Annotated in this window: 33 protein-coding genes and 4 pseudogenes (1 of these 37 running past the window's edge); 12 read left to right on the forward strand and 25 right to left on the reverse strand. The window is 69.7% G+C overall.

The window, feature by feature from the left end; translation table 11 throughout:
• Positions 1 to 294: zinc ribbon domain-containing protein (locus tag IH09_RS36885; protein ID WP_190233249.1), on the forward strand; the 294-nt coding region annotated here is incomplete at its 5' end.
• A 15-nt stretch (positions 295 to 309) separates the two neighbouring features.
• On the opposite strand, the pseudogene IH09_RS10175 reads toward IH09_RS36885, so the two are convergent.
• The 5 genes and pseudogenes from IH09_RS10175 to IH09_RS10195 all read right to left on the reverse strand — a co-directional run.
• A pseudogene (locus IH09_RS10175) lies at positions 310 to 948 on the reverse strand (oligopeptide/dipeptide ABC transporter ATP-binding protein); the annotation flags it as partial.
• A gap of 108 nt (positions 949 to 1,056) precedes the next feature.
• Positions 1,057 to 1,882, reverse strand: a pseudogene (locus IH09_RS10180) (ABC transporter ATP-binding protein).
• An 11-nt stretch (positions 1,883 to 1,893) separates the two neighbouring features.
• Positions 1,894 to 2,871: an ABC transporter permease gene (locus tag IH09_RS10185; protein WP_052855815.1), complete on the reverse strand. Its 978-nt coding sequence runs from the start codon at positions 2,869 to 2,871 to the stop codon at positions 1,894 to 1,896.
• A complete protein-coding gene (locus IH09_RS10190; protein ID WP_052855816.1) occupies positions 2,864 to 3,787 on the reverse strand; it encodes an ABC transporter permease in 924 nt (307 codons plus the stop codon). Before IH09_RS10190 ends, IH09_RS10185 begins: the two co-directional genes overlap by 8 nt.
• A 52-nt stretch (positions 3,788 to 3,839) precedes the next feature.
• Entirely contained in the window at positions 3,840 to 5,465 is a 1,626-nt protein-coding gene (locus IH09_RS10195) for a peptide ABC transporter substrate-binding protein (protein WP_052855817.1), read from the reverse strand.
• 269 nt (positions 5,466 to 5,734) lie between these two features.
• On the opposite strand from IH09_RS10195, the gene IH09_RS10200 reads away from it, so the two are divergent.
• Positions 5,735 to 8,233 carry an ATP-dependent Clp protease ATP-binding subunit gene (locus IH09_RS10200; protein WP_052855818.1) on the forward strand — a complete coding sequence of 833 codons (2,499 nt, stop codon included), beginning with the start codon at positions 5,735 to 5,737 and terminating at the stop codon, positions 8,231 to 8,233.
• Between the two features lie 101 nt (positions 8,234 to 8,334).
• Here IH09_RS10200 and IH09_RS10205 read toward each other — a convergent pair whose 3' ends face one another.
• The 7 genes and pseudogenes from IH09_RS10205 to IH09_RS10235 form a co-directional block, all read right to left on the reverse strand.
• Positions 8,335 to 9,135 carry an ABC transporter ATP-binding protein gene (locus IH09_RS10205; RefSeq protein WP_052855819.1) on the reverse strand — a complete coding sequence of 267 codons (801 nt, stop codon included), beginning with the start codon at positions 9,133 to 9,135 and terminating at the stop codon, positions 8,335 to 8,337.
• Positions 9,128 to 10,058, reverse strand: a pseudogene (locus tag IH09_RS10210) (ABC transporter ATP-binding protein). The gene IH09_RS10205 and the pseudogene IH09_RS10210 overlap by 8 nt, the downstream one beginning before the upstream one ends.
• 11 nt (positions 10,059 to 10,069) lie before the next feature.
• Entirely contained in the window at positions 10,070 to 11,014 is a 945-nt protein-coding gene (locus tag IH09_RS10215) for an ABC transporter permease (protein WP_052855820.1), read from the reverse strand.
• Complete coding sequence (locus IH09_RS10220; RefSeq protein ID WP_052855821.1) at positions 11,007 to 11,930, reverse strand: ABC transporter permease; 924 nt, start codon at positions 11,928 to 11,930, stop codon at positions 11,007 to 11,009. The genes IH09_RS10215 and IH09_RS10220 overlap by 8 nt, the downstream gene beginning before the upstream one ends.
• A gap of 167 nt (positions 11,931 to 12,097) precedes the next feature.
• On the reverse strand, positions 12,098 to 13,726 hold the full coding sequence (locus tag IH09_RS10225) for a peptide ABC transporter substrate-binding protein (protein ID WP_052855822.1): 1,629 nt from the start codon (positions 13,724 to 13,726) through the stop codon (positions 12,098 to 12,100).
• 432 nt (positions 13,727 to 14,158) lie between these two features.
• Positions 14,159 to 16,030, reverse strand: coding sequence for a translational GTPase TypA (gene typA, locus IH09_RS10230; RefSeq protein ID WP_052855938.1), 1,872 nt, complete (start codon positions 16,028 to 16,030; stop codon positions 14,159 to 14,161).
• A gap of 224 nt (positions 16,031 to 16,254) precedes the next feature.
• On the reverse strand, positions 16,255 to 18,720 hold the full coding sequence (locus tag IH09_RS10235) for an ABC transporter substrate-binding protein (RefSeq protein WP_052855823.1): 2,466 nt from the start codon (positions 18,718 to 18,720) through the stop codon (positions 16,255 to 16,257).
• Positions 18,721 to 19,105: 385 nt separating this feature from the next.
• Here IH09_RS10235 and IH09_RS10240 point away from each other — a divergent pair, with 385 nt between their 5' ends.
• From IH09_RS10240 to IH09_RS10255, 4 genes are all read left to right on the forward strand, one after another.
• On the forward strand, positions 19,106 to 19,405 hold the full coding sequence (locus IH09_RS10240; RefSeq protein ID WP_052855824.1) for a hypothetical protein: 300 nt from the start codon (positions 19,106 to 19,108) through the stop codon (positions 19,403 to 19,405).
• 74 nt (positions 19,406 to 19,479) lie between these two features.
• Positions 19,480 to 20,307, forward strand: coding sequence for a hypothetical protein (locus tag IH09_RS10245; RefSeq protein WP_052855825.1), 828 nt, complete (start codon positions 19,480 to 19,482; stop codon positions 20,305 to 20,307).
• A gap of 26 nt (positions 20,308 to 20,333) precedes the next feature.
• Complete coding sequence (locus tag IH09_RS10250; RefSeq protein ID WP_052855826.1) at positions 20,334 to 22,283, forward strand: fumarate reductase/succinate dehydrogenase flavoprotein subunit; 1,950 nt, start codon at positions 20,334 to 20,336, stop codon at positions 22,281 to 22,283.
• Positions 22,280 to 23,074 carry a succinate dehydrogenase/fumarate reductase iron-sulfur subunit gene (locus tag IH09_RS10255; RefSeq protein ID WP_052855827.1) on the forward strand — a complete coding sequence of 265 codons (795 nt, stop codon included), beginning with the start codon at positions 22,280 to 22,282 and terminating at the stop codon, positions 23,072 to 23,074. Before IH09_RS10250 ends, IH09_RS10255 begins: the two co-directional genes overlap by 4 nt.
• 39 nt (positions 23,075 to 23,113) lie before the next feature.
• Here the strand turns inward: IH09_RS10255 and IH09_RS10260 are convergent, their stop codons facing one another.
• The 6 genes from IH09_RS10260 to IH09_RS10285 form a co-directional block, all read right to left on the reverse strand.
• Positions 23,114 to 25,777: a SpoIIE family protein phosphatase gene (locus IH09_RS10260; RefSeq protein ID WP_094793121.1), complete on the reverse strand. Its 2,664-nt coding sequence runs from the start codon at positions 25,775 to 25,777 to the stop codon at positions 23,114 to 23,116.
• 170 nt (positions 25,778 to 25,947) lie between these two features.
• Positions 25,948 to 26,409, reverse strand: coding sequence for an ATP-binding protein (locus tag IH09_RS10265; RefSeq protein WP_052855828.1), 462 nt, complete (start codon positions 26,407 to 26,409; stop codon positions 25,948 to 25,950).
• A 1,125-nt stretch (positions 26,410 to 27,534) separates the two neighbouring features.
• The gene (locus tag IH09_RS10270; protein ID WP_190233250.1) at positions 27,535 to 27,957 is read right to left on the reverse strand and encodes a (deoxy)nucleoside triphosphate pyrophosphohydrolase; all 423 of its coding nucleotides are present in this window, start codon (positions 27,955 to 27,957) and stop codon (positions 27,535 to 27,537) included.
• A gap of 70 nt (positions 27,958 to 28,027) precedes the next feature.
• Positions 28,028 to 28,207, reverse strand: coding sequence for an SPOR domain-containing protein (locus IH09_RS10275; RefSeq protein WP_052855829.1), 180 nt, complete (start codon positions 28,205 to 28,207; stop codon positions 28,028 to 28,030).
• Between the two features lie 203 nt (positions 28,208 to 28,410).
• Positions 28,411 to 30,093 (reverse strand): APC family permease, encoded by a 1,683-nt coding sequence (locus tag IH09_RS10280; protein WP_052855941.1) that lies wholly within the window; start codon positions 30,091 to 30,093, stop codon positions 28,411 to 28,413.
• A 411-nt stretch (positions 30,094 to 30,504) separates the two neighbouring features.
• Positions 30,505 to 31,257 (reverse strand): GntR family transcriptional regulator, encoded by a 753-nt coding sequence (locus tag IH09_RS10285; protein ID WP_052855830.1) that lies wholly within the window; start codon positions 31,255 to 31,257, stop codon positions 30,505 to 30,507.
• A 247-nt stretch (positions 31,258 to 31,504) separates the two neighbouring features.
• Here IH09_RS10285 and IH09_RS10290 point away from each other — a divergent pair, with 247 nt between their 5' ends.
• The 3 genes from IH09_RS10290 (at position 31,505) to IH09_RS10300 (ending at position 36,651) form a co-directional block, all read left to right on the forward strand.
• A complete protein-coding gene (locus IH09_RS10290) occupies positions 31,505 to 32,731 on the forward strand; it encodes a cytochrome P450 (RefSeq protein WP_052855831.1) in 1,227 nt (408 codons plus the stop codon).
• Positions 32,732 to 33,052: 321 nt separating this feature from the next.
• Entirely contained in the window at positions 33,053 to 36,193 is a 3,141-nt protein-coding gene (locus IH09_RS10295; protein WP_052855832.1) for a BTAD domain-containing putative transcriptional regulator, read from the forward strand.
• A 128-nt stretch (positions 36,194 to 36,321) separates the two neighbouring features.
• Positions 36,322 to 36,651 (forward strand): hypothetical protein, encoded by a 330-nt coding sequence (locus tag IH09_RS10300; protein WP_052855833.1) that lies wholly within the window; start codon positions 36,322 to 36,324, stop codon positions 36,649 to 36,651.
• Positions 36,652 to 36,676: 25 nt separating this feature from the next.
• Here IH09_RS10300 and IH09_RS38915 read toward each other — a convergent pair whose 3' ends face one another.
• The 7 genes and pseudogenes from IH09_RS38915 to pglW all read right to left on the reverse strand — a co-directional run bounded on the left by IH09_RS38915 (position 36,677) and on the right by pglW (position 53,456).
• Entirely contained in the window at positions 36,677 to 37,135 is a 459-nt protein-coding gene (locus IH09_RS38915) for a hypothetical protein (protein ID WP_052855834.1), read from the reverse strand.
• 161 nt (positions 37,136 to 37,296) lie between these two features.
• On the reverse strand, positions 37,297 to 37,464 hold the full coding sequence (locus IH09_RS39735) for a hypothetical protein (protein WP_318279420.1): 168 nt from the start codon (positions 37,462 to 37,464) through the stop codon (positions 37,297 to 37,299).
• Positions 37,465 to 38,314: 850 nt separating this feature from the next.
• Positions 38,315 to 38,592: pseudogene (locus tag IH09_RS39745) on the reverse strand (ATP-binding protein); the annotation flags it as partial.
• A gap of 62 nt (positions 38,593 to 38,654) precedes the next feature.
• Positions 38,655 to 41,453: a BREX-2 system phosphatase PglZ gene (gene pglZ / locus IH09_RS10310; protein WP_052855835.1), complete on the reverse strand. Its 2,799-nt coding sequence runs from the start codon at positions 41,451 to 41,453 to the stop codon at positions 38,655 to 38,657.
• Positions 41,453 to 45,295, reverse strand: coding sequence for a BREX-2 system ATPase PglY (pglY, locus tag IH09_RS10315; protein WP_052855836.1), 3,843 nt, complete (start codon positions 45,293 to 45,295; stop codon positions 41,453 to 41,455). Before pglY ends, pglZ begins: the two co-directional genes overlap by 1 nt.
• Positions 45,296 to 45,309: 14 nt before the next feature.
• Positions 45,310 to 48,945: a BREX-2 system adenine-specific DNA-methyltransferase PglX gene (gene pglX / locus IH09_RS10320; RefSeq protein WP_052855837.1), complete on the reverse strand. Its 3,636-nt coding sequence runs from the start codon at positions 48,943 to 48,945 to the stop codon at positions 45,310 to 45,312.
• Positions 48,942 to 53,456 (reverse strand): BREX system serine/threonine kinase PglW, encoded by a 4,515-nt coding sequence (gene pglW, locus IH09_RS10325; RefSeq protein ID WP_052855838.1) that lies wholly within the window; start codon positions 53,454 to 53,456, stop codon positions 48,942 to 48,944. Before pglW ends, pglX begins: the two co-directional genes overlap by 4 nt.
• Positions 53,457 to 53,701: 245 nt before the next feature.
• Between pglW and brxD the strand changes: the two genes are divergently transcribed.
• The 3 genes from brxD to IH09_RS10340 form a co-directional block, all read left to right on the forward strand.
• Positions 53,702 to 55,024 (forward strand): BREX system ATP-binding protein BrxD, encoded by a 1,323-nt coding sequence (gene brxD / locus IH09_RS10330; RefSeq protein WP_052855839.1) that lies wholly within the window; start codon positions 53,702 to 53,704, stop codon positions 55,022 to 55,024.
• Entirely contained in the window at positions 55,024 to 57,162 is a 2,139-nt protein-coding gene (locus IH09_RS10335) for a DEAD/DEAH box helicase (protein ID WP_052855840.1), read from the forward strand. Before brxD ends, IH09_RS10335 begins: the two co-directional genes overlap by 1 nt.
• 96 nt (positions 57,163 to 57,258) lie before the next feature.
• Positions 57,259 to 57,671 carry the 5' portion of a DUF3800 domain-containing protein gene (locus IH09_RS10340; RefSeq protein WP_052855841.1) on the forward strand. The gene runs 328 nt beyond the window's last position, so only the first 413 of its 741 coding nucleotides appear in the window; it begins with the start codon at positions 57,259 to 57,261; its stop codon lies off the right edge, out of view.

Genomic DNA, 57,671 nt, shown 5'->3' on the forward strand with positions numbered 1-57,671 from the left:
TTCGGCCGGTCCTTCCACCGCATCGGGCGGTTCGAGCCGACCTCACAGGTCTGCTGCGTGTGCGGCGTCAAGGACGGGCCCAAGCCCCTCCACGTCCGCGTCTGGGAGTGCGGGGCGTGCGGGTCCGTCCTCGATCGCGACATCAACGCGGCGGTCAACGTCGCCAAGGCCGCCGGACTGGCGGTGTCAGCCTGTCGAGCGCAGGTAAGACCGGTACCCGTACCGGCACAGCGCGGTGAAGCAGGAACCCACCGAGACGGTCAAACGACCATGGTAGGAATCCCCGCCCTTTAGAGCGGGGAGCGGAAGTCAAGTCCGCTCGCTCTCCACCGCCTGCCGCTCCGCCGCGAAATGGCAGGCCGAGGGGTGGCGGGCCGGGCCGTCGGTACCGCGGAACGCGGCGGGTACGTCCAGCGGCGGGACCACCTCGGCGCACTTCTCCGCGGCCTTCCAGCAGCGGGTGCGGAAGCGGCAGCCGGACGGCGGATTGGCCGGGGAGGGGACGTCGCCGGTCAGCAGGATGCGCGTGCGGCCCTCGCGGGCCCGCGGGTCGGGGACGGGGACGGCGGAGAGCAGCGCCTGGGTGTAGGGGTGGGTGGGGTGGTCGTAGATCTGCTCGTCGGTACCGGTCTCGGCGATCCTGCCGAGGTACATCACCGCGACCCGGTCGGAGATGTGCCGGACGACGGACAGATCGTGCGCGATGAAGACATAGGAGAGGTCGAACTCGTCCTGGAGGCGCTCCAGGAGGTTGACGACCTGGGCCTGGACGGAGACGTCCAGCGCGGAGACCGGTTCGTCGGCGACGATGATCTTCGGCCGGAGGGCCAGACCGCGGGCGATGCCGATGCGCTGGCGCTGGCCGCCGGAGAACTGGTGCGGATAGCGGTTGACGTACTCGGGGTTGAGGCCGACGACGTCGAGGAGGTCCCGTCCACCGCGCGGACGGCGCCGACCTGTTTGCGGAAGACGACGCCCCGGGTGAGGGGGTAGTGCTTGACGAGGTCGCGGACCTCCAGGATCGGCTCGCGGGGGCCGGCGGCCGGCCGGGGCGGTTCAGCCATGGAGCGTCTCCTTCCAGAAGTGGCAGGCGCTGGTCCGGCCGGGGGCCACCTCGGCGAGCGGCGGCAGTTCGGCGCGGCAGATGTCCTGGGCCAGCGGACAGCGGGGGTGGAAGGGGCAACCCGGCGGAATGGCCGTGAGGTTGGGCGGCAGGCCCTTGATCGCGTACAGCTCCCGGCCCTTGTGGTCCAGGCACGGGATGGAGTCGAGCAGACCGCGGGTGTAGGGGTGGGCGGGCGCCCGGTAGAGGTCGCGGACGGGTGCGGTCTCGACGATCCGGCCCGCGTACATCACCGCGATCTTGTCGGCGACGTCCGCGACCACCCCGAGGTCGTGCGTGATCAGGATCAGGCCCATCCACGGCCTGGTCGCGGGCGCGCCGGCGCGGCATCTTCCGGTGGACCTCGTACATCTCGCCGAGCTGCGCGCCGACGGAGAGCACCGGGTTCAGGGCGGAGAGCGCGTCCTGGAAGATCATCGCCAGCTTCGCGCCGCGGACCCGGCGCCGCTCCTCGCGGCCGAGCTTCAGCAGATCGCGCCCCTGGAAGAGGATCTCGCCGCCGGTGACGTACCCGGGCGGCGAGTCGAGAATGCCCATCACGGCCTGTGCGGTGACGGACTTGCCGGAGCCGGATTCGCCCAGCACGGCGAGCGTCTCGCCCGCCGCGACGCGGTAACTGACGCCGTTGACGGCCTTCGCGACGCCGTCCCGGGTGTGGAACTCGACGCGCAGATCGCGGACTTCGAGCAGCGGGGCCCCGTGCCCGTCGGCGGGTACGGGTCCGGGGCGCGGCCCCGGCTCGTCGGTGGTGGTCGTCATCGGCCCGCTCCTCAGCGCAGCTTGGGGTCGAGGGCGTCGCGTACCGCGTCGCCCAGCATGATGAACGCCAGCACCGTGACGCTCAGGGCTCCCGCGGGCCACAGCAGCATGTGCGGGGAGTTGCGGACGTAGGTGGACGCGGCGGAGATGTCGATGCCCCAGGAGACGGTGGGCGGTTTGAGGCCCGCGCCGAGGAAGGAGAGTGTGGCCTCCAGCGCGATGTAGGTGCCCAGCGCGATGGTGGCGACGACGATGACCGGTGCGACGGCGTTCGGCGCGATATGCCGCAGCAGCATCCGCCCGTTGCCCGCGCCCAGCGCCCGCGCGGCCTGGACGTAGTCGTTCTGTTTGGCGGTGACGACCGAGCCACGGGCGATCCGGGCGATCTGCGGCCAGCCCAGCAGCACGATGAAGCCGATCACCGGCCAGACGGTGGAGCTGGTGACGACGGAGAGGAAGACCAGGCCGCCGAGGAGGATCGGGATGCCGAAGAAGATGTCGGCCAGCCGGGAGAGCAGCACGTCCCACCAGCCCCCGAAGAATCCGGCGACACTGCCCAGCAGGCCGCCCAGCAGCGCGGCGCCCGCGGTGGCGCAGACGCCGACGGTGATGGAGGCGCGGGCGCCGTAGACCACCCGGGTGTAGACGTCCCGGCCCTGGGTGTCGTAGCCGAAGGGGTGGCCGGCCTCCGGGCCCTGCTGCGCCTTGGCCAGATCCGCGCGGTACGGGTTGCCGTCGGCGATCAGCTGCGGCCAGATCGCGATGATCACCAGGAAGACGATGACCAGCGCGGAGAGCACGAAGACCGGATTGCGGCGCAGATCGTGCCAGGCGTCGCTCCACAGGCTGCGGGCGCGGGCACCGGGCGCGCCGCCGGGCGGCCCCGCGCCGGGCGCCTTCGCCAGCGACTGTGCCTCGCCGATGGCCAGTGCGGCGGTGCCGCCGTCGCCGTGGGTGACGGCTTCTTCGGGGACATACGGCTCAGGCATAGCGGATCCTCGGGTCGAGGACGGCGTAGAGGAGGTCGACGAGGAGGTTCGCGCAGAGGAAGACCAGCACCAGGATCGTCACGAAGCCCACGACGGTCGGGGAGTTCTGCCGGAGGATTCCCTGGTAGAGCTGGAATCCGACGCCGTGGATATTGAAGATCCGCTCGGTGACGATCGCGCCGCCCATCAGCGCACCGATATCGGTACCGATGAAGGTGACGACCGGGATCAGTGAATTGCGCAGCAGATGGCGGGTGACGACCCGGCGCCGGGGCAGCCCTTTCGCCACGGCGGTGCGGACGTAGTCGGCGCGGGCGTTCTCCGCGATCGAGGTGCGGGTCAGCCGGGTCACATAGGCGAGCGAGACCAGGGCCAGCACCAGCCCCGGCAGCAGGAGTTCGTTCACCGGGGCGTCCGGTGAGACGGCGGGGGTGGCCCATTGCCATTTCACCCCGAACAGGAATTGCAGCACATAGCCGCTGACGAAGGTCGGGATGGAGACCACGACCAGGGTGAACACCAGAACGGTGGTGTCGATGCCCCGCCCCCGCCGCAGCCCGCTGAAGACCCCCAGCACGATGCCCACGACCATTTCGATGAAGACGGCGATGAGTGTGAGCCGCAGGGTGACGGGAAAGGCCGTCGCCATGAGTTCGGTGACCGGCTGGCCGTTGAACGCGGTGCCGAAATTCCCCTGGAAGATCTGCGCCATGTAGTGCGGATACTGTTTCCACAGCGGCTGGTCGAGATAGAGATCGGCGCGGATCTGGGCGGCGGTGGCGGGGTCGGGGGCCCGGTCGCCGAACATCGCGGCCACGGGATCGCCCAGCGCGTACACCATGAGGAAGATCAGGAACGTGCTGCCGATGAACACCGGGATCATCTGGAGCAGCCGCCGGATCACATAGCGTCCCATGAGGGCTCCGGGTTCTGGGGAACGGTCGGTGGGGCGCCGAGGGCCCTTTCCGTCACTTGACCTTGATGTCGCTGTAGACGGGCACGCTGAACGGGTTCAGCGACACATTGCTGATCCGGTCGGAATAGCCGCCGCTGCCGTTCTGGTACCAGAGCGGAATGGTCGGCATCTGCGCGGCCAGTATCTTCTGGGCGTCCTGGAACTTCGCGATGGCCGCGCTCTTGTCCGTCGCGGCGTTCGCCTCGTTGACGAGCTTGTCGAAGCCGGCGTTGCTGAATTTTCCGTCGTTGGAGGAGGCGTTGGTGTAGTACATCGGCTGCAGGAAGTTCTGGATCAGCGGGTAGTCCATCTGCCAGCCGGCGCGGAACGGGCCGGACATCTGCTTCCGGCTGATCCTGTTGCGGAAGTCCGCGAATGTCCCGACCGGGGCGCCGACGCACGCCTTGTCGTTGTCCAGCGAGGTGTTGATGCTGTTGCAGACCGCGTCCACCCAGTCCTTGTGCGACCCGGTGTCGGCGTTGTAGGTGATGGTCATCTTCCCGCCGGGCAGCCCGCCGCCCTCCTTGACCAGCTGTCTGGCCTTGGCCGCGTCGAAGACGCAGGCGTCACCGCAGAGCCCCGCCTTGTAGCCGCCCGCCGCCTTCAGCACCGGTGAGGTCCAGTCCGTCGCGGGCGTCCGCGTCTTCTGGAAGATCTCCTCGGTGATCTGCGCGCGGTCGATCGCCATCGAGATACCGCGCCGCACCTTCTCCTTTCCCGCGCCGCCCCAGTCCGCGTCGTACATCGGGAAGGTGAGCGTCTGGATGATCCCGGCGGGCTGGTTGATATAGCGCTTTCCGAGGTCGGTCTTGACATTCTTGAGCTGGGCGGCCGGCACATCGTCGACGAGATCGAGATTGCCCGCCTGGAGATCGGTGTAGGCGGTGTTGTTGTCGGTGTAGACCCGCAGGTCGATCCCGCCGTTCTGCGCCTTGTCCGGCCCCGGGTAACCGTCCCATTTGCGCATCTTCAGAACGGAGCCCCTGGTGTACGACGCCACGGTGTACGGCCCGTTGCCGACCGGCTGCTTCAGCCATTCGGCGTGCTTCGAGTAGAACGTCCGCGGCAGCGGCATGAAGGCCGAGTAGCCGAGCGTGTCCGGCCAGCTGGAGAACTTCTGGTGGAGCTTCACCGTGAAGGTCCGGTCGTCCCGCACCGTCAGCCCGGACAGCGTCTTCGCCTTCGCCGTGCCGCTCTCCGGGTGCACCTGGTCGAATCCGTCGATGTACTGGAAGAACGCCGCGTTCTTCTGCTTGTTGTCCAGCAGCGCGCCGTAGTTCCAGGCGTCCACGAACGATTTCGCGGTGACCTTCTCCCCGTTGCTGAAGGTCCAGCCGTCCTTCAGTTTCACGGTGTAGTTCTGCGAATCCTTCGTATCGATCCGGTCCGCGAGGACATTCTCGGCGGCGCCGGTTTTCGGGTTGTACCGCTTGAGCCCCCGGAAGAGCATTTCCAGGACCTTGCCGCCCTGGACCTCATTGGTGTTGGCGGGCTCCAGCGGATTCTGCGGATCGCCCCAGGAGGCGCTGACGATCCCGGCGCCGTCCGAACCGCTCGTCCCCCCGCCGCCGCAGGCGGCGGCCGCGAGGGCGCCCGCCGCCACCCAGACGCCCCACTTCGCGCGCGAGGTTCTCCGCATGGCAGCGCCTCCTCAGGTCCGGGTGCGCGGTTGCGCTTAGGCGCTATGAGAACGCACAGGGTGACCTCACGCACTCCGGCGGCGACCGCCGCTGCTCCGGCCCTCGGAGAAACCGCCCGGATGCCCGATCGGCCGCCACCGGCGACCGCGCCGCCGTACACCCTTCCGGTCGCACACCGGGGCCGCCCGTCGAACAATGGCCGGGTACGGGCAATCGACTACGGCGGGCGGCACACAGCTGTCGTCCCGCCCGCCGGATGGGTGTCCCCATGACGACCTCGCCCTTCGGGTCCGGCGACCCGTTCTCCGATCTCTTCAACCGCTTCTTCGGTACGAGCCCGGCGGCCTCGCCACCGGCCGTGCAGCGCGTGCCCATCGGGCGGCTGCTCAGCGATTCCTCGCAGGAACTGCTGGCGGCGGCCGGCAGCCGGGCCGCCGCGGACGGGTCCGACCTCGATGTCGTCCATCTGCTGTGGGCCGCCACCCAGTCACCGGTCGCGCGGCAGGTGCTGGAGCAGGCCGGCGCGGACCCGGACCAGCTGGCCGGGGAGGTGCGCCAGGCCCTGCCCGCGGGCACCGGCACCGGGGAGCCCGCGCTCACCCCGGCCGCGAAACGCGCGCTGCTCGCCGCCCATGCGCGCTCCCAGGCGGCGGGCGCCTCGTACATCGGTCCGGAGCACATCCTCGCCGCGCTGCTGGACGACCCCCGTTCCCCCCTCGCACACGCGAGGGGGACCGACGGGGCCGCCCCCGGTGCGCTGAGCGGGCCGGAGCCGGCGGCGGGCGGGCACGGCACCACGCCGACCCTCGACGAGTACGGGCGTGATCTCACCGATGAGGCACGCGGCGGACGGCTCGATCCGGTGGTCGGCCGGGCGGCGGAGATCGAGCAGACCATCGAGGTGCTCTCCCGCCGGTCGAAGAACAACCCGGTGCTCATCGGGGACCCCGGCGTCGGCAAGACCGCCATCGTCGAAGGGCTGGCCCAGCGGATCGTCGCCGGTGAGGTGCCCAAGTCCCTGCGGGACCGCCGGGTGGTGGCCCTCGACCTCGCCGGTCTGGTCGCGGGGTCCAAGTACCGGGGCGAGTTCGAGGAGCGGCTGAAGAAGGTGATCGACGAGGTGACCGAGTCCCGCAAGGGCGTCGTTCTGTTCATCGACGAACTGCACACGGTCGTCGGCGCCGGGAGCGGCGGCGAGGGCGCCATGGACGCCGGGAACATCCTCAAGCCCGCCCTCGCCCGGGGCGACCTCAGCGTCGTCGGCGCGACCACCATCGACGAATACCGCAAGCACATCGAGAAGGACGCCGCGCTGGAGCGCCGCTTCCAGCCGGTGATGGTGCCCGAGCCCAGCGTCGAGGAGACCGTCGAGATCCTGGGCGGGCTGCGCGACTCCTACGAGGCACACCATCAGGTGCGCTTCACCGACGAGGCGCTGGACGCCGCGGCCGCCCTGTCCGACCGCTATGTCAGCGACCGCTTCCTGCCCGACAAGGCCATCGACCTCATGGACCAGGCCGGCGCCCGGGTGGGGCTGCGCAGTCTGGCCGGCCCCGCCGAGGCCACGGACCTGGAGGAGCGCCTGACCAAGCTCCGCCGGGAGAAGGACGAGGCCGTCAGCACCGAGGACTACGAGCGCGCCGGCCGGCTCAAGGAGCAGATCCAGCAGGCGGCGGAGGACCTCGCCGGGGTCGGCACGGAGCAGGAGCAGGTGCGCAGCGTCACCGCCGAGGACATCGCCGAGGTGCTCTCCGCGCGCACCGGCATTCCGCTCGCGCAGCTCACCGAGACCGAACGCCACCGGCTGATGAAGCTGGAGGAGACCCTGCACGAGCGGGTGGTCGGCCAGGACGAGGCGGTCACCGCCGTGTCCCAGGCCGTGCGCCGCGGCCGGGCCGGGATGGGCGACCCCGACCGGCCCACCGGCAGCTTCCTCTTCCTCGGCCCCACGGGTGTCGGCAAGACGGAACTCGCCAAGGCGCTCGCGGAGCTGCTCTTCGGGGACCCGGACCGGATGGTCCGCTTCGATATGAGCGAGTTCCAGGAGAAGCACACCGTCTCCCGGCTCGTCGGCTCACCGCCCGGCTACGTCGGCTACGAGGAGGCGGGCCAGCTGACGGAGGCGGTGCGCCGCAAGCCGTACAGCGTGGTGCTGTTCGACGAGGTCGAGAAGGCCCACCCGGACGTCTTCAACCTGCTGCTCCAGGTCCTGGACGACGGGCGGCTCACCGACGCGCAGGGGCGCACCGTCGACTTCCGCCACACCGTGGTCATCATGACCAGCAACATCGCCTCGAAGCGGATCCTGGACCACCACGGGGCGGTCGACGAGATCCGGGAAGACCTGATGGCCGAGTTGCAGGCGCACTTCCGCCCCGAGTTCCTCAACCGCATCGACGAGGTCATCGTCTTCCACGCCCTGACCCGGGCGGATCTGGTGCGGATCGTCGACCTCCTGCTGGACCGCAGCCGGCGCAGGCTGCACGCCCAGCACATCGGCCTCCAGGTCACCGAGACCGCCAAGGAGTGGCTGGCCAACCGCGGTTACCGGCCCGAGTTCGGGGCCCGGCCGCTGCGCCGCACCCTCCAGACCGAGCTCGACAACCGGCTGTCCAGCATGCTGCTGGACGGCACGCTGAACCCCGGCGACACGGTCGTCGCCGACGTCAAGGACGGCGAACTGGCGCTGACGCTGGACGCGAAGGAGGGTGCGGACAGCCCCGACGGTGCGGAGAGCGCGAGCGGCGCGGCGGAACCGACGGACTGACCCCGTCTCCCGGAGAGCACACACAGGCGCCCGGGACCACAGGGTCCCGGGCGCCCGCGCGACGGCTGCCCACGGCGGTGCGTACGCCGTGGCCACCACTCCTACGCCGCCCCCACCACGTCCTTCACCTCGGCGAAGTGGCAGGCCGACTCGTGCGCGGCCGGGGTGGAGGTGCCCCGGAACCGCTCCGGGACCGCCAGCAGCGGGGTCTCCGTCGCGCACTTCTCCTCGGCCTTCCAGCAGCGGGTGCGGAAGCGGCAGCCCGACGGCGGGTTGGCCGGGGAGGGGACGTCGCCGGTGAGGATGATCCGCTCGCGACCCTCGCGGGCCTCCGGGTCGGGCACCGGGACGGCGGAGAGCAGCGCCTGGGTGTACGGGTGGGTCGGGTGGTCGTAGATCTGCTCGTCGGTACCGATCTCGGCCATCCGCCCGAGGTACATGACCCCGACCCGGTCGGAGATGTGCCGGACGATCGACAGGTCGTGCGCGATGAAGAGGTAGGAGAGCGTGAACTCGTCCTGGAGCTTCTCCATCAGGTTGATGACCTGCGCCTGGACGGAGACGTCCAGGGCCGAGACCGGCTCGTCGCAGATGATGATCTCGGGGTTGAGCGCCAGGCCGCGGGCGATGCCGATGCGCTGGCGCTGGCCGCCGGAGAACTGGTGCGGATAGCGGTTGACGTACTCGGGGTTGAGGCCGACGACGTCGAGGAGGTCCGACTCGCCGACGATGCCGAGGGTCTCGCCCCGGTAGAGGTCGAAGGAGATGCCGTCGACGGCCTTGACCGCGCCGACCTGCTTCTTGAAGAGCACGCCCTGGGTGAGCGGGAAGTGCTTGACCAGGTTGCGGACCTGGAGGATCGGCTCGCGGTCGTCCGCGGCCCGCTGGGACGGCTCAGCCATTGACCGTCTCCTTCCAGAAGTGGCAGGCGCTCTGCCGGCCGGGGGCCACCTCGGCGAGCGGCGGCAGCTCGGTACGGCAGATGTCCTGGGCCTTGGGGCAGCGCGGGTTGAAGGCGCAGCCCTGCGGGACGTTCAGGAGGTTGGGCGGCAGGCCCTTGATCGCGTACAGCTCCCGGCCCTTGTGGTCCAGGCGCGGGATGGAGTCGAGCAGACCGCGGGTGTACGGGTGCGCCGGGTTCTTGTAGAGCTCGTGCACCGGTGCGGTCTCGACGATCCGGCCCGCGTACATCACCGCGATCTTGTCGGCGACGTCCGCGACCACCCCGAGGTCGTGCGTGATCAGGATCAGGCCCATCGCGCCTGGACGGTCACATCGAGGGCCGTCGTCGGCTCGTCCGCGATGATCAGATCCGGCTCCAGGGCCAGCGCCATCGCGATCATGATGCGCTGCGGTCCATCAGCTCGATGGCCTTGGCGGTGGCGTCCTTCTTGGACATGCCCTGGTGGACGCGGAACATCTCGCCGAGCTGGTAGCCGACGGAGAGCACCGGGTTCAGGGAGGAGAGCGCGTCCTGGAAGATCATGGCGATCTTGGCGCCGCGGATCTTGCGGCGCGCCTCGCCGGACATCTTCAGCATGTCCTGGCCGCGGAAGAGGATCTCGCCCTGCGGGATCTTGGCCGGGGGCATGTCGAGGATGCCCATCACGGCCTGCGCGGTGACGGACTTGCCGGAGCCGGACTCGCCCAGCACGGCGAGCGTCTCGCCCGCCGCGACGCTGTAGTTGACGCCGTTGACGGCCTTGACGACGCCGTCCCGGGTGTGGAACTCGACGTGCAGATCGCGGACTTCGAGCAGCGGGGCGCCGTGCTCGTCGGCCGGACGCGGGGCGGGCCCGCCGGAGGTTTTGCTGTTGCTGGTCACGTACGCCTCCCTCAGCGCAGCTTGGGGTCGAGGGCGTCGCGCACCGCGTCGCCCAGCATGATGAACGCCAGAACCGTCAGGCTCAGCGCACCGGCCGGGTAGAGCAGCATGTGCGGCGCGTTGCGGATCTCGGTGGCGGCCGAGGAGATGTCGATACCCCAGGAGACCGTCGGCGGCTTGAGGCCGACGCCGAGGAACGACAGCGTCGCCTCCAGCGAGATGTACGTACCGAGCGCGATGGTCGCGACGACGATCACCGGCGCCAGCGCATTGGGCGCGATGTGCCGCAGCAGCATCCGGGGCGTACCGGCGCCGAGGGCGCGGGCGGCCTGGACGTAGTCCTGCTGCTTGGCGGTGATCACCGCGCTGCGGGCGATACGGGCGATCTGCGGCCAGCCCAGGATCGCCATCAGCAGCACGACGGTGAAGACCGAGCCGCCCCTGATGACGGAGAGGAAGACGATGCCGCCGAGCAGGATCGGGATGCCGAAGAAGATGTCGCCGATCCGGGAGAGCAGCGAGTCCCACCAGCCGCCGAAGAATCCGGCCAGTCCGCCGAAGAGGCAGCCGATGACGGCGGCGAGGACGGTGGTGCAGATGCCGACGGTGACCGAGGCGCGGGCGCCGTAGACGGTACGCGCGTAGACGTCGCAGCCCTGGGTGTTGAAGCCGAAGGGATGGCCGGCGCTCGGGCCCTGCTTGGAGTGCGCGAGGTCGCAGGCGTACGGGCTGGTGCTGGTCAGCAGGCTCGGCCAGAGGGAGATGACGATCAGGAAGAGGATCAGCACCGCGGAGATGTAGAAGATGGGGTTGCGGCGCAGATCGCGCCAGGCGTCGCCCCACAGGCTGCGCGGTTTGGCCTGCTTGTCGGGGCCGTTGGCCGGGCCCGGCTGCGGGTCGGTGCCGGCGGCGCCCTGGGGGGCGGCCGCGGCGACCGGTTCGGTCATCTCAGGCATAACGGATCCTCGGGTCCAGGACCGCGTAGAGCAGGTCGACGATCAGGTTGGCGGCGAGGAAGACGACCACGAGGATGGTCACGAAGCCCACCACCGTCGGGGAGTTCTGCCGCAGGATGCCCTGGTAGAGCTGGTAGCCGACACCCTGGATGTTGAAGATCCGCTCGGTGACGATGGCGCCGCCCATCAGGGCGCCGATGTCCGTACCGAGGAAGGTGATCACCGGGATCAGCGAGTTGCGCAGCAGGTGGACACCGACGACGCGGCGGCGCGGCAGGCCCTTGGCGGTGGCCGTGCGGATGTAGTCGGAGCGGATGTTCTCGGCGATGGAGGTCCGGGTCAGCCGGGCCACGTACGCGAGCGAGACACCGGCCAGCACGATGCCGGGCAGGATCAGCTCGTCGAGCCGTACGTCGACCGAGACGGCCGGTGCGGCCCAGCCGAGCTTCACGCCGACGAAGTACTGCAGCAGGTAGCCGGTGACGAACGTCGGGATCGAGATCACCAGCAGGGTGAAGACCAGGACGCCGGTGTCCACGAACCGACCGCGGCGCAGACCGGCGACGACGCCGAGCCCGACACCGACCACGACCTCGATGGCGAAGGCCACCAGGGTCAGCTTGACGGTGTTGGGGAAGGCCGAGCCCATCAGTTCGGCCACCGGGGTGCCGTTGAAGGCCGTACCGAAGTCGCCCTGGAAGATGCCCGCCATGTATTGGAGGTACTGGCTCCACAGCGGGTCGTTCAGGTGCAGGGACTCCCGGATCTGCGCGGCGGTGGCCGGGTCCGGGGTCCGGTCTCCGAACATGGCCGCGACCGGATCGCCGAGTGCGTAGACCATGACGAAGATCAAAAAAGTGGTGCCGATGAAGACGGGCACCATCTGGAGCAGTCGTCGTATGACGTAGCGCCCCATGTGTCCTCCAGAAAAGCGCCGACGCGGGGACAGCCGGAACCGGTCGGACCGCATGGTCCGGTCCCGGATTTCCGGCTGCCCCCGCCGCCGTGAGCGGTTGAGTTCTGCGCCCCGCTCAAGAGGCGGCCGGGTGGTGGGCCGACCGCCTCAGGGGCAGCTGCGTCGGGTCAGCTCTTGACCTTGATGTCGGTGAAGACCGGGAGGCTGAAGGCGTTGATGTGCACGTCGGAGACCTTCTCGGACCAGCCGGCGGTGCCGTTCTGGTACCAGAGCGGGATGCTCACGACCTTGTCGAGGACGACCTTCTCGGCCTGCTTGTACAGGTCGGTCGCCTTCTTGGTGTCCGCCTCGGCGCCGGCCTGCTTGAGCAGCTCGTCGAACTTCGGGTCGCTGAACTTGGCGTCGTTGGACGCGCCGCCCGTGGCGTACAGCGGGGTGAGGAAGTTCTCGATCTGCGGGTAGTCCATCTGCCAGCCGGCGCGGAACGGCATGGCCATCTCGCCCTTGGTGATCTGGTTGCGGAAGTCACCGAAGGTGCCGACGGGGTTGCCGACGCACGCCTTGTCGTCGCCCACCACGTTGTTGATGCTGTTGCAGACCGCGTCCACCCACTGCTTGTGGGAGTCCTTGTCCGCGTTGTAGGAGATGGTCATCTTCCCGCCGGGGATGCCACCGCCCTCGGCGATGAGCTTCTTGGCCTCGGCCGGGTTGTAGGTGCAGGTGTCGCCGCAGACGTCCTTGCTGTATCCGTTGGCGTCGCCGAGCACCGGCGAGGTGAGGTCCGTGGCGGGGGTGCGGGTGCCGTTGTAGACCTTGTCGGTGATGGCCTTGCGGTCGATCGCCATGGACAGGCCCTTGCGGACCTTCTCCATACCGTCCTTGTTCCACTCCGCCTTGTAGAGCGGGAAGGTGACCGCCTGCATGATGCCGGCCGGCTGCGAGAGGTAGTTCCCCTTCAGGTCCGACTTGGCGTTCTTGATCTGCTCGGCGGGGATGTCGTCGTTGACATCGAGGTTGCCGGACTGGAGGTCCGCGTACGCGGCGTTGGAGTCCGTGTAGACCTTGAGCAGCACGCCCTTGTTCTGCGGCTTGTTCTCACCGGTGAAGTTCTTGTTCGGGACAAGCTTCATCTGCTTGCCCTTGTCGTACGACTCCACGGCGTACGGGCCGTTGCCGACCGGCTTGGCGAGGTACTCGTCGTGCTTGTCGAAGAACATCTTCGGCAGCGGCGCGAAGGCGTTGTAGCCCAGGCGGACCGGCCAGGTCGAGAGCTTCTGGTTGAGCTTGACCGTGAAGGTGTGGTCGTCGACGACCTTCAGCCCGGAGAGGGTCTTGGCGGTCGGCTTGCCCTCGGCGGGGGCGACCTTGTCGTAACCCTCGATGTCGGCGAAGAAGTACGAGTTCTTCTGCGTGTTGGTGCTCAGCGCACCGTAGTTCCACGCGTCGACGAAGGACTGGGCGGTGACGGGCTCGCCGTTGGAGAACTTCAGGCCCTTCTTCACCTTGATGGTGAAGTTCTGCTGGTCCTTGGACTCGATCGACTCGGCGGAGGCGTTCTTGGCCTCTCCGGTCTTGGGGTCGTACCGCTTCAGGTTGCTGAAGATCATGTCCAGAACCTTGCCGCCGAGCACCTCATTGGTGTTCGCGGGCTCCAGCGGGTTCTGCGGATCGCCCCAGTTGGCCCGGACGACGCCGGCCTCGGCGCTCGAACTGCTGCTGCCGCCGCCACAGGCCGTGGCCCCCAGGGCCACGACTATCGCTCCTGCGACCCAGGTGGCGCTCTTGGCACCGCGCATGGGACTGCCTCCTCATGAGTCCATAACTGCACATGGAAAGGGACCGGTCGCGGCTGACACCCCTGACAGCTCCAACCAGCCCCCGATGCTCGTGAGTCGGCGCTTGTTACGGCGCATGACCCATTGACCCGAGCTCAATAGAGCCCAGTCTTAGTCACGTCCGCTTCATAAGCCACGCGTAAGGGGTCTCGATTAGGTCACATCTACGACATCTGCCGTTCGGAATCCGGACAAACCAAACCATCCAGACGGACACGAATCGGGACTACCGGCCCAGCGCGCGGATGATCTTCCTCCGCAATACGGACAACCGCCGAACAGGTCGAGACCAAGGCGCCATTGACAGCTTTCCGCCGTCACGCTAAAGGGGCGCCCCGCCGGATCGAAAGCCCGGCGGGGCGCCCCTTCGGTCAGCTGTCCCCTGCGGGGGAGTTACCGCTTGGCGCGCGACGCGGTGCGGCCGCGCTCCTTCTGGTCCAGGACGACCTTGCGGATGCGGACGGTCTCCGGGGTGACCTCGATGCACTCGTCATCGCGGCAGAACTCCAGCGACTGCTCCAGGGAGAGCTTGCGCGGCGGGACCACGTTCTCGGTGGTGTCCGCGGAAGCCGCACGCATGTTGGTGAGCTTCTTCTCCTTGGTGATGTTCACGTCCATGTCGTCGGTGCGCGAGTTCTCACCGATGATCATGCCCTCGTACACCTCGGTGCCCGGGTCCGTGAAGATCACGCCGCGCTCCTGGAGGTTGATCATCGCGAACGGCGTGACCGAACCGGCGCGGTCCGCGACCAGCGAACCGTTGTGGCGGGTGCGCAGCTCGCCGAACCACGGCTCGTGGCCCTCGAAGAGGGAGTGCGCGATGCCCGTACCGCGGGTCTGGGTCAGGAACTCCGTACGGAAGCCGATCAGACCGCGCGACGGCACGATCCACTCCATGCGGATCCAGCCGGACCCGTGGTTGGTCATCGTCTCCATGCGGCCCTTGCGGGTCGCCATCAGCTGCGTGATCGCGCCGAGGTGCTCCTCGGGGGAGTCGATCGTCAGGCGCTCGATCGGCTCGTGCGTCTTGCCGTCGACCTCCTTGGTGACGACCTCGGGCTTGCCGACGGTCAGCTCGAAGCCTTCCCGGCGCATCGTCTCGACGAGGATCGCCAGCGCCAGCTCGCCACGGCCCTGGACCTCCCAGGCGTCGGGGCGCTCGGTGTCCAGCACGCGCAGCGAGACGTTACCGATCAGCTCGCGGTCCAGCCGCTCCTTGACCTGGCGGGCGGTGACCTTGTGGCCCTTGCCGCCCTTGCCGACCAGCGGCGAGGTGTTGGTGCCGATGGTCATCGAGATCGCCGGCTCGTCGACCGTGATCAGCGGCAGCGCGATCGGGTTCTCCGGGTCGGCCAGCGTCTCGCCGATCATGATCTCCGGGATACCGGCGACCGCGCAGATGTCACCGGGGCCGGCCTTCTCGGCGGGCTTGCGGGTGAGCGCCTCGGTCATCATCAGCTCGGTGATGCGGACGTTGGACATCGTGCCGTCACGCTTGATCCACGCGACGGTCTGGCCCTTCTTCAGCTCGCCCTGCTCGACGCGGAGCAGCGCGATACGGCCGAGGAAGTTGTCCGCGTCGAGGTTGGTGACATGCGCCTGGAGCGGCAGCTCGTCGTCGTACTCGGGGGCCGGGACGTGCGACAGCAGGGTGGTGAAGAACGGCTCCAGGTTCTCGCTGTCGGCCGGGACGGTGCCGTCCTCCGGCTTGGTCAGCGAGGCGACGCCGTCGCGGGCGCAGGCGTAGACGATCGGGAACTCGATCTGCTCCTCGTCCGCGTCCAGGTCCAGGAAGAGGTCGTACGTCTCGTTGACGACCTCGTCGATGCGGGAGTCCGGGCGGTCCGTCTTGTTGATGCACAGGATGACCGGCATCCGCGCGGACAGCGCCTTGCGCAGCACGAAGCGGGTCTGCGGCAGCGGGCCCTCGGAGGCGTCGACGAGGAGGACGACCGCGTCCACCATCGACAGGCCGCGCTCGACCTCACCGCCGAAGTCGGCGTGGCCGGGGGTGTCGATGATGTTGATCGTGATCGGGTCCCCGCCGTCCTTGGGGTGGTACTTGACGGCGGTGTTCTTCGCCAGGATCGTGATGCCCTTCTCACGCTCCAGGTCGTTCGAGTCCATCATCCGCTCATCGAGGTGCTCGGCAGCGTGCGCGGCGAAGGCGCCCGCCTGCTTGAGCATGGCGTCGACGAGGGTCGTCTTTCCGTGGTCGACGTGGGCGACGATGGCTACGTTACGAATGTCGTGGCGCGTGGGCACTGCGGCGCTTCTCCCGGAATCGTGGGTGGCGGCGCGTACGGTCCGGTACGCGCGCCCGCCGGGCATAAAGACGCCACGGCCTCATCCCATCGTACGGGGCTGCGGCGGTATCGGCCGCCCCAGCCCGTACGCACCTGCTGTGAGCTGGTATTTCTCACCAGTTGTTCGTCTCCGCTTCGTGCTCTTGCCCCCCTCGGGGGCCGAAATGTCCGTCCGGCCGGCGGCTATTTCCGGTAGCCGATGTCCTGGAAGCGCGGCGTGGCGAAGCCGAAGGCGCCGACGTTGGCGAGCGATCTTCGCGTGGCCACCAGCTCGGGCCGCTGATAGAGGGGAATCGACGCGGCGACGGCCCAGATACGGGAGTCCGCCCGCGCCATCAGCCGGTGCGCGGCCTCCCCGTCCAGCTCGGACGCGGCCTGTTCGAAGAGCTGGTCGATGCGGTCGGTGCCGACCCGGGTGTAGTTCTGCTCGACGGTCAGCGAGCCGTCGGCCGCCGGCTGCGGCTTGGCGTAGATCGGCCGGGCGTCGGTGGCCGGGTAGGCGGAGCCGGGCCAGGTGTACAGCGCCAGGTCGTAGTCGCCGGACGCGATGTGGTCCCGGAAATAGCCGGCGTCGCCGACCTCCTGGACCGAGGTCTGCACACCGACCCTGTCGAGCATCTCCGCGATCCGGTCGCCGACGGCGCGCAGCTGCTCGGCCCCCGGGCCGTCGGGGAGGACGAAGCGCAGGGTGAGCGGTTTGCCGTCCTTCTTGACGGTGGGCACCGCACCGGCCCTGGCGCCCGCGCCCTTCTTGCCGGCCGGCGGTCCGGCGTCGTCGGACACATCGCCGTCGGCGTCCTCCCCGGCGTCCTGTCCGGCGTCCGGCGGATCGGCCGCCGGGCGCACCGCCGGGGCTCCCGGCCGGCCGCCCTCCGGGGCGCCGCGGCCCTTCCCGTCGTCGCCGGCCTTCCCGTCATCGGCGGCCTGCCCGGTCTCCAGCAGCTCGGCGGCGCCGAGCGCCTGCGCCGCGCGCCTGCGGTACCGCTGGGCGTCCGCGTACTCCGGCGCCGCGGTGTCACCACCGGCCGCCGCCAGCCGGTCCGCGGCCGCCTCCTTGTAGAAGGAGGCGCTCTGCCGCAGCAGGGCGTCCTGCTGGAGCTCGGAGCCCAGCGCGCCCATGGCGGAGAGCGGGGCCACCGCGGCGACCGGCCGGGCCCGCTCCACACGGCCGCCGGGCGGGGCGTGGCGCGCCGGCGCCCCGGCCTTCGGCGCGGCCGGACCGTGCCGCTCGGCCGGGGAGGCGGCGCCGGGCGCCGGCAGCTCCGCCGGCTGCCCGGCCTGCTGGGGTCCGTCGCCCGGGGCCCGCCAGCCGGCGTCCGCGAGCAGCGCCCTGGCCGCCCGGGTGTCCTGGCCGCCGAGCACCTCGCTGTGGTCCTCATAGCCCTGCTGCCCGGACATCAGCAGATGGCTGCCGAGCGGCCTCGCGGGCAGGTCGAGCGGTTTGAGGACGGTGTCGGCCAGCTGCTGCCGGTTGATGGCGCGGGCCACCGCGCGGCGCACCCGCGCGTCGGCGAGCGGGCCGGTGCCGCCGTTGAGGGCGAGCTGCGTGTAGGCGGGCTCCAGGCCCTTGCGGACGGTGTAACCGCGCAGCGACACGCTGTCCGCCGCCGTCCGGACGTCGGCCCGCGCCTGGGCGGAGCCCGGTGCGCGGGGCGCCACGGCGGATCCCGCGCCGTCCGAGAGCTCCTCGTCCCGGCCGGCCGCCGGCGGGCCCGCGTTGCCGTCGGCCGAGTCCTTGGGGGCGCGGGAGGAGGCCGGGCCCTGGGCGGTGGCGACCCGCTGCGCGGCGGCGTGGTCGATCTCGGCCACATCGAGGGCCCCGGCCGCCAGCGCCGCGGCCCGTTTGTCCGCCGGCACCACCGTGAGCACCAGCCGGTCGAGCCGGGCCGGTGCGCCCCACCACTTCCGGTTCCGTACGAGGGTCACGGTCCCGTCGTCCGCGTCCCGCTCCTGGACCGCGAACGGGCCTGCCACGACGGGCAGTTGCTCGCGTGCGCCGTCGTTGAAGGCGTTCGGGTCGCCCATCACGCTCTTGGGGTAGAGCGGGGTGAACAGGGACTGCCAGTCGGCGTACGGCCGGCCGAAGGTGACCTTGACCTCGTGCGGGCCGGCGCCCTGTTCGACCTTGTCGATCCGGTCGTAGCCGGCGTTGCGGGCGGTCCAGTACGCGTTGTCCTTACCGCGCAGCGCCTCCCACTGCGCCTGGAAGTCCGCCGCGCCGACCGCCCGCCCGTCGCTCCACCGCGCCCTGGGGTTGATCTTGTACGTGACGACCTGCTTGGGCTCGCGCGCGCTGATGTCCGCGGCGTCGAGGTAGTCGGCGTTGCGGTGCGGCACCCCGCGCCCGTCGACGGTGAACAGGGTGGGCAGCACGGCGCCGGTGATCCGCTCGGTGGCGCCGTTCGCGTCGGCCTGGAAGGCGTTGAAGGTGCCGGGCATCGCGTCCACGGCCCAGCGCACCGTGCCGCCGTCCTTCAGCCGGGCGCGGGCGGCGGGGGCGATGTCCTGGGACGCCGCGACGGCCTCCGCCGCGTCGTCGCGGTCACAGCCGGCCAGCGCCGGCAGCGGGAGCAGCACCCCCGCCGCCATCAGCGCGGCGGCGCGGCGCCCGCGGCGGGCCGCGCGGCCTGGTCTGACGTGGTCGGTCATGGCAGTTACCTCCGGAGCTCGCCCGCGCCGCGCCGGGCCGCCGCAACACGTTCGGCCGACTTTGCGGCTCATCACATCTATGGCTCCCCTACTGAAGGCGACCGCGCGCGGCCCGGCCGCCCGACACGTCGGCCGCTCCGCCAAGGCCACCCACCCGGCCCAACGCCCCGTCAGCTCTCCGTCCCGGCGCCCGCGGCAGGCCCCCGCGCGCCGGCCCGCCCGCTCCCCTGCCGCACCGGCGCTCGGCCCTGTCGCGGCGGCGGCTGCCGAAAAGCACCGGTTCGAGTCGTAAGCACGTAGGCCCCCTTCCCAACCCCTACTGTGACGCGCGACACTCACGGGCGCATGAGATCGCCCCTCACACCTTCGGAGGTGCGGGCACGTTATGTCCCTTCAGGATGAATTGACGGCGGTGGAGCGCAGCCTGGCCGAACTGGTCCGGTCGGTGGGACGGCTGGAGCAGCGCGTCGGGACCGGTCTGGAGATCCGCCGGGTGCGCAGCGACACGGACCATCTGCGCGAGAGCCTCGCGCTGCTGAAGGAGAGCACCACCGGTACCCCGCCCGGCCGCGCGGGCGTCGCCGACGCCGACATGGTGACGATCCCCGACGCCCCCTACGACGCCACGCTGTGGACCGACGCCGAGGACGAGGGCCTCGGCGCCAAGGACCGGCACGCCCCCTAGGGGTGCCGCCACAGCCTCCCGCCCCTGCCCGCCCCAGCCCCGCCTCGACGGAGCGCCGTTCACGGAGACCGACGTTGGCCACTGGTATCGACCCCGCCTCGCAAACGGGCGCGACCGGCGTGCATGACGCCTCGCGCGCCGCCATCCCCGCCCGCCATCTGCGCACCGACCGCTGGTGGCTCGCCCCGGCGGCCACCGCCGCCGGACTGCTCGTGTTCGTCGTCTACTCGACCTGGCGCGCGTTCGCGAACGCCGACTACTACCACGCGCCGTATGTCTCGCCGTTCTACTCGCCGTGCCTGGCGGCGAACTGCCACCCCATGCACGGCGGTCCGAACTGGGAGATCTTCGGCAGCTGGTGGGGCCTGTCCCCCGCCCTGCTGGTCCTGATCTTCCCGCTGGGCTTCCGGCTGACCTGCTACTACTACCGCAAGGCGTACTACCGCGGCTTCTGGGCGTCGCCGCCGGCCTGCGCGGTCGCCGAACCGCACCGCAAGTACACCGGCGAGAGCCGCTTCCCGCTGATCCTCCAGAACGTCCACCGCTACTTCTTCTACTTCGCGGTGCTGGTCGCCGGTGTCCTGACCTTCGACACCGTGCTCTCCTTCCGCGACGAGCACCACGCCTGGGGTCATATGGGCCTGGGCTCACTGGTCTTTCTTGTCAACATCGTGCTGATCTGGGCCTACACCCTCTCCTGCCACTCCTGCCGGCACATCGTCGGCGGCCGGCTGCGGCACTTCTCCAAGCATCCGGTGCGCTACCGGCTGTGGGGCTGGGTCGGCAAGCTCAACGAGCGGCACATGCTGCTCGCCTGGTGCTCGCTGGTCAGCGTGGGCGTCGCCGATCTCTACGTCTATCTCCTGGCCACCGGTGCGTTCAGCGATCCGCGCTTCTTCTGAAGGACAACGGAAAGGGTGCCTCTGTCATGGCGCATGTGGACCGGCAGACATGGGACGTGGTCGTGGTCGGGGCGGGTGGCGCCGGGCTGCGGGCCGCCATCGAGGCCCGCGAGGCGGGCATGCGGACGGCCGTGATCTGCAAGTCCCTGTTCGGCAAGGCCCATACGGTGATGGCCGAGGGCGGTATCGCGGCCAGCATGGGCAATGTCAACGAGGGTGACAACTGGCAGGTCCACTTCCGCGACACCATGCGCGGCGGGAAGTTCCTCAACCACTGGCGGATGGCCGAACTGCACGCCCGCGAGGCCCCGGACCGGGTGTGGGAGCTGGAGACCTGGGGCGCGCTCTTCGACCGCACCAAGGACGGCCGCATCTCGCAGCGCAACTTCGGCGGCCACGAGTACCCGCGACTGGCGCATGTCGGCGACCGTACGGGCCTGGAGCTGATCCGCACCCTCCAGCAGAAGATCGTCGCCCTGCAGCAGGAGGACGAGCGGGAGTTCGGCGCGTACGACGCCCGGCTGAAGGTCTTCCAGGAGAGCACGGTCACCCGCGTCCTGAAGACCCCCGCCGAACCCGGCACCGCGAACGGCGGCCGGGTCTGCGGCGCGTTCTGCTACGAACGGGAGTCCGGCCGCTTCTTCGTCCTGGAGGCCCCGGCGGTGGTGCTGGCCACCGGCGGTATCGGCAAGTCCTTCAAGGTGACGTCGAACTCGTGGGAGTACACCGGCGACGGGCACGCGCTGGCGCTGCTGGCCGGGGCGCCGCTGATCAACATGGAGTTCGTGCAGTTCCACCCCACGGGGATGGTCTGGCCGCCGTCCGTCAAGGGCATCCTCGTCACCGAGTCCGTCCGCGGCGACGGCGGGGTGCTGCGCAACAGCGACGGCAAGCGCTTCATGTTCGACTACGTCCCGGACGTCTTCAAGGAGAAGTACGCCCAGTCCGAGGAGGAGGGCGACCGCTGGTACGACGATCCGGACCACAACCGCCGCCCGCCCGAGCTGCTCCCCCGCGACGAGGTCGCCCGCGCCATCAACTCCGAGGTCAAGGCGGGCCGCGGCTCCCCGCACGGCGGCGTCTTCCTGGACGTCTCGACGCGGATGCCCGCCGAGGTCATCAAGCGCCGGCTGCCGTCCATGTACCACCAGTTCAAGGAGCTGGCGGACGTGGACATCACCGCCGAGCCGATGGAGGTCGGGCCGACCTGCCACTACGTCATGGGCGGGGTGGAGGTCGAGCCGGACACCGCGGCGGCGCGCGGGGTGCCGGGGCTGTTCGCGGCCGGCGAGGTCGCGGGCGGTATGCACGGCTCCAACCGGCTCGGCGGCAACTCCCTCTCCGACCTGCTGGTCTTCGGCCGCCGGGCGGGGCTGCACGCGGCCGCGTACGCCGCGTCGGTGACCGATCTGCCGGCCCCCGACGAGGAGCAGATCGCCGCCGCGGAGGCGGAGGCGCTGCGCCCCTTCCGCGCCGGGGACGAGGAGCCTGCGGCCGGTGCGGAGCCGCCCGAGAATCCGTACACCCTGCACCAGGAACTCCAGCAGGCGATGAACGACCTCGTCGGCATCATCCGCAAGGAGGGGGAGATGGCCGAGGCGCTGAAGCGGCTGGCCGGGCTGCGGGCACGGGCCCGGCGGGCCGGCGTCGAGGGGCACCGGCAGTACAACCCCGGCTGGCACCTGTCCCTCGATCTGCGCAACATGCTGCTGGTCAGCGAGTGTGTGGCGCGGGCCGCGCTGGAGCGTACGGAGAGCCGCGGCGGGCACACCCGCGACGACCATGCGGCGATGGACCGGAACTGGCGCGACATCAACCTGGTCTGCGAACTCGCCGCTCCGCACGGCGGTCCGCCGGCCGCGGACCAGATCAGACTGTCCCGCCGTACGACCCCGCCGATCCGCCCCGACCTCCTCGAACTCTTCGAGCAGGAGGAGCTGGCGAAGTACCTGACGGATGAGGAGCTGAGCCGGTGAGCGAGCAGCAGACAGGGCAGTCCGGCGCGTACCAGGCGCATTTCCGGGTGTGGCGGGGCGACCCGGACGACGGCGGGCTGACGGACTTCCGGGTCGAGGTGCACGAGGGGGAGGTGGTGCTGGACATCGTCCACCGCCTCCAGGCCACCCAGGCGCCGGACCTGGCCGTGCGCTGGAACTGCAAGGCGGGCAAGTGCGGTTCGTGCAGTGCGGAGATCAACGGGCGGCCGCGGCTGTTGTGCATGACCCGGATGTCGGTCTTCGACCGGGCCGAGACGATCACGGTCACCCCGATGCGGGGCTTCCCGGTCGTCCGCGATCTGGTCACCGATGTCTCGTTCAACTACGCCAAGGCCCGCGAGATCCCGGCGTTCGTCCCGCCCGAGGAGCTGGCACCGGGTGAGTACCGGATGCAGCAGGAGGACGTGAGCCGGTCGCAGGAGTTCCGCAAGTGCATCGAGTGCTTCCTGTGCCAGGACACCTGCCATGTGGTCCGTGACCACGAGGAGAACAAGTCCGCGTTCGCCGGTCCGCGCTTCCTGATGCGTATCGCCGAACTCGATATGCACCCGCTGGACGCGGCCTCCGCCGCCGGTCTGGACCGCAAGCGCACCGCCCAGGACGCGCACGGTCTCGGCTACTGCAACATCACCAAGTGCTGTACGGAGGTCTGCCCCGAGGGCATCAAGATCACCGACAATGCGCTGATCCCGCTGAAGGAGCGCGCCGCCGACCGCAAGTACGACCCGCTGGTCTGGCTCGGCAGCAAGATCCGCCGCCGGAAGGAGTGAGCCGGTGCGCGGGGGCGCGTCCCGCCCCCGCCGCCGCCCTCAGAACAGGCTGAGCAGCGCTTCCGCCGCATCCGCCGGCTCCGACGTCCCGTCCGGCAGGGCCAGTTCGAACCAGACGGTCTTGCCGCGCGGGGTGCGGCGGCTGTTCCAGCGCTTGCTGAGCAGTCCGACCAGCTGGAGCCCGCGGCCGCCCTCGTCGGTGTCGCGGGCCCGGCGGCGGCGCGGCTGGGCGAGATCGGCGTCCCAGACCTCGCAGACCAGCGTGCGGTCCAGCAGCAGCCGCAGCCGGATCTCGCCGTGGCCGTGTCGCAGCGCATTCGTCACCAGCTCGCTGACCAGCAGCTCCGTCGTGTCGACCAGGGCGTCGAGGCCCCAGTCGGTGAGCTGGTCCCGGGCCAGTTCACGGGCCCGGGAGACCGAACGGGCCTCCGGCGCCAGATTCCAGTCCCCCACCGCGTCCTTGGGCAGCCCGTGCACCCGGGCCATCAGCAGCGCGATGTCGTCCTCGCCGTGCGAGGTGTCCAGGGCGCTCAGGACGTGGTCGCAGACCTCCTCCAGCAGGTCGCCGGCGCCCGAGAGCGCCGTACGGAGCGCCTGCAGGCCCTCGTCCAGCGGCTGGTCGCGGGACTCCACCAGACCGTCGGTGTACAGCGCGAGCAGCGCGCCGTCCGGCAGATCCACCTCGATCTCCTCGAAGGGCTCGCCGCCGACGCCCAGCGGCATCCCCGGCGGTACGTCGAGCAGCGCCGCGCCCTCGCCCTCCTCGACCAGCACCGGCGGCAGATGCCCGGCGTTGGCGAACGTGGCGCGCCGGGTGACCGGGTCGTAGACGGCGTAGACGCAGGTGGCGAGGTAGACCTCGGACAGATCGGCGGTACGGGCCGAGCGGTCCGGTCCGGGGGTGGCGCCGGACCGGCTGCGCGGCGCCCGCCCGGTGGCCCGGCCGTCACCGCCGCCGCCGAGCCCGCGCGCGATCTCGTCCAGCGCCGAGAGCACCTCGGCGGGCTCCAGGTCCAGCAGCGCCAGTGTCCGTACGGCGGTGCGCAGTTCGCCCATGGCGACGGCGGCGCGCAGCCCGCGCCCCATGACGTCCCCGACGACCAGCGCCGTGCGGTGCCCCGGCAGCTCGATGACGTCGAACCAGTCGCCGCCGACCTCGGTGGCGGTGGTGCCGGGCAGATAGCGGCAGGCGATATCGAGGCCGGCCGCCTCCGGGTCGCCGGGCGGGAGCAGGCTGCGCTGCAGCATCAGGGCGCGTTCGTGCTCGCGGCGGTAGAGGCGGGCGTTGTCGATACAGACCGCGGCGCGCGCGGCCAGCTCGACGGCGAGCGCCGTATCGCGTTCGCCGAACGGTTCGCTGCCCTTCGTCCGGGAGAACTGCACCAGGCCGACGACGGTGTCCCGGGCGACCATCGGGACGGCGAGCGTGGAGTGCACCAGCGCGCCCAGCTCCGGCCCGTCGTCGCTGTCCCGGCCCGGCAGGATCTGCACCTGTGCGGTCCGCAGGGCGCCCGCACAAGGGGAGTTGAAGGGGTAGCGGTGCACCGCGCCGACGGCCACCGCGCCCGGTTCGCCCTCGGGGACGCTGCAGGTGGTGGCGAGCGGGGCGTCCGAGACGGCGCTGGAGAAAGCGACCCGGCGCAGCTCCGCGCTGCCGTCCGTCATACCGGGCGGGGCCTCGTCACCGGCGAGCAGCCCCTGGTAGAGGTCGACCGAGGCCAGATCGCAGAACTGCGGGACGGCGACGTCCAGGAGGGTGCGGGCGGTGGTCTCCAGGTCGAGGGAGTTGCCTATCCGGGCGCCGGCTTCGTTGAGCAGCGCGAGGTTGCGGCGGGCGTTGGCGGCCTCCCGTTCGGCCCGCCGGCGGCCGGTCACATCCCAGGCGAGCGCGGCGACGCCGATGGGGCGGCCGCTGGCGCCGTGCAGCCGGTAGACCGAGACGGACCAGCGGCGGCACTCCTCCTTGCCGGGTGCCGTGCCGACCAGATGCATCTCGGTGACCGGTTTACCGGTGTCCAGCACGCGGCGCAGCGCGGCGGTCAGCCGCTCGGCCTCGGGGCGCGGCAGGAAGTCGAACGCGCTGCCGCCGCGGTACTTGCCCACCGGACCGCCGAAGATCGTGGCGAACCGTTCGTTGACCCGCAGCAGCTTCAGGTCCGTGCCGAACAGGGTGAAGCCCATGGGAGATTGACCGAAAACGGCCTGCGAGGCGGCGAGGTCGGTCTCTATGCCGCGCAGCGCCCGGACATCGACGACGAGACAGAGCGCGCCCCGCCCGCCGTCCGCCGCCTCGGACGGCATCACATAGATCTCGGCGAGCCCGTCGGCGCCGCCGCCCTCCTCCTTGCGGTAGGGCACCAGCCCGGTCCACTCCCGGCCGTCGAGGATCTCGGAGACCTTGCGGTACCCGGTCTCGCGCAACTCGGCGGGGACGAACGCCGCTACGGGGTCCCGGCCGATGGCGTGGTGGGCGGGGATACCGAGCATCTGGGCGGCCCGCTCGCTCCACTGGTCGATGCGTCCGTCGGGGCCGAGCGAGAAGGTGGCGACGCGGATGTAGTCGTAGATCGATCCGGGCGGGCTGCTCTGCCAGACGGCCGGGCCCTGCCGTTCGCGCGCCAACCGCCGTCCTCCCGGAACATCCGGACCGTCCGCCCCGCTGTGGCCATCGGTCTGCGCGAATCCCGCCCCGCCGGCTGACATCTCGCTCACGAGCCCCGTCCCCTCCAGCTCATCGTGCCCGGACCGGACCAGCCGAGTATCCAGCACTTCGGCTATCCGGAACACGGTCTTCACGATCACAGCACAGTCTCGATCGCAGCCTCTCCACAGATCTGCGACGACATGGCAACGATCAGGACTCCCCTTGTCTCCTAACCAGCCACCGGCAGCTCGAACCACACAGTCTTGCCGCTCTTTCCGCGCCGCGTCCCCCAGCGCCGCGCACTGCACGCCACCAGCTGCAATCCGCGGCCGCCCTCGTCGTCCGGGGCGGCGGCGCGCTCACGCGGCGGGTCGGGCAGCGGATCGGACACCTCGACGAGCAGACCGTCGCTGCCGAGCAGCGCCATCCGGACGCCGATCGGCCCGCTGGCATGGCGCAGGGAGTTGGTGACGAGTTCGCTGACGAGCAGTACGGCCACGTCGACGGCGCCGTTGAGCCCCCGGTCGGACAGCGCCGCGCGGACCCTCGCACGGGCGGTGCGCACCGCGCCCGGGTCGGCCGGGAAACTCCATTCGGCGATCGGTGAACCGGAGACCTTACCGCGCCCGCGGACGTAGACGGAGCCCGACTCTGGGTCCCCTGCCGCTGCGCTGTCGCTCACGCCGATCACTTCCCAGCCCGCTGCGTTCCCCATCGAATGACCCACCCGGAAAGCGGGTTAATCAGGACATACCCGGTATCGAGCCCGGAATATCGCCTTCAACCGCGCACTGTGGCACAAAAAGCGCGGCTCGGCATAGCCGGGGGCGGGAGGTACGACGGGATACGCGCGGACGTGGAAGCGCGTGGTGCCGGGGCACGGCGGGAGCCTGTCTTGGCACGGGATCCGCGCGGACGTGGAAGCGCGTGGTGCCGGCGGGCGGGGGGCCTGTTCCGGTACGGGGTCCGTGCGTACGCGGAACGCACGGTGCTGACGTAGGGCGGTCGACTGTCCTGGCACGGGAACTGCGCGGACGCAGAACCGCGCGGTGCCGACGCACGACGGGAGCCCGTTCCCGTACGGGATCCGTGCGCACGCGAAACGCACGGTGCCGGCGCAGGGCGGCCGCCCGTCCTGGCACGGGAACTGCGCGGACGCAGAACCGCGCGGTGCCGACGTGCGACGGGAGCCCGTTCCCGTACGGGATCCGTGCGCACGCGAAACGCACAGTGCCGGCACAGGGCGGCCGCCCGTCCTGGCACGGGAACTGCGCGGACGCAGAACCGCGCGGTGCCGACGTGCGACGGGAGCCCGGCTTGGCGCGGGATCCGTACGGACACGGATGCGCATGGCGCCGACGCGCGGCGGCCGCCCGCCTTATCTCAGGATCCGCGCGTACGCGGAAGCGCGCGAGCTGCCGGACGGAGTCGGGGAGCCGCCGGACGGAGTCGCGGAGCAGGAGCCGGAAGCCGCGCCGGAGGTGCCGTACGGAGCCGGGGGTCCGGAGCCGTATCGGGGCGGGCGCGAGGGGGCCGGCCCATACGCCGACGGGTGGCCGGTGGCCCGCAGTCTTCAGCGGCACCGGACGTCGGGCATTGGCCGGAGGCGGTCAGCGGTCAGCGGTCAGCGGTCAGCGGTCAGCGGTCAGCGGTCAGCGGGACCCGACAGTGCTCACGACCGCCCAGACAACCGACGCCGGCATCGGCGTCGGCACCGGCAACCGGCGCTCACGGCCCCAAGACGGCCCCACCCGCCGACGAACCCCGCACAGCCGCGCTCCCGCCCCCACTCACGGGCCCCACTCACGGGCCGCCCTCACGACCGCGCGCGCTCCGCCCCGCTCCCCGTGGCCAGCCGTCGCATCGCCTCGGCGACCGCCGGGCGATCCTGGTCCAGCCAGTCGACCTGCCGCTCCTGCGCGGGCAGCAGCCAGCGCAGCTCATCGTGATCCTGAAGCGGCTGGGGCTCACCGGAGACCAGACGGGCCGTCCACACCTGGAGCACGAGGCCGGGCCCCAGTGGCCACTCCCCCGGAATCCGCTCCATCGCCGCCACCTCGACGCCCAGTTCCTCGCGCAGTTCGCGCTCCAGCGCCTGCTCGGGCGTCTCGCCGTCCTCCACCTTGCCGCCGGGCAGCTCCCAGCGGCCGGCCAGGGAGGGCGGCGCGCTGCGCCGGGCGGCCAGCAGCCGCCCCCGGTCGAACACCGCTCCACCCACCACCACGCGCACCGTCGTCATGCGCGCAGCCTACGTCCCGCTCCCGCGCGGGAGCCGCCGCGTCTCTTGCCGACCGTCCGGCCGCCGCCCCTCAGCCGGCGGCCTGCCCCGCCCGCTCGACCACGTAGAGCCGCTGATGGCCTCGGGTGTCGAGCCGGTCGGCCACCTTCTCCGCTTCCGCCCGGGTCGCATAGCGGCCGACGCGATAACGGTTGCCGCCCTCGTCCTGGCGGATGACGAGCCAGGGCAACACGGCCCCACCGTCGGTCATCGCGCCCCTCCGTCCGCCGCGCAGCGCGCCGTCATGCGCCTCTCCTGTGCTGGTGCCGAAACCGCAATCCGCATATGCCCGAGCCTACGCCCGACCTTTACGCACCGGATATGGATTTGCACAAAGAGAAGCCGAACCGGCCACCCGCGGCCCCGGATACCGGGAAACCTGCGAGCGGCCGGTGGGCACGGCTCGGACCGGACTCAGGCGCCGACCGGCTCCTTGCCCTCTCCCGCCGGCTGTGCCGCCTCCGCCGCGTTCATCTCGGCCTCGACCTGGACCAGCGACGGATTGCGCCAGGAACTGCGCACACCCCAGTAGTAGAAAGCGAGGCCGATCAGCGCGACCACGGCGATGTCCCAGCCCGCCGGCAGATAGCCCCGGCCGCCGAACTCCTTGCCGCCCGCGTACGAGACAGTGGCCATGACCAGCAGATACGCCACCATCCAGGCACCCGCCTTGAGGTGCGGACGCAGCTGGGCCCACGGCTTGCGGCCCTGGGTCAGCGGCTTGCCGATCTCGTACCAGGCCCAGACCGGCAGCCCGACGGCCATGATCAGAATGACCTTGCCGGTGAGCGGCCAGCGGCCCCAATAGAGCACGAGCGAGCCGAAGACCATCGCGACCGGCGCGATGTACGGCATGGCCCGGAGCTTCACCGGACGCTTGAGATCCGGCGCGAGACGGCGCAGCGACATCACCGCGACCGGGCCCGTGATGTACGAGATGACCGTGGCGACCGACACGATCTCGGCGAGCGAGCCCCAGCCCCGGAAGACCGCGAGGAAGAGGAAGGCGATCACGAGGTTGAGCACCAGCGCCGGACGCGGCACACCGGTCTTCTTGTCGACCTTGCCGAAGATGCCGGGCAGGTGGCCGTTCTCCTGCACACCCTGGATCATGCGCGAGGTGGTGGCGGCGTAGATCATGCCGGTGCCGGACGGCGAGACGAACGCGTCCGCGTACAGCAGCAGCGCCAGCCAGTTCAGGCCCCAGGCCACGGCGAGGTCGGCGAGCGGCGAGTTGTAGCCGAGCTGGGCCCAGCCGCTGACGTCCAGCTTGTCGCCGGGTACCGCCATCAGGAACGCGACCTGAAGGGCGACGTAGATGACCAGCGCGATCAGGATCGACCAGATGACGGCCTTGGGCAGCGACTTGCCGGGGTTACGGGCCTCGCCCGCGAGGTTCAGCGGCGACTGGAAGCCGTTGTAGGCCCAGACGATGCCGGAGACGGCGACGGCGGTGAAGACGGAGCTCCAGCCGTTGGGCGTGAAGCCGCCGTGGTCCGTGATGTTGCTGGTGTCGAAGTGCGCCATCATCAGCGCGCTCGCGGTCAGGATCGGGACGACGACCTTGAAGACCGTGATCGCGGTGTTGGTCTTCGCGAACAGCGAGATCGCGAACCAGTTCAGGAAGAAGTAGAAGATCAGCAGGATGCTGGCCAGCCCGACACCGGTGCCGGTCAGCTCCTTGCCGTCGTACAGCGCCTGCGCCCAGCCGAAGTCCCAGGAGCTCATGTACTGGACGGAGGCGGTGGCCTCACCCGGGATGACCGAGACGATCGCGATCCAGTTCGCCCAGGCCGCGAGGTAGCCGGCGAGCGAGCCGTGCGAGTACTGGCCGTAGCGGACCATGCCGCCGGCCTTCGGGAACATCGAGCCGAGCTCGGTGTAGGTGAGGGCGATCGTGAGCGCGACGGCCGCGCCGATGACCCAGGCCAGGATCGCGGCCGGCCCGGCGATGGCGGCGGCCCGCTCGGCCCCGAAGAGCCAGCCCGAACCGATGATGGACCCGAGACCAGTGGCGGTCAGGGCGATGGTCCCGAGGGACCGACGGTAATTCGAGTGCGAGCCCTGCTCCGCACCCGTGGTCTTCGTCGTGCTCACGTGCTTGGTCTCCTGGTCTTCCCCCGTGCCGTGCACAAACTTCGCCATCGTAAGAGCGATTCAGAAGATCGGATTCCCCCCTCGGGTCAAAAGTCCCTACGCACTGAGCCTCTGTGAGGTTTCCAACACCAAGATCCATTCGCCATAACGCCTGAAATGGGGGCAAACAGGACAGAGAGACGGGGGTTACGGATCGGTAGGTGACGCCAAGATGGCCAACTCCGAACGCGAAAGCAGCCACTGCGGGCCACGAACACGTCGACTGCGAAGCGCCGAAACGGCGACACAAGGCACAACGACGACCCATTCCTCCCCCTCTCCCCCTTCATCAGGAGGCGACCCGCCCCCGGGAGACGGCCCGACACCCCTCCCCGGGAGGTGACCCGGGCATCCCTCCCCAGGGCCGCCCGGCTACTTCACCGGGAGGTGGTACGTGACCCGGTGGCGGTCCGCGAGCGTGACGACATCGGCCGTCTCGACCGGCCGCCCGCCCGCGAAGTACGTACGTGAGACGACCAGGACCGCATGGCCCGGCACACCGCCGAGCGTCATGGCCTCCTCCGCCAGCCCCGGCCGCGCCCCGACCTCCTCCACGACGTTGTCCACCACGACGTCGATGGCGGCCATCCGCTCGACCACACCACGCCCGGCCAGCGGCCCCTCCTCCGGCAGCATCACCGGCGTCCGCCCGGTGATCTCCAGGGGCTCCCAGGACGTGGAGAGCATCGACGGCTCCCCCTCCGCCCGGTAGAGATAGCGCGTCCGCATCACTCTGGCCCCCACCGGAATCCGCAGCCGGGCCGCGACCTCCAGACCGGCCTCCCGCTGACCGCTGCTGGACTCCCAGGTCCCCTTCACCCGCTCGTCCGTCTGCTCCTGACGGAACGGGCTGGAGCAGACCGACGAGTGATAGCCGACGCGGGCGATACGACGCGGAACGGGCTTCTCGCGTACATAGGTCCCCGACCCCGAACGGCCCTCGACCAGCCCCTCCGCCATCAGCACTTTCCGCGCTTCCAGGGCGACGGTGTCCGAGACGCCGTATTCCTGGCGGATACGGGCCTGGGAAGGGAGGCGGGTATGCGGCGGCAGGACCCCGTCGACGATCTTCTGACGCAGGTCACCGGCGACGCGAAGGTACGCGGGCTGCTCACCGAAAGACACGGGCCCCTCCCAACAGCTTGACAGTCAGCAACAGCCTGACGACTGCGCGTTGCCGGCCGCAACCTTGGGCCAGAAATTCACCCAATGTGCTGACATCCAGCTCAACCGGCATACATCGCCGGACCCCGCACCCCGAAGCACCCGGGCGCCGTATGCCCTCCGGCACGGCCGGTGTCAGAACCGTGTCAGTCGTATGTCAGGTCCGCCAGCGATGGTGACCGCAACAACCGCCACGAAAGGACATCCGATGAGCCAATCGGTTCCCATCCCGCACGGCCTTCCCACGGAGCGCGATGCGGGCCCCTTCGACCCGCCCCGCCACATCACCCGGCTGCGCGAGGCCCGCCCGGTCAGTCCCATGGTCTTCCCCGACGGTCACGAGGGCTGGATCGTCACCGGCTACGACGCGGTCCGCCGGCTCATGGCCGACACCCGGTTCAGCTCCCGCCAGGACATCGGCATTCTCCACGTGCCGTACGAGATCCCCGGCCTGCCCGCCATCACCGAACCGTCCCCGCAGCCGCCGGGCATGTTCATCGCCATGGATCCGCCGGACCACACCCGGCTGCGGCGCATGCTCACCGGCGCCTTCACCGTAAAACGCATGAAGCAGCTCGAAGAGCGCGTCATCGGCATCGCCGAGCAGCAACTGGACGAGATGGCGCGCCTCACCCCGCCGGTCGACCTGGTCAAGGAGTTCGCGCTGCCGGTGCCGTCCCTGGTGATCTGCGAACTGCTCGGCGTCCCCTACACGGACCGGGAGAACTTCCAGGTCAACTCCGCCAAGTTCTTGAACAAGGAGTTGCCGTTCGACGAGCAGATCGCCGCGTACACCGAACTCTCCGCGTACCTGGCCGAACTGGTCACGCGCAAACGCGCCACCCCCGGCGAGGACATACTGTCCGACCTGGCCCGCCGTGCCGACATCGGCATCGAGGAACTGACCGGCATCGCCTTCCTGCTGCTGCTCGCGGGCCACGAGACCACCGCCAACATGCTGGCGCTGGGCACCTTCGCGCTCCTGGAGCACCCCGAGCAGCTCGCCGAACTGCGCGCCGACCCGGATCTGCTTCCCGGCGCCGTGGAGGAACTCACGCGCTACCTGTCCATCGCCGACATCCTCTATCGCTACGCCACGGAGGACATCGAACTCGGCGGCGAAAAGATCGGCGAGGGATCGACCGTCCTCGTCTCCACACTGGCCGCCAACCGCGACCCCCGGCGCTTCGACAACCCCGACACCCTGGACATCCACCGCAAGGCCCGCGGTCACCTCTCCTTCGGCCACGGCATCCACCAATGCCTCGGCCAGCAACTGGCCCGCGTCGAAATGCGCGCCGGTTTCGAGGGACTGCTGCGCCGCTTCCCGACCCTTGAGCTCGCCGTCCCCGCCGGCGAAGTGAAACTCAAGACCAACATGCAGATCTACGGCGTCCACGAACTGCCGGTCACCTGGACGGAGTCGGCCCGGTAGAACCGTCGGCCGAGCACGTCATCCGTGCGGGAACGCGCCTTCGGGGCCTGTCTTGTGGATCCTTCCGGTGGATCATCTCGGTGGACCCTCCCGGTGAGCGGCGAAGCAATTCTTCAATTAGGAAATGCCCTGGTCAAACGAGCAGAGGGGCGGTGGAGAGGCGGACTCGGAGAAGACATGCCACCCCTCGGCGAGAACTGGCCGGCCGAGGTGGGCACGCCCGCACAGGGACCGTAACCACATCAACAACCCGCAGCGCGCCAGTAATTGGATGCCCGCCGGCATTGGGTGCCCGCCGAACGCCCATGGCAAAATCAGCGGGTGCAGATCGGGATGCTGGGTCCGTTCGAGGTGCGCACGGACGACGGCGGCTTGGCCGACGTACCGGGTGCGCGGGTGCGCGGACTGCTGATCGCCCTCGCGCTCAGGCCGGGGCACGTGGTTCCGAAGGCGTCGCTCGTCGACTGGATCTGGGGGGAGCATCCGCCCGCCGAAGCGACGAACGCCCTGCACCGCTTGGTTTCCCGGCTGCGGAAGGCACTGCCGGACGGGGTGCTCGAGAGGCGGCCGGACGGCTACCGGTTGACGGTGGACCCCGACGCCGTCGACGCCGTGCGGTTCGAACGCCTCGTCGCCGCGGGCCAGGCCCGTACCGAGGACGGTGCCCGGCGGGTGCGGCTGCTACGCGAGGCCCTCGGTCTGTGGCGCGGTGCGGCCATGCAGGACGTCGGTCTGGACAGCGCCGCGTTCGACGCCGCGGCCGTCCGGCTGGCGGGGCTGCGGCTGACCGCCACGGAGGAGCGGGCCGACGCGGAGGTCGCCCTCGGACGCGGTGCGGAGCTGGTCACGGAGCTGACCGACCTGGTGGCCGCGCACCCGGTGCGGGAACGGCTCGTCGCCGCGCTGATGCGCGCCCTCGTCGCGGCCGGCCGTGACAGCGAGGCACTGCTGGTGTTCCAGCGCGCGCGGGAGGCGCTGGCCGACACGCTGGGCGTCGACCCCGCGCCGGAGCTGGCCGCGTTGCATCTCGCGCTGCTGCGGGGCGAGTCGGGGCGGCGGGAGGCGAGCCGCAAGACCAACCTGCGTGCCGAGCTGACCACCTTCGTCGGCAGGAGCGCCGATGTCGCCGCGGTCCGCGAGCTCATCGCCGGGCACCGGCTCACCACCGTGATCGGGCCGGGCGGCTCGGGGAAGACCAGGCTGGCCACGGAGACCGCGCACACGCTGCTCGGCGACCTGCCGGACGGGGCCTGGCTGGTGGAGCTCGCCGCCCTCGGCGCGGACGGCGACGTGGCGCAGTCGACGCTCGCCGGGCTGGGCCTGCGGGACGCCCTGCTCCGCGGGGCCCCGAACGCGGAGCTGACGGACCGGCTCATCGCCGCGATCCGCGAGCGGGAGGCGCTGCTGATCCTGGACAACTGCGAGCACGTGATCGAGTCCGCGGCGGTGTTCGCCCACCGGATGCTCGGGGAGTGCCGGCGGCTGCGGATCCTGGCGACGAGCCGGGAACCGCTCGGCATCACCGGGGAGGCACTGTGGCCGGTCGAGCCGCTGGCCCTGCCGGCGGGGGACGCGGGACCGGGCGAGATCGAGTCCGCACCCGCCGTCCAGCTGCTGCGGGACCGGGCCGGGGCGGTGCGCCGGGATCTCGCGGGCGATGCGCACACGCTGGCGACGATGGTGCGCGTCTGCCGGGCGCTGGACGGGATGCCGCTGGCGATCGAACTGGCCGCGGCCCGGCTGCGCACCATGTCCATGGACCAGCTCGCCCACCGGCTCGACGACCGGTTCCGCCTGCTGACCAGCGGCAGCCGGACCGCGCTGCCGCGGCACAGGACGCTGCGCGCGGCGGTCGACTGGAGCTGGGAGCTGCTCACCGACGCCGAACGGACGGTCCTGCGCAGGCTCTCGGTGTTCTCCGGCGGGGCGAGCCTGGAAGCGGCCGAACGGGTCTGCGCGGGCGACGCGGTCGGGCCGGAGCAGGTGCTCGAACTGCTCACCGCGCTGACCGAGAAGTCGCTGCTGGTCGCCGAGGGCGACGGCGCCCCGCGCTACCGCATGATCGGCACGATCCAGGAGTACGCGGGGCACCGGCTCGCGGAGGTGGGGGAATCGGACCTGGCGCGCCACGCGCACCTGGTCTGCTTCACCGAACTCACCGAGACCGCGGAGCCGCACCTGCGCCGCGCCGAGCAACTGGACTGGCTGGCCACGCTCAGGACCGAGCACGACAACATCGGTTCGGCGATGCGCGGCGCGCTCGCGGCCGGTGAGGCGCAGGCGGCGATGCGGCTCGCGGCGGGCGCCGGCTGGTACTGGTGGCTCGGCGGGCACAAGACCGAGGGCATGGAGCTGATCACCGCGGCCACCAGGACGCCCGGCGACGTGACCGACGGGGTCCGGGCCACGGTGTACGCCCTGGCCTCGATGTTCGTGAGCTCCGGATGGGGCGACGAGCACCAGGCCGCGGAGTGGATCCACCAGGCGTACCGGTTCAGCCGTCGCAGCGAGCGCAGTCACCCGCTGATGGGGTTCGTCGCCCCTCTGGAACGCATGCTGCGCACGCCCGACGCGTTCCTGCCCGCGTTCGAACCGCTGCTCGACGACGAGGACCCCTGGGCGCGTGCGCTGGCCCGGCTGCACCTGGGCAAGATGCGGATCGTGCTCGGCCGGGGCGGGCGGGACGCGGACGTGTACCTGGAGACGGCCCTCGCCGAGTTCCGGGCCCTCGGCGAGCGGTTCGGGATCTCGTTCGCCCTGACCGAGCTGGCGGACCGGATCGCCGTGCGCGGCGAGTTCGCCGGCGCGTGCGAGCACTACGAGCAGGCGATCGCGGTCGTCACCGAGGTCGGCGCCACCGAGGACGTCATCCGCATGCGGTCGCGGCAGGCGCAGCTGTACTGGCTGCTGGGCGACGAGGACGCCGGCACGGCCGCCATCGCCGAGGCACAGCGGTACGCGGAGCGGGTCACCTGGCCGGACGCCCTGGCCGAACTGGCCCTCTCGAAGGCCGTACTCGCCCGGTGGGGCGGCAACACCGCGGAGGCGCACCGGCAACTCGCCGTCGCAAGGGCCATATGGGGCGAGGAGGCGGAGCACGCGAACATCCGCGCGGCCACCCACGACCTGCTCGGCTACCTCGCCAACGACCTCGACGAGGTCCGGGCCCACCGCACGGCGGCCTGCGCCGCGGCCTCCGAGGCGGGACACGCGCCCCTGATCGCACAGGTACTCGTCGGCGTCGCAGACCTGGCCCTACGCCACGCCGACCACGCCCAAGCCGCACGCCTCCTCGCGGCAAGCACCGCCGTACGCGGCCTGCCGGACCACTCCCACCCGGACGCGGCCCGGATCGAACAGACCACACGACACCACCTCGGCGACGCACGGTTCACCGAGGCGACTCGGGAGGGGAGGCGGGCCGGCTGGTCTCAACTTGCCGAGGTCACGCTCGCTTCGTGAACGAGAGGGGGGTGAGCGCATTCGATGATCCTGCGGACCGGGTGCGGACTGCGCGGACCGCCATCGTCGAATTCAGACGACGACTCACCGGGCGTCCGATACCGTCCGCCCAGCGGAAAGGGGCGCCCATGGCACTGGTGAAGAAAGGCTCGCGTCGCATCACCATCGACGGGGACACCTATCGGTGGCGCCTGCGAGGCCGGCCGACGTACGACCAAGGGCTGTGCTGCTCCCCTCTCACCTACGCGGTCGAGCTTGCGGAGCAGCCCGGCGCCACGCTGGTGGTCACGACGAGCCAGCCGCACCCGAGTAACTGGTTCGAGCGCCCCGCAGCGCCGGTCCTGCCATCCGACGTGGCCCACGCGATCCGGCTCGCTCGTGCCGCGGGCTGGATTCCCGAGAACCCCGGCTCGCCATTCCACCTCACCCAGCCCGACGCGTTCGTTCCGCCGCCCTGACCATGTCGAAGGCCGTCCTCCGGCTTCAGTCCCACCAGTTGAGGAGTGCCTCAGCTAGGTTGTCCGGACGCCAGTACTGGATCTGACGGCACGCGGCCGCGGTCAGGGCCGTGCTGTCCACCCGATCCCATGGCATCGCGAGTTCCTTGAGTTGCAGCAACCGGAAACCCGAATACGTGAATGCATCCGCCCAAGGCGGCGGCGACCGAAAGCCGACAGTCCCGCCGTATTCCGTCGGTGTCTGGTCGCAGAAGATGACCCAGGGAACATGCACCAGACAGACGACGGCATGGATGCCGTCTGCGGTGACAATGTCGGCACTGTGGAAACTGCGAGGGTTCTGAGCTGGGTCGAACTCGACGACTCGCCCCCGAACTGCGCGGGCCGCCACGTGGCACGCAGAGCGGAAATCGGCTCCGCTCACCTCTGGGAATGGCTCGTCGCCCCGGTCTCTGAATCCGATGGCTTCCTTCGGCAGCCGCATGAGCTCTCCCTCTCGATCACCCTGACCATGGTGGGCACCCCTGGTTCCCTGACGATCAGGCCGCCGGTGCAGTGGAAGTACCGGCCGCTCGGGGCCTCGCCCGTGGTCGTCCACACACTCATCAGGCGTTCGGCTTCGGCGAGTGTGAAGATCGTGACGCTTCACCGGGAGCCGTCCGGCAGCCTGATCTCCGCATCAACGTTGCAGACCTCGGCAAGCTTCTCACCGGCTCCGGGAAGGAAAGACACTTCGAAAGCATCCATCCGTACCCGATACCACGGCGCGGCCCATACCCTGCTGATCGTCTCGGTCGAGTTGATGCTGTCCACCCGTGAAGTGTCCCGATCAGACGGATTCGCCACAACACCAATTCGACCATAACCGCCAGACACACAACGCACCTGGGACTCGTCAGCGCAGCGCCTCAAGGACTCGACTGCGCGGCATCTCGTTCTCGATCGTGTCGGCGGAGCGCCAGACCGTGACCGTGACTTCCTCCGTCTGCAATTCGACGACATCGGCCGAGGTACGGAAGAGGAACCGGAGGTCGAAGTGCTGGTGATCCGGCTCGCCCGCGAAGCCCGTCGCCCCGACACGACACCAGGGCGACGGGTGCTTGTCGAGTGGTCAGGGGCATCCGGAAATTGGGTGTCGATTCAGGCGAGCATTTCGCGGTCGTTCTTGAGCCAGGTCATGTGGTTCTCGCAGCCCTGGTCCTCGAAGACGAACCTCACGCGGCGCCCTGCCCCGCATCCGCCCCGTCAGGCTCGATCAGCTCACGCTCGGAGAAGTCGATTCACCCGGGAGCGTTTTCGTACGCCTTAAGCAGCCGACGGGCATTTGCTGGCAAGCACAGAAAGCAGGAGCCCGCACGCAGGGCTGCGTAGTCCTCGGAGAAGAAATCCAGCACCGAGTCAGCGCGGGAAAGGACCAGGGACCTACCTCCGAGAGGTAGACCCCATCCGACCTGCACGTTTGACAGATCACCTAACGCAAAGCGTGCAATTGCTCACACGTTGAAGCGGAACTCCACCACGAGCCTTCTACCTGCGGAAATGCAGGCGCGTCCCAGCACCATCCCAGCACGGGATTCACGACAAAGTACAAGAGCGCTCGGCATCGCCAACGCTACACAACAGGGCTGGCATCCGGTCGAGGCTCGAGGGATTCATCTACCGCTCACAGCGGCCAGCAGACCGCCGGTGCAGTAGCGGCATCGAGCCCCAGACGGTCGACGCCGCCGCGCGAGACCGTCACCACGACAGGAACGGATACGCCTGTGAGCGCGGCGTGGTGCCGGTGAAGAGCGGCCACGTCGTACCGGTCGAGAGGCGACTGTTCGAGCCACTTGATGGAGTTATCGGGGCTCGGTCCGCACCAACGATGTCGATGTGGACGCCTCGTGAGTTTCCCGCCGGAGCGTCGGGGCGCCCCGAAGGCAGTATCCGGGCGGTCGCTCAGCTCAGTCGCCAATGAGCCCTGTCCAGCAGGTTCCGTGCAGGTGAGACCCGCAACGGGCCTACTCCCCGAGCCCGAACTGGGCCCTCAGCCATGCTGGGTTGAGCCTCAGCGTCTTGTTGTCGGGGAGGAGTTCGAGGACCTGGACTCCGTCCATGTTCAGGAGCTGGGTGAGGACGGCGGCGTAGCCGCGAGCCCGGGCCGGTGGCATGTCCGCGGCGGCGGCCACAGCCGTCAGAGGGAGGGTGTTGTTCTCGCAGAGCGCTGCAAGGGCCTGGCGGAGTCTTTCCGGGGCCTGTTTGCGAGGGAGGAGAGCAAGCTGGTCACTGAAAGCCGGGGAGGCGAAGAGGTCGTCCAGGAGCTGCTCCACCGGCGACTGAGCTTGCACGGACAGCAGTGTCCCCTTGGTCTCGGAGAGATGGGGAGACACCGCGATCTCGAACAGACCCGCGTCCTGTGGAGCGGGCTTCTTCGGGGTACGCCTGAACTTCGTCAGCTGTGTCGTCCCGGTCTCCGCAGACAGAGGTGCCGAGGTCGCGCGCAGGCGCGTCGTGTCCAGTTTCCACCAGTGCGGTTCGTACGTGTCCGTGAGTTGCCGCCACCCTGGTGGGATGTTCTCGGTGGCGCCGTCCGGCAGGTACGCGAGCACGGGGATCGTGAACTCGGCCGGGTGCACTCCCCCGTGATATCCCGCGGCACGGTTCGTGTAGCGGGTGTCGGCCGGCCACAGGGCGACGATGGGACCTCCGACCACGCGTGGGCCGGCTAGCACCGTCTCCTCCTCGCTGACCAGTGGTTCGGCGCCACCGTCCGGGACGTCGCGGTAGCGGGCGTTGACGGCTTCGGGGGTGGGAACCTTCACGCCCCGGTGCTCCAGTACGTGCCCGTGGTCGCTGGTGATCAGTACGGCCATGCCCCGTCGGCGAGCCTCGTCCAGGAGTGGAGTCAGGGCGTCGATGTCGTCGATCGTCCAGTCCCACTCGTCGAGGCGTTCGTCGTTCTTCAGGCTGTCGTCGACGGTGTTGAGCACAACCGCGAGGTGTGACGCGTCGTCGGCCAGCGCCGACTCCAGGTCGGGCCCGAAACGTCCACCGGTGCCGGCGGGGCGGAGGTCATCCTTATGGAAGACGGCAGCCTTCTGCCCCGACCACAACCGCAGGGACGGGAATACACGCTTCTCGGTCTTCTGGTCGCCGCGTTGCAGCTTGCCTGTAAGGAGACTGGTACGGCTGACGCCGGTGACGGTGGGCAGGGCGGCGGCCATCGCCTGGCGGGCGGGCGGCATCCCCTTCTCGCCGGTGGGGTCGTACTCGGTCCAGTTCGCCGCAAGTTCCTCGCCGAGCTGTCCCGCGAGCGCGGCGCTCATGCCGTCCACGACGAGCAGCATCAGCCGCCGCTGGGACTTCACCACAGGCTTCGCGACCCGCTCAAGGAAGGTCTCGACCGTCAGCATCGAGCCGGGGGCGGTACCCGCTGTGGTCCACTCAACAACCTGCTCGGCGAAGGCCCGGTCCATGCGGTACCGCACCTTACGCACGTCAGCGGCGAGCCCATCGTAGGCACTGGACAGTGCGGACTCTGTGTCGCCGCCCGCCTCCAGGTGCTCCAACGCACGGTCGGCCCAGGAGAGTTCGGCGTTGTAGTGGGCCAGGGCGCCCGCGACGGTGTCCGGTGTCCATACGGGTTCGGTGGCCAGCCACTGCACCAAGCGCACAGCCATCCGGGCGCGGCCGATCCGGGTGCGGGCCGTCTCGGCGAGGTGGTGCGCCTGTACTGCGCGCAGCGCCGAACGGCAGGCGTCGAGATCGCGGCCGGCGATCGCCGTACCCACAGCGGCCAGGCGCGCTTCGAGTCCGGCGGGCAGGTACGGGCTGTGGCGTACGGCCTCGATTGCACCCAGATGTCCGGCGAGCCGTTCGGCGTCCGGGGTGATCTCGGCGAGGAGCTGTGCGTTGCGTGCGACGAGGTTCTCGGTAGATTCCCCGTAGCGCCGCATGGCCTCGTCGGTGAACTCGCGGCCGAGGATGTTCTCCGCTCGGCCGCGCGCCCGGAAGACTTCGGGGCCGGCCGGGGCGTGCTGCCACAGCGCGGCGGCGACGAGCCCGAACGGCAGGGCGACGGACGGCTCGTCGTGCTCGGTGATCGATAGGAGGGCGTCGGCGGTCGGGCCGGCCTGGTCCACCTCGGCGAGGAAGCACCGCAGTCCGGCCCGCTCTCCGTCGCGCAGCGCACGGTAGGCGCGCGGTCCTTCGGAGGGGGTGCGGCTCCACAGCAGCAGAGTGTCGATGTCGAGCTGGGCGTCCCCATCGAGCAGCAGTCGCCGCCGTGCGAGGGCGGTGAGGGCGTGCGTACGGGACAGGACTTGCCGGTTGAGGCCGGGCCAGCCGCCCGCGGGGGCGGCTTCGAGGAGGGCCTCGGCCACCCCCCAGGTCTCGTCGCTGAGCCGTGGATCGATACCGGAGGCGGTGAAGGTCTCGCGGATGAGGTCCCAGTTGTCGACGTGCTGGATGGCGTGCTGGTACGCGCGGACCAGGATGCCTGGGTCGAGTTCGGCGTCCTCCCGGTCGGTGAGCAGGACGAGCAGGGACGGGTCCTCTACTGAACCGGGGGCGTCGAGGTGACTGAGCGCCTCCTGGTAGACGGCGAGCACGGACGGCGCGGCGGCCACCCGTGCGCTCCGACCGCCGTTCCAGGGCAGGATCGCCTGCTCCTCCCACACGGGTGCCGAGCGCAGGAGCACCACCTGGCGAGTGTCTCCGTCCGGCTGCTGGGGGCCTTTGAGCAGCGCGCGCTGACCCGCAAGGTAGTTCGCGACGGCGGTGGGCGTGAGGCGGGCGACGCCCCGGCCGACCTGAGGCATCAGCCGACCACCTTCCATGTGATCTCGATGGCCTTGCCGGGGTGCGCGGCCGCCACCTGGTGCAGGGCCTGCTCGACCTCGGCAGCGCTGCCCTGCACAGAGCCCGTACGGGCAGTGGTCTCGACCTTGGGGTGCGATGTCTCGGTGGTCAGCGGCACCTGGTCCGGGGTGGGCGAGGCCGGCGTGGCGGCCGGTGGTTCGGTCCGCTGCTGCTGTTGCCGCTGGACGGCCAGGGCCTGGGTGATCGCCCGCTGGGCACGCGGCAGGGAGTCCTGCAGCTTCCTGCTGAACTGGTCCTCGCGCGCGTCCTCCTGGAGAGTGGTAAGGGCGTCCATGCCCGTGCCGAGTTCAAGCACGTCCCAGGAGGCGTTCTGCAGGGCGGACGCCACCGCCTCCGCCGTGGTGACGGATGAGCCGAGCCGTTCGGGCGTCAGCTCGCCGAGATCGAACGCGGAGAGGGCCTCAACAACCCGCTTGGCCCCGCGGCCCTTGGCGGCGAGCAGCTCCTCAAGCAGAACGAGCCCGCGGCGTGCGGTGTGCAGGCGGCCGGTGACGGCGGTGTCGTCGAGGCCGAGGAAGTCCACTCGCCGCTCCAGCACGGCCACCAGCTCGCGATTGGACGGCAAGAGCTTGTCGACGTGGGTACGCACCAGATCGGCGAAGGAGTTGACAATCCGCCCGCGCAGCTGCACGGGGGCCTTCTTGCCGAAGATCTTCTCGTAGCGCGCGCGGGCCGTCTCCCAGTCCGGCTCGGAGGGCAGGGGCTGACGGCGCAATGCCCAGCCGTCCTTGATCTCGCTCAGCTTGAGGTCGGCGACTGGGGCCCCGCCGATGCCCCACACACGGTCCTCCATCTCACCGTACGCGGCCGCGACGAGCTGCTGGATGTGGGTCGGAAGCCCCATCCGCTGCGGTTCGTTCATCCACGCGGTCAGTGAGCCGTAGCCGATGTCTGCGTCCGGGTCGTTCTTCGCGAGCCGGTTGAAGTGCTCGCGCCAGTACGCGCCGAGGGTGAAGTAGCTCTCCCCCATCGTGCCGAGCTTGAGCGGCTGTGCGACCGTCTCCATCAGCTCCCGGTCGCCGCGCGGCACGACCTCTGCCTTGCCCTCCTTGGCACGGGCGGCCTCGCTGATGTACCCCAGGACGGTACGCGCCTGGGCGGGCGTGACGGCCTGCGTGCCGAGGTCAGGGTGGGCCGGGTATTGCCAGGCGAGCATCTTGCCCGCGATGTCGCGGATCGCATCGCACGGGGCGGCGCTCAGTCCAAGGGCGGGCGTGGTCGCACCCGGCTTGGTGGCGATGTGGTCCGAGAAGTCGTCGAGGACGTCCCCCTCCTGCTTCTTCGCCAGGCCGTACGCCTGCTTGAAGGCGGCGACGACCCGGTCGCGGAGGGTTTCGGACTGCGTGGTGAGCAGCCCTCGTGCCCGCACGCGGTCGTCGGGGCCGAGGTGGGCGGCGAAACGGCTGTCGAAGTCGCTGCCGCTGTTCAGGATCCGCTTGATGACCACGTACCGGTTGAAGTCCGCGTACATCGTCGTCGTCATATGGGTGGGCACCCAGGCGAGGGAGTGCTGGACCTCGGGGTGCCGCTCCCAGAAGCTGTTCATCCGGTTCAGGTCCTCGCGCGGCCCGAACTCACCCTCGTCCCACGGGAGATCGACGACGAGACGCCAGGTCTCCGCGTCGGTGGGAGTGAGCGTGGAGTCGGGGGTCTCCTCCCGGTCGGCGATATTGGCGAAGACGACCTCGGTACGGCGCTTGCTGCCTCGCCACGTGAAGTCGAGCGTGTCGTACGTGTCGAAGCCGCCCTGCCCCTTGGCCGCGGTCAGTGCGAACTCCGAGCGCAGCAGCTCGACGGCGGCGTCGTGGCGGTAGCGGGGTTTGTCGAAGGCTTCGCGGCCGTTACGGATTACAGAGTCGATGTCCACACCGGTCAGTTCCAGGCGTACGGTCATCGCCACGCCGTCGCCAGCGAGCTTGATCTCGGGGATCCGGCCCGCCCATTCCTTCAACTTGTTGATCAGGGCGCGGATCTCGCCGCCGGGAAGGAGCGCCTTGATGGTGCCGGCGTTGAGGGCCAGGAGCCGCTTGACCGTCATGTTCTGGAAGGCGGGCGCGGCGGGCGCGAGAGCGGACAGGACGAGAGTCGACATCAGCCGGTCGTCGTCGGTGAACTGCCCGAGCCGGCGTGCGAGATCATCGTCCTCAATGGCGGCCGGGTCCTGCTGGTACGTCACGACCTGCTCCACCGCGACCCGGTGGTGGTCGAGTAGGTAGGGGCGCATTCTGTTGCGGTACAGCCGGTCAGCCTCATCGAACACGGCACGCAGCTCGTCGGTGAACGGCTTGTCGCCGCCGCCCGAGATCAGCGCGTAGATGTCGCCGAGCGGCACCAACTGGCCCACGCGCAGCAGATTGCGCCGTGCGGCAAGGAGTTCGCCCATCAGCTTGAGGCCGGTGCGGGAGCGCTGAAGGGCCGAGGACAGATGGACGAGGGTGTCCATGAAGGCAGGCGAGAAGGGGTACGTGAAGCGGAACGCGGTCTCCGTGGCGCCCACGTTGTTCCCGTCGCCTCCAAGGAGTTCGTCCCAGAACTTGGCGTTGGTGGACTTCGCCTTCTTGAACGCCTCCCCGATCACCGCGTCCGCCTCGGTCGACAGCGGCCTGAGGAGGCGCGCGTGGGCGATCTGAGGAAGGTTGCGGTCCTCCAGGCTGATGCGGTCGAACCGGCCCGAGGCGAGCTCCAGGTTGTCGACGATGGCTCGCTGATAGCGGCCCCCGTCCTCAGCAGATCCGACCAGGTCGCGCAGGTCGCGCTGGCGGGCGATGAACGACACAACGGGGACGGCGCGGCGTTCGTCGCCGCCCTCCACCAGGTTCGTGATCTTCGCGGTCTCGCGGGACACGAACTCCGACTCGGAGATACGGGAGGCGAACCACAGGATCAGCTCGTCGAGGAAGAGCACGATCCCGTCGTAGTTGAGGCTCTTCGCATGCTGGGCGATCATCGAGAGGCCCCGGTCGAGGCTGATGAAGCCACCATCCTGCTCGACGGCGCGTTCCTCGTAACCGGGCAGCATTTTGGCAGCGTCCTGTGCGAGCCGGGCTCGCAGCTCGCTGGGGGTGGACGGGTCGGCGGGGTTGAACTCCTGGCCGACCTCCAACTCATCGGCGGTCATCGCGTCGTTGAGCAGCTGCGTGGTCCAGGCGAAAGCAGCGCCGAACTCGCCCCACTCGCCGGTGGTTTCGGCGGGCGCGGCACCAGCCAGGAACTTGATCACATCCTCGTCGCCGAGCCGGTCCCGCATGGACTGCAGGTCGCGGAACATGGCATCGGTGCGGTAGACCCGCGGGGTCGGCGCCCCGGGCTCCAACTCCTTGATCCGCTTGACGTATCCGCCGAGGATCCGCTGCTCCATCGACTTGGCGTCGAGCATGTGCACCGGCACCATCAGGAACCGTCGGTCGCCGTCCTGCAGCCACCCGTTCTTCGCGAATACCGGGTCGAAGTCGGTCTTGCTGCGAGCTGCCGGAGCCTGGTTGAGCAGGGCGTGCAGTACGGCCATGAAGTGCGACTTACCCGCACCGAATGAGGCGTGCAGATACGCGGCCTTCGAGGAGTGGCTGTCCACCGCCGCCTTGATGATGCCGAGGGCCTCGTTGAAGTGCTGCACGAGGTCGTCGGTGACGACGTAATCGGCCAGGGCCTTCTCGGCGCCCGCGGGGGTGGTGGCGTCGGCGAGCTGGAGGACGTAGTCGGAGCTGGACACCTCCGGATTGATGTTGATCAGCTCGCGGAGGAGGGGAGTGCCGAGGTTGCCGTTTGCGGGGTTCGCTGCCATGTCTCTGTCCCTGCTCACTTCGTCTTCTTGGCGCGTCCGCCACGGGCCGCCGCCGCGGGCCGCCAGGCCCAGATGTCGTCGTCGGTCAGTCCCAGCTCGCTCTGGAGGGCGAGCCGGAAGTCGTGATACGCCTGCGCCGCCGACTGTCCGAAGTCAGGGAGGAACTCGCCGTGCCACTGGTCCAGCCACGGCTGGAGTTCGAGCAAGGCGGCAAGGTACGGGACGAGCTCGTCCTGCGTCAGCTGGTTCTCGTTGAGATACCCGACGACGGCCTGCGCCTGCTGGAGGTGGTCCCAGCCCGCCCAGCCGAGGAGCGCGGGTGTCTGTACGTTCTGCGCACCGTAGGAGATGAAGCGCTCCTTGGAGACGTCGAGCTTGCCGCGCTGAGCCCAGAAGCTGGTGCGCAGGAAGTCGGCGGAGGTGTACTTGGGCGGCACGGCGGTCGCCCCACGAATCTTCCGCTTCTCTTCCTCGGAGGTGGCGGCGTCCTCCTCGCGCTGCATCTCCCAGGTCCGCTCCCAGTCGGCACGCTTCTTGAGGCCGGCGGGCTTGTAGCGCAGGGCAGCGGCGACCGGGACGTGCTGGTCGCTGACCAACTCGGCGACGGTCTTCGCGAAGTCGGCGCGGGGCGCGTAGAGGCTGAGGACGGCGGCGAAGTCGTCGTCCTCCTGAAGACGGTCGGTCAGCCGGGGCAGCGAGATGAGCGTGGGCTGGTCGGCACCGTCGAACCACAGCTCACGCTTGGCCTCGATCCGGTCGAGCAGCCAGGTACGGAGCGCCTGCTTCTGCATGGCGTCCCAGCCGTCGGTGGCCCAACGCCGCTTGTACTCGGGGCGCTCGACCATGCCGATTGCGGAGTTCGACTCCATCGTCGCGATGCGCTGGTTGACGATGCCCTTGTACGCGGCCGGCCAGTGGTCGGGGAGCTCGGTGATGGGCGTGGAGTTGTGCCGCGTGAACCACTCGGACGACGCCTCGCCGCGCTCGATGGCGCGGGCCAACACGATCTCGAAGGCACGCTCGCCGAGGGCGAGGGGCGGGGCGTCGGCCGGGTTGGCGGGGCGCAGGTCGGTGTCGGTGAGGCCATAGAGGGAGTAGACCTGCCAGTCCAACTCCTCCTGGAGGGCAATCATTTGGGCGCGGGTGTTTTCGTAGGTGGCGCGGGCGTCGCGGAGGGAGGCGGCGGTGGGGGTGCCTGCGATGGCTACGGCGGTGGGGGTGGTGGCGGCGAGTTTCTGGGCGGCAGAATCCAGAGCAGTGGCGAGTTCGGTCGGGTAGGCGGGAGGGAGAGGGAAGTCTTGGATGTTCGTGCCGTTGAACTGGTATCGGTCAGACCACGGATGGACACTGACGCGTGCACCCTCATCGCCGACAGGGTCGCCACCCTTGGGATAGCAGACCATCCTGAGCCACAATCCCGCCGTGGAGCTGTTGAGCAAGCCGAGCAATTGGACGTGCTCCTCCTCAGTCGCTTCCTCCGGCAACTTGATGACCGGCGCGGTCTGCTTGAACACCTTCCCACCCCGGTCCAACACGAAGTGGTTGTGCGTTGCGACTTCAGCGAAGCTGATCGACAGCGGAGACTTATACGCCGATACGGTGTGCTGCATGTAGTGCCACCAGCTGAGGCCAGCGTCGGCCATATCACCTTGGAACGTGCGCCGCGCTGCGAGCATTGTCCTCAACGGCCACAAATCGGCGCGGAGGTCGTCCAGATCGATGCCCACGGAATAGGGGTACCAGATCAGTTCTTCAGGGGTCGCAATCCAGTCACGAACGATGTCGCCCTTCATCAGAGGGCGCAGGGCACCTCGATCGGTGACTGTGCGGAATGTCGATCGCAGCGGCCGAATGTACGCCTCGTCCGCGCCCGCTCGAATCGCCCGCCCGATCGGCGGCTCGATTACCGCCTTCATCAGGACTGCATGACCAGTGCTCAGTCGCTCGCTGAGCTCAGCACCACCATCTGCAAGGATCCAGGGGGCCTTCGCAAAGTAGCGCGCTCTCTCCAGATCTGCCACGGACACCCACTGACTCTTGGAGTCGGGCGCGTCGATCTGTTCGACGATCGCTGACCAGACCAGCCCCTCCTCCGGGTTCTCCGGAGCCGAAGGCTCGCCCTGAACCGACCGAACCGTACGCACAGTCGTCCCCCGCTTGCTGTATGCCCGCCGCGTCCCCACGAGAATCACCGTCGGCGTCCCGTGCCCGGGGATGTACGCCCCGCTCGTGTCGATGACCTCCGTCAGTTCCACCTCGTGCCCGAAGAACGACTCGATCAGCCGCGTCCCGAACTCCCGCTTCATGAAGGAGTTCGACGTGATCTGTCCGACGCGTCCGTACCCCTCGCCCGTCCTCTTGTTTCCGACCCGCGCCAGCTCGAAGAACCGCTGGGCGAACGGCACCGACAGCGCGTACGTCCCCTGGCAGGCGTCGTAGATCGACCGGTACAGCTCGTTGAGTTTCTTGTCCTTCACCGTGATGTACGGCGGGTTGCCGACGACCACGTCGTACTTGCCGCGCTGCAGGATGTGGTCGAAGTCGTTGACGTCTTCGGTCGTGTACCGGAAGTCGACCAGCGGGTCCGGCTCGTCCTCCTCATCGAAGTCGAACGTGCCCTGCTCGCCGCGGATCTTCCGATTACGGATCAGGCTGTCCCCCACCGCCAACCGCATAGGCCAGTCGAAGCCCGCAGCCTCACCCAGCGTCTGTACCCCCGCCGCCGCCATCGCCGCGATCAGCAGCCGGAACCGTGCGATCGCCACCGCGAACGGGTTGATGTCCACCCCATGCACCGACTCCAGCGCCCCGCGCACCCGAGCATGCGCGTCCAGCTCCGGCCGTCGCGCAGCCCACTCCCGCACCAGCCGCCGGAAGGCACCGAGCACGAAGTGCCCCGACCCGCACGTCGGGTCGATCATCTTCAGACCCTCGACGCCGCCCCGCTCCCGTACCACCGGGTTCATCGTCCGGTCGAGGATGAACTCCTCCACGAACTCCGGGGTCTGCAGCAGCGCGTAGTTCTTCCGGGCGGCCTCGCTCAGGTCCTGGTACAGGTCACCCAGGAACCGGGTGTCCCAGCCCTCCGTCCCGTCGCCGTCCTCCAGCAGCGGGTCCGCGAAGTCGTGGACCAGTACCGACGCTCCCGCCTCGTCGTCCCGCAGCCGCTGCCAGAAGTCCCGCAGCGCGCCGGCCCCCTCGTGCGAGAGCGGGATCTGCCGCAGCGGATTGTGCTCCGAGAACAACAGAGCCCCCGCCGGCCCTTCCGCAAGCTCCTCGAAGGCGTGCTCGAACCAGCCCCGGTACGTGGGGTCCTCCGCCTTGTCCACATACTCGTCGTACCGAGCCTGCGCGACCTCGCGCCCGGCGATGCCCGGCGCCGTGATGTACGGCTCCGGCACCAGGCCGTTGTCCTCGACGAACCGTACGAAGACGGTTCCGAGCACCCACGCCACCGCCACCTGCGTGATCCGCTCATCGAGCCAGGACTGCCAGGTCGCCGCCGTACGGCCGACCTTCTTCGACGCGTCGTACTCGGCGCGGAGCCGGCCGCGTACCGCGTCCTCCCGCTTCACCTGGCCCTCGAGATCCGTCTCCGCCGCCTTGACCTGTGCCTGCAGGTCGGACAACAGCGCCTTGCGGTCGATCACGTGGTGACTCCTTCGAGGGCGTTCGGTTCGTGCATACGGGTCCAGGACTTGGGAATGGGGATCCACTCCTGCTGGGCCTCGAGGTACGGGACGGGGCGTCCGGCGAGTTTCGGGACGGCTGTCTCGTCGTCCTGGGCGACAAGGACCCACAGGGGGCGACCGCCGCGCCTGGCCAGTGCGGTCAGCCGGTCGAGGACGTGCATGCCGTCATAGCGGGCGAAGACGGCGGCGTCGGTGAGCAGGACGGGGGCCTGGCCGGTGGCGCCGGCCTCGATTCCCGCTGCCAACCCCCCTTCCAGCACCCCCTGCACGGTCTGCCACACCGCCCCCACCAGATTCGTGAACCCCGTCGGTCGTTGCCCAGCCGGGAGTACGTCCGCCTTGACGACGACCTCCCACTTCGGCATCGCGCGCCCGGGCGTGAGGTCGCCCCGCAGCCCCTTCAGGAACAACTCGGTCACCGACACCGCCCGCACTCCGTACTGGCGACGCAGCTCCCGTCCGACCGCCGGCGCAATCCGCGCGCGCACGGTAAGGACCCGGAGCCCGTCGCGCCGCGCGGCGCGTGCCAGTTGCGCATCGGCCCGCGCCGCGGTCGACTCCTGGTCCAGCGGACCGCCGGTGCCGGAGCCGCTGCCGCTAAGGGCCGAGGTGTGCGACAGGACCGCCTCGAACTTCCGAGGCAGGAACGCCTTCTTGTCGGCCGCGTACTTGAGGTCGAAGCCCGCCTCGCGCAGCGCCTTGAGCAGCTCTTCGGGCCTGTCCTTCATCCCGGCGAGCGCTGCCAAAGCGGGGAAGCGGTCATTGACCCGCTCAAGGACCTCGCGCAGGGGCAACCCTGGCTGCTGCTGCTCGGGCAGGCCCGGCAGGACCCGGACCAGACCCGCTTGGCTGAGGCGCAGGGCTCGGACAAGGCCCAGGTCACGTGGGTAGATCTCGATCCTGGGCGACAGCGCGGCGTTCTGGCTCGCCTGGGCGGCGAGATTGGCGACGCGCCGGTCGTCCCAGGAGAACTCACCCTCGGGCAGCCTCACCGCGCTCAGCTCGGCGAGGACCGTGCTCGAACCCGGCAGGGAGTCCCGCCCCGCGAGCCGGTCGGCGGCGTCGCCGAGCCGCTTCACATAGCTCAGCAGTGCGGGCGCGGCGGGAGTGTCGGGGCCGTCGGCTTCGTTGTCCGGGTCGACCTCCAGTGCGAGGAAACCAGCGCGGCGTACCGGATCGGTCACCTTGTACGGGGCGAAGTGCTGGAAAGCCCTGTCGTCGACGGGAAGTTGCTGCTCGCGTTCGATCAGCGCTCGGAGCACGGCGAAGGCAGCGGCCCGTCGTATGTCCGGGTCACCCAGGGAGTAGCCGCGGGTGCCGAGCAGCCAGCCGGCCAGCGCGTCCACGGAGGCGACCCGGCCGAGCGCGCGGAGCTGCTCCAGAACCGCAGCTCGCACCTCCAGCAGGCCCTCATCCTCCGCCCAGAGCTTGCGGAGCTTCTTCAACTCTCTCGAGAACGTCGACTGGTCGGCGAACCCGACGGCCTGCGTGGCATCCTTATGCAGCGGCCACACCGGAAGGTCCGGCAGCGTCCCGTCGGCGCCGGGCGCGCGCAGCAGGTGCACGGCCACCTCGTGCAGCCGCTTCGTCCGGCCGGCGGCAGGCGGGACGATCCGGGCGAGGAGGTGGTCGATGTCCTGGACGTCGGGGACCACCCCGACGATGCGCTCGAGCTGCGCCTCGAGCAGCGTCCTCTCCTCCGGCGACGACTGCGGCTCCGGCTCGGGTCGCGAGCCGAGGCGAGCACGCCACTCCTTCTGCCGTCGCTGGATCTCCGTACGCGTCCGGGCACCGAGCCCCGGCCGGTTGATGAACGTACGGCTGGCCCGGTCGAGGAACTCACCGACCGTGGTGAGCTTCATGTCCCGCAGGATCGAGTCCGCGGACGGCGTCAAGCCCGCACGCACCAGAGGAGTCTCACGGGTGGCGACCTCGGCCAGCTGGTCGCGCAGATCGGCGGTGTCGGCTTCACCGTCCGGTGCGGAGCTCTGCCCTTGCCGCCTCAGCGACTCGTGTCCGGCGCTTGCGGCAAGCCGCTGCGCATCCTGGAACACCCGCTGCCAGGACGTGCGCATGTACCGCAGGTCCTTGTGACGCTGCTTCGCATCCCTGTTCAACGCCTTGCGGAAGAACTCGGTAAGCCCGTCTCGCAGTTCGTCCTCGAAGCCTTCCGAAGCGATCGTCGGGTACGGCCAATCCTTCGGGTCCGTCATCCGCGGGGTGACGGACCCGTCGCCCCACTGCGGGAGCTCGTTCGACGCCATCTGGTGCAGTGTCACGGCGAGCGCGTACCGCTCCGCGGCGTCGTCGTACAGGTTCCGCATGACCGTGCCAACGAACGGGTCGAGATAGCCGGAGGTGCCCGCGCCGGTCTCGCGGACCGAGACGGCAGCCAGTGAGAAGTCGAGGAGCAGCGCCTGCCTGGTGCCGTTGGGGCGGATCCGGATCGCGATGTTGTCCGGTTTGATGTCGCGATGCCAGACGCTCTCGCCCTCCAGGTAGTAGAGGGCATTGAACAGGTTGTCGCTGTAGCGCTCCAGGTCGTCCATGGTGAGGCGGCCCTGGCGTCCCAGTACGCGCGCCATGGTCTCGTCCCGCGCGGTGCGGTCGTCGCGCTTGTCGTCCGCCTCGGCCTTGAAGTTGCCGACGTACTCGGTGGCCAGGACCGTACGCCCGCCCACGGTGAACGTGCCGGGTACCAGCAGTCGGATGATGCTCGAATCCCGCAGTCGGCCCAGGGTCTCCGCCTCGCGCTGCAACGCCTCCGACTTGTCATCGTCGAGCGCCACCTTAAGCACGGCGAACGCGTCGTTCTTCCCCTGCTGTTCGTCGAGTACGAGGAGGGCGCGCGCCGTCGAGCCGGTACCGAGGCGGCGACGCACCCGCCAACGCCTCTGCAGCAGCGTGCCGGCCGGGACCTCCAGCGGGTCGAGGTCGTCGGCGGGCTCCTCCTGCCGCAGCTGTTCGTCGTCCGGTACGGCGGCGGGCCGGAGGTCCTCCTCGACCTCCGCCAGCATTTCCAGGAAGTCGCCCACCGCGTCGAGCCGCCGGTCCGGCTGCTGGGCGGTGGCGGCGTCGATCAGGTCGTCCAGGAACGGTGGGATGCCGTCCTCGACCGCCGACGGGGCGAGCCGCTCGCCGCTCTCCGCGCGGGCCTGAAGCTCCGCGCGGGTCGCGGCGGGAGCGCTGCCGGTGGTGAGCAGATAGGCGAGCGTGCCGATGCCGTACACGTCCATGCGCGCCGGATCGGCCTTCGGGGCGGTCAGCTCCGGTGCCAGGTAAGGGTCCGAGGCGTCGTCGACGCTCCCGTCCGACACCGTGGACGGCGCCAGGGACACTCCGCTGGAGGTGACCGTTCGCGAGGCCAGCTGCCAGTCGGAGACTTGCATCACGGGCCGCTGCCAGCGCTCCTCCTCGCTCAGCTCACGCCCTGCGCCGCCCTTGTGGCGGGGGATGACATGGATCGAGCGTGGTGTGAGGGCACGGTGGTAGAGCCGCTTGGCGTGCGCGTACTTGATCGCCTCGGCGATCTGGCGGACGAGCGCGAGCCGGTCCTCCAGGTTCAGCTTCCCGCCCCACCGGTCGAGGAACTCGTCCAGGTGCAGCCGCTCCGGGTGGTGGTCGAAGGTGAGCGCCGGGCCCGCTTCATGGTCGGAGGGGTAGTAGTCCCGGATGCGCACCACACCAGGGTGGTGGATCCGCTTCAGCGTGTCGGCCTCCCGCCTCGCCGCCTCGACCAGTGCCTTGCGCGCCTCGCTGCTCGAATTGCGGGGCCGCAGGTGGACCCGTACCCGCACGGTCTCGGAGAGCTGCTCGTGTCTGCCCGCATAATCGGCCCAGGTGGCTCCCGTGTCAAAGGGCCGCTTGTCCAGGATGAACGGGCCGACCTTCGCCTCCCTGACCACCTGCTGGATACCGACCTGGGCGAGCGCCCTGCCGATGTCGGCACTGCCCTGGGACGAGATCCTGAACCGGTCCTCACGAGGCGGAAGCTGAAGCTCCGCGAGGAGGGCGGGGATGCCGTTGTAGATGTGGGCGTTCAGCTCGTGCGGCGGCAGCGCCAGGTCGAGGCCGTCCTCGGTGAAGCACACACCCTCGGTGATGTACACCTTCGCGCCGTACCTGCGCAGCAGAGAAGCCAGTTCCTTGGACTTCTGGTTGGTGAGGCGCAGTGGATCGCCGAGACCCTTCCCGTATCCGCGTCGGTTCCCCGGCGAGATCTGCACCCACTGACCGCCACGCCGTTCCACCCGGCCGTGCAGACTCTTCAGCTCGATCATGTGCACGCCACCCGGCGTCACGACCAGGAGGTCGACCTCACGAACGTGACCCGTCTGGCTGACGAAGGTGAAGTTCGACCACGCTCGCCATGGACCGTCGTCCGGCAGAGGTGTGAGGATTCTCTCAAGGGCCGCCTGCTCATGCGGGTACTCGGAAGGAGCGACGGCCGTCCAGCGACCCTTCTTCATAAGCCTGACTCTCCGATCCCGCACGCCCCGCCGTCAGGGCCGGCCTCGGTGGGCGATGAACGGTTGCACCGTGTAGCTCGTGTCCGGCATCCCGACAGCCCACCCCGTTCGATTGTACGGGCGCGATCACCACCCCCCGCCCTTTCCCCTGACCCCGCACACGGGCCTTTCGGCCCTGCGACCGCGGTACCGAAGTCCCTCGCGCACACCGACTCCCGGACAGCCGGAGGGTCAGGTTTGCGAGGATGGCGCCTGTGAATGACGTACGTGGTCAGGTCAGCGCCGTACGGCGGCGAGGCGTCGTGGACGCACTGCGGCGGGGAGCCGTGCCCGAGCAGGGGCTCGATCTGCTCGCGACTGGCCTCGACCGGTTCACCCTCGCCTTGGACGAGGAGCTGGCAACCGTCGCGGGCGGCGGCTCCGTCTTCAAAGCGGTGCGCGGCGAGTACGGCTCCGGCAAGACGTTCTTCACCCGGTGGCTCGCCGAGCGGGGCAAGGCCCGCGGGTTCGCCGTCTGTGAGATCCAGGTGTCGGAGAACGAGACGCCGCTGCACAAGCTCGAAACCGTCTACCGGCGGCTCATCGAGCGGCTCACCACCTCGGCCTTCCCGCCCAGCGCGCTTCAGCAGGTCGTCGACGGCTGGTTCTACGCACTGGAGGAGGACGCCCTCGCCGACGGTGTCGCCGAGGACGCGCTCGCCGACGCCGTGGACCGTTTGATGTCGGCACGGCTCGCCGAGGTCTCCCGGCATGCACCGGCCTTCGCCGCCGCGCTGCGCGGCTACCGGCAGGCGCTCGAGGCCGGCGACGATACGTCGGCCGCCGCCGTCCTCGCCTGGCTCGGCGGGCAGCCGCACGTGTCCGCCACGGCGCGCAAGGCGGCCGGGGTGCGTGGTGACCTCGACCACTTCGGGGCCCTCGGGTTCCTCCAGGGACTCCTCATCGTCCTACGTGACACCGGTCACGCCGGCCTCGTCGTCGTTCTTGACGAGGTGGAGACGCTGCAGCGGGTCCGCTCCGACGCCCGCGACAAGGCTCTCAACGCGCTGCGCCAGCTCATCGACGAGGTGCACTCCGGCCGGTTCCCCGGCCTCTATCTGGTGATCACCGGCACCCCGGCCTTCTACGACGGGCCGCAGGGCGTGCAGCGGCTCGCCCCCCTCGCACAGCGGCTCGCCACCGACTTCTCGACCGACCCGCGCTTCGACAACCCGCGCGCCGTACAGATCCGGCTGCCGGGCTTCACCGGGGAGCGCCTCGTCCAGCTCGGGCTGAAGGTCCGGGACCTGTACGCCGCCGGAGCAGGCGATCCGGTACGTATCCGGGAGGTGGCCGACGAGGCGTACATCGACGACCTCGCCAAGGCCGTCGGCGGGCACCTGGGCAGGAAGGTCGGCGTCGCCCCGCGAATCTTCCTGAAGAAGCTCGTCGGGGACGTCCTCGACCGAATCGACCAGTTTGAGGAGTTCGACCCACGGGTCCACTACCAACTCACCGTTTCCAGGAATGAGTTGACCGATGTGGAACGTAACGCGGCGGCCGCCGACGACATCGGCCTGGAGCTGTGATGGCATCGGACCGGGCGGAGCGTCCAGATCCAGTGGATCGCCTGCATCCCGTACTCCTGCACCACGTCGTCAACACCCTCGGCTGGCCCGACCTGCGCCCCCTACAGAAGGCCGCGATCGACCCGCTGATGGACGGCGAGGACGCCGTGCTGCTCGCCCCCACCGCGGGCGGCAAGACCGAGGCGGCCTCCTTCCCGCTGCTCGCGGCCATGGAAAACAGCGACTGGCAGGGCACCTCGGTGCTCTACCTCGCCCCCCTCAAAGCACTCCTCAACAACCTCGAACCGCGCCTCGAGACCTACGCGGGATGGCTCGGCCGTACGGCGGGGTTGTGGCACGGCGATACCAGGGAATCCGCCCGCAAACGGATGCGGGTCGAAGGCCCTGACATTCTCCTGACCACCCCCGAATCTCTCGAAGCGCAGCTCATCAGCGAGAAGACCGACCACAAGCACATGCTCGGCGGGGTGCGGGCTGTGGTCGTCGACGAGGTGCACGCCTTCGCCTCGGACGACCGTGGCTGGCACCTGCTCGCCGTGCTCGAACGCCTCGAGCGCCTCGCGAGCCGGCGCATCCAGCGCATCGGCCTGTCCGCCACCGTCGGCAACCCCGAAGACCTGCTGCACTGGCTGCAAGGGGCACGACCGCACGAGCGCGCCGGCCGCGTCGTCGCACCCGGTGTACAGCTCACAGCTCCCGAGGGAAGCCCCCCACCGCCTGGCGACATCGAACTCGACTATGTGGGCTCTCTCGATAATGCAGCCAAGCTCATCTCGCTCCTCCACGGCGGCGAAAAGCGTCTCGTCTTCTGCGACTCCCGCGCTCAGGTCGAGGAGCTCGGCGAGAAGCTGCGCATCCGCGGCGTGACGACGTACCTCTCTCACTCCTCCCTCTCCCTCGACGAGCGGCGCCGCTCCGAAGAGGCTTTCGCCGAGGCCCGCGGTTGCGTGATCGTCTCCACCTCGACCCTCGAACTCGGGATCGATGTCGGCGACTTGGATCGCGTCATCCAGATCGGCGCCCCTGACACTGTCGCCGCCTTCCTGCAGCGCCTGGGCCGCACAGGACGGCGCGCCGGAACCATACGCAACGCGCTCTTTCTCGCCACCGAGGAACCCACCCTCCTCAAAGCCGCGGCACTGCTCCTGCTGTGGGGCCGCCACTGGGTCGAGCCCGTCGTCCCGCCGCCGCAGCCGCGTCACCTCGTAGCCCAGCAGATTCTCGCGGCCGCCCTGCAGCAGCACACGCTCGGCGATCGAACCTGGTGCGAGGAGTGGAACGGTCTCGCACCTTTCGACAAGAGCGCGACACCGATCATGAAGTACCTGATCGGCGAAGGCTTCCTCGAAAGTGACGAGGGGCTGCTCTTCATCGGCCCTCATGCCGAGAAGCACTTCGGCCGCCGCCACTTTATGGCCCTCACCGCGGCCTTCACCGCCCCGCCCCAGTTCACCGTCTACTTCGGCCGCAAGGATCTCGGCACCATCGACCCTCAACTCCTCCTCGAACAGCGTGAAGGGCCGCGCCTGTTGCTCCTAGGTGGACGCAGCTGGCAAGTCGGGCATATTGACTTCGGTCGCAGGCGCACCTTCGTCGAACCCGCCGACGGCGGTGGCCGCGCCCGCTGGGATAGCTACGGGCTCAGCGGCCTATCCTTCCCGCTCACCCGGGCCATGCGTGACGTACTACTCGGAGCGGACCCACCCGCCCGCCTCACCCGGCGTGCACAAGCACGCCTCGCCGAACTCCGCGAGAACCGAGCCTCGCACGTCACCACGCGTGGGACGCTCCTACGCCGCGAGGGCCACAAGCTCGAGTGGTGGACCTGGGCCGGCTTCCGCGCCAACGCCACCCTCATCGCATCCCTCGGGGCCCTTGCCGACCCCGTACAACAACCCGACGACGAGCGGATCCGTCTCAATGCGGCAACGACACCGCAGAGTTGGCAGGCAACCCGCACCGACCTCGCCGACCACCTGGTCCTGCCTGAGGTCAACCCCCGTGCCGTACAGGGCCTGAAGTTCTCGGCCGCCCTCCCCGAGCGCCTCGCCGCACGCACTGTGGCCGCTCGCCTGGCGGACTTCGACGGCGCCCGGTCCGTCCTCGACGAGGCCGTGCGCTGGGAGACACGGCAATAACTGCCGAAGCCCTTGAGGGGAGTCCCCCCACGGGAGCCTCCAGCCCTGGGATCAACAAGGGCGTGCCCTACAGAACTTGTGTGCCACAATCACCCGGTGTTACTGACCTATGTCGACGAGTCGTACGACCGCCAGCGTTACTGGATGGTGGCTCTGGTCATCACCGAGCATCATGTGCGTCCGCTGCAGCGTGCTCTCGACGCGGTGGTCCGCAAGGCGGCGGAGTCATACCCAGTCGATGAGTCCGCCGAACTCCACGGACACGCGCTGCTGCAGGCCAGGGAAGACTGGGCAGCCATGCGCACCAAGGAAGGTGACATGGTGCGCGCCCGGATCGGTGTCTACGGTGATGCACTCAAGGCGATCGGTGCGCATGACGTGCAGATCATCATCAGGGGTCTGAACCTGGAGCGGTACCCGTCTCGGGCGGAACTGCCCGTGTCGCCCCACCAGCGAGTCCTGAAGGATCTACTGAGCTGCGTCAACGATCAGGCGCGCGCCTACGGGCA

Source organism: Streptomyces celluloflavus, assembly GCA_000720995.1.
Lineage (GTDB): Bacteria > Actinomycetota > Actinomycetes > Streptomycetales > Streptomycetaceae > Streptomyces > Streptomyces celluloflavus.

Bases quoted from the DNA above. Each gene is read 5' to 3' on its own strand.
- IH09_RS38915 (WP_052855834.1), bottom strand. From the start codon at position 37,135: ATGCGGCTGCCGAAGGAAGCCATCGGATTCAGAGACCGGGGCGACGAG.
- IH09_RS10185 (WP_052855815.1), bottom strand. From the start codon at position 2,871: ATGCCTGAGCCGTATGTCCCCGAAGAAGCCGTCACCCACGGCGACGGC.
- IH09_RS10220 (WP_052855821.1), bottom strand. From the start codon at position 11,930: ATGGGGCGCTACGTCATACGACGACTGCTCCAGATGGTGCCCGTCTTC.
- IH09_RS10200 (WP_052855818.1), top strand. From the start codon at position 5,735: ATGACGACCTCGCCCTTCGGGTCCGGCGACCCGTTCTCCGATCTCTTC.
- pglZ (WP_052855835.1), bottom strand. From the start codon at position 41,453: ATGCCTCAGGTCGGCCGGGGCGTCGCCCGCCTCACGCCCACCGCCGTC.
- IH09_RS10205 (WP_052855819.1), bottom strand. From the start codon at position 9,135: ATGGCTGAGCCGTCCCAGCGGGCCGCGGACGACCGCGAGCCGATCCTC.
- brxD (WP_052855839.1), top strand. From the start codon at position 53,702: ATGGCGCCTGTGAATGACGTACGTGGTCAGGTCAGCGCCGTACGGCGG.
- pglY (WP_052855836.1), bottom strand. From the start codon at position 45,295: ATGGCAGCGAACCCCGCAAACGGCAACCTCGGCACTCCCCTCCTCCGC.
- IH09_RS10215 (WP_052855820.1), bottom strand. From the start codon at position 11,014: ATGCCTGAGATGACCGAACCGGTCGCCGCGGCCGCCCCCCAGGGCGCC.
- IH09_RS10270 (WP_190233250.1), bottom strand. From the start codon at position 27,957: ATGACGACGGTGCGCGTGGTGGTGGGTGGAGCGGTGTTCGACCGGGGG.
- IH09_RS10240 (WP_052855824.1), top strand. From the start codon at position 19,106: ATGTCCCTTCAGGATGAATTGACGGCGGTGGAGCGCAGCCTGGCCGAA.
- IH09_RS10190 (WP_052855816.1), bottom strand. From the start codon at position 3,787: ATGGGACGCTATGTGATCCGGCGGCTGCTCCAGATGATCCCGGTGTTC.
- pglW (WP_052855838.1), bottom strand. From the start codon at position 53,456: ATGAAGAAGGGTCGCTGGACGGCCGTCGCTCCTTCCGAGTACCCGCAT.
- IH09_RS10235 (WP_052855823.1), bottom strand. From the start codon at position 18,720: ATGACCGACCACGTCAGACCAGGCCGCGCGGCCCGCCGCGGGCGCCGC.
- IH09_RS10335 (WP_052855840.1), top strand. From the start codon at position 55,024: ATGGCATCGGACCGGGCGGAGCGTCCAGATCCAGTGGATCGCCTGCAT.
- IH09_RS10290 (WP_052855831.1), top strand. From the start codon at position 31,505: ATGAGCCAATCGGTTCCCATCCCGCACGGCCTTCCCACGGAGCGCGAT.
- IH09_RS10275 (WP_052855829.1), bottom strand. From the start codon at position 28,207: ATGACCGACGGTGGGGCCGTGTTGCCCTGGCTCGTCATCCGCCAGGAC.
- IH09_RS10225 (WP_052855822.1), bottom strand. From the start codon at position 13,726: ATGCGCGGTGCCAAGAGCGCCACCTGGGTCGCAGGAGCGATAGTCGTG.
- IH09_RS10260 (WP_094793121.1), bottom strand. From the start codon at position 25,777: ATGTCAGCCGGCGGGGCGGGATTCGCGCAGACCGATGGCCACAGCGGG.
- IH09_RS10300 (WP_052855833.1), top strand. From the start codon at position 36,322: ATGGCACTGGTGAAGAAAGGCTCGCGTCGCATCACCATCGACGGGGAC.
- IH09_RS10250 (WP_052855826.1), top strand. From the start codon at position 20,334: ATGGCGCATGTGGACCGGCAGACATGGGACGTGGTCGTGGTCGGGGCG.
- IH09_RS10195 (WP_052855817.1), bottom strand. From the start codon at position 5,465: ATGCGGAGAACCTCGCGCGCGAAGTGGGGCGTCTGGGTGGCGGCGGGC.